Here is a 56,623-nt window from a genome sequence, read left to right on the forward strand (position 1 = left end):
CAGCCCCAGCTGGCGGCATAGCCGCGCCAGGGCCTCCACTTCCGCCGTTGCGCGCCGCCTGGCCTCGGCCAGCAGCGGCAGCACCGCCTCGGGCTCGCGTTCCGGCATGGCCCAGGCCTCGGGCGGGCAGCGGCGGGTGAGCGGGTCGATCTGCAGTCCCGTCTCGGGCTTCACGGGGTAGAGCCGGCAGACCAGGGGACGTTCGGCATAGATCGCGCAGCCCTTGTCGGCGCGCAGGTTCGGGCAGCTTTCCCCGAAGGCGCCCACCAGGGTGACATGCACGGCCACCTCCGCCCCGCCCGCCGAGGCCCTGAAGCAGCGCGCGAGCATCTCCGCCGCCGGGGAATGCTCGGGCGGCGGCTGATCGGGCCACAACCCGCCCGAGAGCAGGATTTCCACCCCATGGCCGCGGCGGGCCCAGGCCTGCGCTTCCTCCAGCCCCAGGCGCAGCCGCCATCCCTGGCAGCATTTGCCGCATTGGGTGCAGCCGAAGTGACGAAGCGATGCAGTGGCCATGCCCGCGATCATGAAGCGGGCCGGTGAAGAAGCCGTTGATGCCGGTGTGAGCATATTGCGAATGACTCCTAATTGCATCATACCGTGTCAGACCGTATAGGCATGGCGATCAGTTCATTTTTCAGCCATGAGGAAGCAACCTTTGCCTCCAGCCCCACGCGCCAGGCAGCGCTCCAGCCTTGCCTTTCTGCTTGTCTCCGGTGCCGCCTTCGCGCCGCCCGCCCTGGCCCAGGATGCCGCGGCGCCGGTCCTCGTCCCCGAGGTGAACGTGAATGCCGGCCTGCCCGCGCCCTATGCCCCGGTGCAGGGCTTCGTGGCCGAAACCACCGCCACCGGCAGCCGCACCAACACCCGGCTGAGCGAGACGCCGCAGTCCATCTCCGTCATCACGCGCGACCAGATCGAGGCGACGGCGGCGCATAACCTCAACGCCATCATGCGCTACACGCCCGGCGTGGCGGTCGACACGCGCGGCACGGTGGGGCGGCTGGACCAGTACACGATCCGCGGCTTCTCGGCCCCGCAGTTCCTGGACGGCATGCGCACCTTCGGCGGGCGCGACGCCAACCCCAGCGTCGATCCCTATCGCCTGGAGCGGGTGGAGGTGCTGCGCGGCCCGGCCTCCGTCGCCTATGGCCAGGCGGGCCCCGGCGGCCTGGTGAACCTGACCAGCAAGCGCCCGACCGAGACGCCCTTCCGGGAGCTGATGCTCAGCGGCGGAAGCTTCGGCACCTTCTCGGCCGGTGTGGACATGAGCGGCGCGCTGAATGCGGACCGCACCATCCTGGGCCGTATCGTCGGTTCCTACTCGCGCTCTGACACCCAGACCGACCACGCGCGCACGGAGCGCTATTTCATCGCGCCCTCCGTCACGCTGCGGCCGACCAACGACACCACCATCACGCTGATGGGCCTGTATCAGCAGGACCCCTGGGGCGGCACCTATGGCGGCGTGCCGGCCTATGGCTCGATCCTGCCGAACCCCTATGGGCGCATCCGCTCAGGCTTCTGGGATGGTGAGCCGAGCTTCGACCGGCTGCAGCGCACCCAGTATCAGCTGGGCTATGCCGCCGAGCACCGCTTCAGCGACAATCTGGTGGCGCGGCAGAACTTCCGCTGGGCGCATACGGATTTCTATTACCGCCAGGCGAACTACACGTCGCTGAGCGCGGATTACCGCACCGGCCCGCGCGGGCTGACGGGCACCGAGGGCAGCTTCGACACCATCACGCTGGACAACCAGCTGGAGGGGCGGGTCAACACCGGGCCCGTGCGCCATGTGTTGCTGGCCGGCCTCGACTACTACAACGTCAACAGCGACACCCGGGCGGGTTCCGTCTCCTCCAGCGCGGGGGTGCCGACGATCGACCTGTTCGCGCCCGTCTATGGCGTGACGATGCCCAACCTGGCCTATTCCACCCGCACCCGGCAGGAGCAGAGCGGCGTCGGCCTCTATCTGCAGGATCAGATGCGCTGGGGCCCGGTCTCGGTGCATCTGGCCGGGCGGTATGACTGGTACGATTCGCTCACGCGGGCCACGACGCTCAGCACCGGTGCCACCACGCGCACGCCCTTCAACCAGGGCGCGTTCACGGGCCGCGCGGCCATCATGTACCACACCGATTTCGGCCTGATGCCCTACTACGCCTATACCGAGAGCTTCGAGCCGCAGAGCGGCACCTTCGCCCCGGCGCGGGGCGGCTCGCCCTTCGTGCCCACCACCGGCCAGCAGCATGAGATCGGCGTGCGCTACCAGCCGCCCGGCATGAACGCGATGTTCACCGCGGCGCTGTTCGACCTGCGCCGGCAGAATGTGCTGACGACCGACCCGCAGGACACGCGCTATTCCGTGCAGAGCGGCGAGATCCGCAGCCGTGGCCTGGAGCTGGAGGCCCGCGCCAGCCTGATGGAAGGGCTGAACCTGGTCGCCAGCTACACCTACCTGGACAGCGAGTACACGAGCAGCAACTCCACCGTGACCGTGGACCGCCTGCTGGGCAGCCGCACCAGCACCGTGCCCCAGCGCGGGCGGGAGCCGACCTCGGTGCCGAACCACATGGCCTCGATCTTCACCCAGTACAGCTTCCAGCCGCGCCATTGGGCGGAGGGCCTGACCATCGGCGGCGGTGTCCGCTATGTGGGCGCCAGCTGGGGTGACGGCGCGAACACGCTGCGCGTGCCGGATGTGACGCTGGTGGACCTGATGGCGCGCTTCGACCTGGGCCGGGTGGCGCCCAGCCTGCAGGGCACCACCGTGCAGCTGAACGTCAGCAACCTGTTCGACGAGAAGTACACCTCGTCGTGCCTGTCCTATGCGTGGTGCTTCTACGGCTATCGCCGCTCCGCGATCGCGACCCTGCGCCACCGGTTCTGAGGCGTGGGACCAGGGGTGGAAGGGCGCATGCCCTTCCGCCTGCGGGCGTCAGCGGTCGTTCGCCCGGCAGCGGACGATCCGCTCGGCCTCGCGCGCGGCTTCGGCGGGCGTGGGGTGCTGGTTGGAGTTCGGCATCATCGTGTCCTCGGGGATGCGGGCCGAGTGGTGGCGCGACATCACCTCGGACACGCTGCGCCGGATCCGCCAGATCGGGTCGGGGGCCACGGTGCGGAAGGTCTGCGGCCGCCCCGGCGTCAGTGCCACGAGGAAACCCGTCAGGGCCGTCACGATGGCCCAGAAGGCGAACAGGGTGGTCGGCGCGGCCAGCCAGGAGAGCCATTCCTGCACCAAGGCGGGAACCGGGAGGCTCGACCGCAGAAACATCAAAATGAATACAGCCGCGAAAATAATCTGAGTCGCCAGGAAGAGACCGATCGTCGTTCTGCCGACGACGCCGCGTCGACGTTCCGTTATCTCAACGATCTTCATCCCGGACTCATCTGAATTGATGACGTCGTTGTAAGGAGTGCCGGGGTTTGCTCAATCGCTGATTGGCTTCGTCGGGATTATTTAATGTGCCCATGCATTAGCTTCCATAGAAAGCTATGCATCAATCCCAGCCGGGATCCGTCGAAAACAACGGCTTGTCGATCACGAACGCGTGAATACCGTCTCGAACACGACAGCATCCGCCCGAACCCGCCCGATCGAGAAATAGGCCACCACCCCGTCCCGGTCGCTCAATGCCCGGCGCAGCCAGCCGATGGGCGCCCCCAGCTTCAGGTCCAGCTGCCGCGCCGCCTCGGCATCCGCCGCATCCAGGCGGAAGCTCTGGCGCATGGTGGTCAACTGCGCGCCGCCCAACTCCTCCAGCAGCGGCAACGCCATCTCCCGGTCGAAGCGGCGTGGTGCCTGGTCGTAATAGGCGCGGCTGACGAACAGCTCGACGAAGACATAGGGCAGGCCGTCCGGCGTGGTGTGCACGCGGCGCATGCGCCGGTAGGCGGGCGCCAGCGCGCCGTCCGCCGGGGCCAGCCGCGGGGGCGTGTCGTCGGCCTCCAGGATGCGGGCCCTGTTGCCCTTGATGCGCTCCGCGATCGCGGGCCAGCCCAGGTCCAGCGGGATGGGCGGGCGGCGTGCGGGCGGGGCTTCCGTCACATAGGTGCCGCTGCCCTGGCGGGACCGCAGCAGCCCTTCCTCCGCCAGCAGGGCGATGGCCTGGCGGATGGTCGCCGGCGCCACCTCGCATTGCGCCGCCAGTTCCTGGATGGAGGGCAGGCGCTGCGCGGGGGCCAGCTTGCCGGTCAGGATGTCGTTGCGCAGCAGCGCCGCCACCCGGCGGTAGCGCAGGCCCGGATCGGTCGTCTCCAGGGGGGGCAGAAGCGTCTCGCTCATGGCCTCATTATCGCGTCGCGGCATCGGGGGCGCCAGCTATGGCGCAAATTCCCGTTGACAGCCATTCAAATTGTGATGGTCTTATGAATGACCAGCACGGAGTCCGCGCCTTGCCCGATGACAGCCCCTTCGCCGGCCTGCCCACGCATTTCCTGATCCCGGGCCATGGCCGCGGCCATACGGCGCATCACACGGACTACATGGCGGCCGAGATCGGCAGCGTCACGCTCTCCCCGCAGGGCGCGGTCGTCGCCGGTGAGTTCGTGGAGCTGAAGGTGGTGTTCACCGCCGGGCGTTTCGGCATGGATGACACGGGCTCCCTCCGGCTTTGCACCCGCCAGGTCAGCGACCTGGCGCGGCCGCAGTTCAAGGACCCGAAGGCCGCGAACTACACCACGGCCGAGGCCAGCAACGGCGCCATCCTGGAACTCGCCTTCGACCCCAAGCTGGCGATGCGGCCCTGGAGCCGCACGCTGACCATCTCGGTCAAGCGCGGCTTCCTGTCGCCGGGCGATACCATCACGATCCGCCTGGGCGACCAGCGCCAGGGCGGCCCGGGCCTGCGGATGCAGACCTACACTGAGGAACCCTTCCGCCTGCTGGCGCTGGCGGACGTGTTCGCCACCTGCAACTGGGCGCTGCTGGAAAACCAGCCCAGCCTGCGCGTGGTGCCCGGCGCGCCCGCCACCCATGTGGCCCTGCTGCCCACCCAGCGCCGCCCCGGCGAGGCCTTCGACCTGTGCCTGCGCGCCGATGACAAATGGGGCAACCCGACGCCGGAGCTTTCGGGCCGGTTCCGCCTGCGCCCCAGCGCCCCGGTGGCGGGGCTGCCCGAGACGATCGACTGGCCGGCGGGCCGCCGCGCCCTGCGCATCGAGGGGCTGACGGCGGCCGCCGACCCGCGCCTGACCATCGACTGGCTGGCGGAGGACGGCATGCTCCTCGCCACCTCCACGCCGCTGCGCCTCGCGCAGGCCGAGCTGCTGCCCTATTGGGCCGACCTGCACGGCCAGTCGGGCGAGACGGTGGGCACCGGCACCGCGCAGCAGCTGGCGACCTATGCCCGCGATGCCGCCTTCGTGGACGCCATGTGCCACCAGGGCAACGACTTCCAGATCACGGGCGAGTTCTGGGCTTCCCTGAACCGCACCACGGCCGAATTCGACCAGAAGGGCCGCTTCGTGTTCTTCCCCGGCTATGAATGGTCGGGCAACACGGCGCTCGGCGGCGACCGCAACGTGCTCTACCCCGAGGAAGGCCGCCCCATCCGCCGTTCCTGCCACGCGCTGGTCGAGGATCTGTCGGATGCGGACATGGATGCGCTGGATGCCCGCGCCCTGCACGCGGCCCTGCGCGCCGATGGCCGGCCGACCCTGTGCATCCCGCATGTGGGCGGGCGCTACGCCAACCTGTTCTACGCCCATGACCCCATGCTGGAACGCCAGGTCGAGGTGCATTCCGACTGGGGCACCTTCGACTGGCTGCTGGAGGACGCCTTCGCGGTCGGCGCGCGGGTGGGCGTCACGGCGGGTTCGGACGGGCATAAGGGCCGGCAGGGTGCGTCGCACCCCGGCGCGTCGCAGTTCGGCTCCTATGGCGGGCTGACCTGCCTGCTGGCGACCGAGCTGTCGCGCCCCGCGCTGTTCGACGCGCTGCGCCGCCGCCATCACTACGCCACCACATCCGCCACGCGGGTGCTGCTGTCGGTGGGCGTCACGCTCGCCACCCCCGCCGACCAGCATATCGACGACCCGGTGCTGGGCGGCGCGCCGGTCGGGCGCACGGCCAGCGCCATGATGGGCGACATCCTGACCGGCGTGAGCGATGCCGAGGCGCTGTTCAGCGCGGAGCTTTCGGCCGCCGGCCCCATCGAGCGCATCGAGCTGCGCAACCGCACCGAGCTGCTGGAGACCATCCGCCCCTACGCCCCGGCCGAATTGGGCCGGCGCATCCGCGTGCTATGGGAGGGGTCGGAATATCGCGGCCGCGGGCGCGAGACCTTCTGGGAGGGCGATGTGTCGCTGGCCGGCAATGGCTGGTCCGCCGTCTCGCCCATCAACCGCTGGAACCAGGACAAGCGCTTCGCGGTCTCCGCGGACAAGGTGGACTTCCAGGCGGTGACCACGGGCGGCTTCGGCGGGTTCGAGGCGATGCTGGACGATGCCTCGGCGGGCACGCTGCGCATCGCGACCGGCCTGGTGAACGCCGAGATCGACGTGGCCTCCATCGGCTTCGAGGAAAAGGTGTTCGAGGCCGGCGGCCTCGGCCGCCGCATCCGGGTGCTGCGCCTGCCGGATGTGAACCCGCATCACAGCTTCAGCTTCGAGCGCCGCGTCGCGCTGAAGCCCGACGCCGACAACGCGCTGTACCTGCGCGCCACGCTGGAAGGCGGGGCGGTGGTGTGGTCCAGCCCGATCTACCTCATCAAGTAACGACAGGACTTTCCGCGGACCGGCCCCGCCAGAGGGCCGGCCGCCCGCCAGCAGCACAGCATCACGGTTCCATGCGCGGAGACGACGCGATGCAGAGACGAGATTTCCTGGCCGGCCTGCCCTTGGCAGCCTTGCCGCTTCCGGCGCGCGCGCAGGCCTGGCCCGCGCGCCCCATCACCTTCATCTCGCCGCTGGCGGCCGGCAGCTCGGTGGACATCATGACGCGCATGATGGCCGAGCATTTCACCGGCCAGCTCGGCCAGCCGGTGGTGGTGGAAAACCGCCCCTCGGCCAACGGCAACCTGGCCATGGGCCAGGTCGCGCGCGGCACCCCGGACGGCTACACGCTGATCACGATGGGCCAGACCGGGGTGGCCTTCAATCCGCACATCTACCCCAGCCTGCCCTTCGATCCGCTGAAGGACTTCACCTATGTCACCCGCATGGTGGCCGTCAGCAACGCGCTGATCGTGCGGGCGGAAAGCCCGTTCCGCTCGGTGGCGGATATCGTGGCGGCGGCCAAGGCGAACCCCGGCAAGCTGACCTATTCCTCGGGCGGGGTGGGCAGCACCCACCATGTGTCCTCGGCGATGTTCGGGCAGATGGCGGGGCTGGAGCTGGTGCATGTGCCCTATCGCGGCGCGCCCCAGGGTATCCTGGCGGCCCAGACCGGCGAGGTGGATTTCGCCTTCTACAACATCTCGACCCTGCTGCAGGGCATCCGGTCCGGCACGCTGCGGGCGCTGGCCGTGACCTCGGCCACGCGCTCCGCCTTCCTGCCTGATGTGCCGACCATGCAGGAAAGCGGCATCGCGGGCTATGAGATGGCCACCTGGTTCGGCTTCGCCGTCACGGCGGGCACGCCGGCGCCGATCGTGAACCGCCTGTACGACTGCGCGAAGAACATGATGGCCGACCGCGCCGCCGTGGCGCGCGTCACCGCCCAGGGCTTCGATACCGTCAGCCTGCTGACGCCGGCCGAGATGATCCCCCTGGTGCGGGCCGAATACGAACGCTGGGGACCCATCCTGCGGGCCGCCGGCGCAAGGCTGGAGTAGGGTGCGCGCCGGGGGCCTTGCCCCCGGACCCCTTCCCCGAACTTTCAGAAGACTCAAGGGTTCAAAGGGTCGCTACGACCCTTTGCGGGTTCCAAGGGCAGCGCCCTTGGTCGGGGTCCAGGGGGCGAAGCCCCCTGCCGTGCCCCCTACTTCAGCCGTGGCGCCGGCACGCCTGCCAGCTTGCACTGCGCGTCCAGGATGGCGGAGAAGTCGTTCTTGCCGAAGCCCTGGGCGCGGGCGGTGCTGAAGGCCTCACGCGCGGCGGCGGCCACCGGCAGGGGCACGCGGGCGGCGTTGGCGGCCTGGACGATCAGCGACAGGTCCTTGTGCGCCAGGTCGATGGCGAAGCCCGGGGCGGTGTCGCCCTTCAGCACCTTGTCCGGCCAGTTGATCTTCAGCTGGCCGTTGGTGGCGGTGGTGCCGTGGATGACGTCCAGCGTCTTCTCCAGGTCCAGCCCGAAGGCGGCCGAGAGGGACAGCGCCTCCGCGTTCAGCTGGCACAGGATGATGGCCAGGTAGTTGTTCACCAGCTTGGTGCGGGTGCCGGTGCCCGGGCCGCCGCAATGGTGCACGGTGGTGCCCATGGCCTCCAGCAGCGGCTTCACGCGGGCGAAGTCGGCATCCGAGGCGCCGACCATGAACAGGCTTTCGCCGCGCGCCGCATGGGCGGCCAGGCGGCCGACGGGGGCATCCACGAAGCCCACGCCCCGGGCGGCGGCGGCCTTGGCCAGCGCGTCGGTGGTCTCGGGGTCCACGGTGGAGCTGTCCATCAGGATGCTGCCCGGCGCCATCTTGCACAGCAGCTGCTCGGCGGTGGCGGAAACCTCCTTCGGGCCGGGCAGCATGGTGACCACGATGTTGCTGTGGCGGGCCAGGGCCTCGACGCTGTCGGCCGATTCGGCACCCAGTTCGCCCAGCGCCGCGACGGGGGCGGGGTTCAGGTCATAGACCGTCAGCGGGAACTGTTTGCGGCGCAGATTGCTGGCCATGCCGCGGCCCATGTTGCCGAGGCCGATAAAACCGACGCGTTCCATGTGTTTCCAGACATCCTCTCTATCGGGCGATTGCAGAAACGCCCGTTCGCCGCCAAGCTTGGCCCATAAGACTAAAACAGGGAAGGATCAGTCCATGGAACGTCGCAGCCTGCTGGCTGCGAGCGCGGTCGCATCCGCGCTTGCTGCCCCGGCCATTACCCACGCCCAGACCCGCATCCGCTGGCGCATGCCGGGCAGCTTTCCAAAGAGCCTGGACACGCTCTACGGCACGCAGGAACGCATCTGCCGCCGCGTGCGGGAAATGACCGACGGCGCCTTCGACCTGCAGCCCTTCGGCCCCGGTGAGGTGGTGCCCGCCCTGTCCGTGATGGATGCGGTGGGGCAGGGCAGTGTCGAGTGCGGCTACACCAGCGCCTATTACTACCTGGGCAAGGACCCCAGCCTGTCGATCGCCACCTGCCTGCCCTTCGGCCTTTCCGGCCGGCAGAACTGGTCCTGGCTGAATGAGGGCGGCGGGCGTGAGCTGCTGCGCGAGGTCTATCGCGACCAGGGCGTGATCGGCATTCCGGCCGGCAACACCGGCGCGCAGATGGGCGGCTGGTTCCGGCGCGAGATCAACACCGTGCAGGACCTGCAGGGGCTGAAGTTCCGCATCGCGGGCTTCGGCGGCGCGGTGCTGCAGAAGCTGGGCGTGGTGGCGCAGCAGATCGGCGGCGCGGACATCTATCCGGCGCTGGAGCGCGGCGTGATCGACGGCGCCGAATGGGTCGGCCCCTATGATGACGAGAAGCTGGGCTTCCAGCGCGTCGCCCGCTTCTATTACGCGCCGGGCTGGTGGGAATACGCGCCCAGCATCGACCTGATGGTGAACCCGGCCGCCTATGAGGCGCTGCCGAACCACTACAAGGTCATTCTGGAAACCGCCTGCGCCGAGGCCTGGCACTGGATGGCCGCGCGCTACGACTCGCTGAACCCGCAGGCGCTGCGCCGGCTGGTGGCATCCGGCACGCAGCTGCGCATCTTCCCGCGTGACGTGCTAATGGCCTGCTATCGCTCGGCGCAGGAACTGTACGCGGAACTGGGCAACAACAATGCCCGCTTCAAGCGCATCCACGCGGAGTGGGACAAGTACCGCATGGACCAGACCCAGTGGTTCCGCATCGCCGAGGACAGCCTCGCGAACTTCCTCTCGCTCGCGGCGCAGCAGCAGCGCTGAGGCCGCCGGCGGCCCGGGCGCTTCCCCCGGGCCGCCGAAGCATTCCGGCGCGTCCGTTTCGAGATCGAACGGAAGCGCCCACGGCTAAGAGTTTATTCGTTTATTCGGCGGATGCTGCGGGACCCGGGCCAGGATAGTCCGGGCCGGAGTACCCGCCCATGCCGCATACCGTTACTGCTCGGCGCCGTCGTTTCTGCGCCACCTTCCCGCCCCTGGTGGGGTTGGCTCTCTCTGCCGGAGAAGCGGAGGCAGCCGGTGAGAACTGCCTGGTGATCCGGGCGCGCGGCGCGCGTGAAGGCATGGTCCTGGAGCGCGCCGTGCTGGACGCCGCGCCGCGCGATACGCTGCTGACCCACACCCCCTGGACCGCCGGCCCGCAACGCTTCGAGGGACGGCCCCTGTGGCGCCTGCTGCCCGATGCGGCGCTGGCCGCCACCGTGCTGGAGCTGGAGGCGCTGGACAGCTACCGCATGACGCTGCCGATGGAGGATGCGCGCGAGAACGGCCTGTTCCTGGCCTGGCGCCATGGCGGTGCGCTGATGCCGGTGCGGGACCGCGGCCCCTTCTGGCTGCTCTACCCCTGGACCGAGCGGCCGGCGCTCGACACCCCACTCTATCACCGGCGCTCCACCTGGCAGCTGACCAGGCTGGAGTTCGCATGATGGGCCGCTGGACGGAGCTGCTGGCCTTCTGGCGCCGGCGCCTCAACTGGCGGAACGGGCTGCTGGCGGCGGGGCTGCTGGGCGGTCTGTCGGCGGGCGGGCTGGGGCTGGGCCTGGGCGGCGCCGTGGAACGCTTCCGCATCGAGGGCGAGCAGAGCCGATTCGGCCTTTGGGTACTCATGCAGGCCCGGGTCGAGGCCGAGCGCATGGCCACCGCCCTGACCCGCGCCAGCCTGCAGGACAGCCCGGAGGCGCGGGAGGAACTGGCCCTGCGCCTGGAGCTGCTCTGGGGCCGCATCCAGCAGCTGACCGGCGATGCGGAGCAGCGGGACCTGTCCGGCCTTCGCCGCCTGCACGAGGCCATGCCCACCATGCTGCGCCTGATGCGCGAGATCGAGGACGGCCTGAACGCCCGCGGCGGTGACCCCGCCCGCGTCCTTTCCCTGATCCGCACGCTGGAGCAGCCGCTGCAGGACAGCGCGACCGAGATGAACGGCATGCGCCAGGACTATGCGCGTGAGGAGCTGCTGGCCATCGCGTCGCGCCTGCGGCTGCTGATCCTGGGCTTCTTCCTGCTGCTGGGCTCGGCCGGGGCGCTGGTCTGGATGCTGGCGCTGGCCGGCCGGCGCGCCAGGCGCGCGCAGCGCGCGGCCGAACGCGCGGGGCATGAGGCGCATCAGGCATCGGACACGCTGCGGGCGCTGGTGGATGGCGTGCCCGCGATGATCTCGACCTTCGACGCCGACCGCCGCTTCACCTTCGGCAACCGCGCGCTGCAGGATTTCTCGGGCCGGACGGAGGCCCAGCTGCTGGGCCGCCGGCCGAGCGATGCCGGGCTCTCGGCCGATATCGAGCACGACGTGGCCCAGGTGCTGATGACCGGCCGCCCCATCGCGCCGCTGGAGCGCGAGGCGACGGACCGCTTCGGCCACCCGCGCTGCCTGCTGACCACCACCATCCCGCTGTTCGATGCGCAGGGCCGGGTGTGGCAGGTGCTGCGCACCGGCCTGGACGTGACGCAGCGCCGCCAGGCGGAGCAGCGCGCCCGCCACCTGTCGGAGCACGACGCGCTGACCGACCTGCCGAACCGCATGCTGTTCAACCAGGAACTGGCCCGCCGGCTGCGGCAGGAGCCGGGGCATCTGGCGCTGCATCTGGTGGACATCGACGGCTTCCGTTCCGTGAACGACACCCATGGCCAGGCGATGGGCGACACCATGCTGATGGCGGTCGCCCGGCGGCTGGGCGGGCTGATCCGCCCGCAGGACATGCTGGCGCGGCTAGGCGGGGATGAATTCGCCGTGCTGCAGCGACTGAACGCAGAGGGCGACGGCCTGCTGCTGGCCAGCCGCATCGTCCAATCCCTGGCCCAGCCCTTCCAGCTGGGTGAGATCGCGATCCGCTCCGGCGCCAGCCTGGGCCTGGCCATACTGGGCGAAGGGGAGGGCAGCGGCGTCTCGCCCGAGACGATGATGGCGCGCGCCGACCTGGCCCTGACCACCGCGCGGCGCGCGGGACGCGGGCGCTACATGGCCTTCAGCCCGGACATGGAGGGCGAGGCGCTGGCGCGGCGCAGGCTGCAGGGCGAACTGGCGGCGGCGCTCGCGGGCGGGCATCTGCACCTGGCCTATCAGCCCAAATTCTGCCTGGAGGACCGCCGCGTGGTGGGCGTGGAGGCGCTGATCCGCTGGAACCACCCGGAGCGCGGCGCGATCTCACCCGGCGAGTTCGTGCCGCTGGCCGAGGAAGCGGGGCTGGCCCTGCCCATGGCCGCCTTCGTGCTGCGCAGCGCCGCCCGCCAGGCGATGGAATGGCGTGGGCAGGGGCTGGAACTGCCGGTGGCCGTCAATCTCTCCGGTGAGCTGATCGGGCTGAGCGAGGCGCTGGAGCTGGTGCGCAGCGTGCTGGCTGAATCGGGCCTGCCTTCCAGCCTGCTGGAGGTGGAGGTGACCGAAAGCACCTTCATCGGCGACAGCGAGGGCGCGCGCCAGATGCTGCTTTCCCTGCGCGAGATGGGGGTGCGCGTCGCGCTCGACGATTTCGGCACCGGATTCTCCTCCCTGAACTACCTGCAGATGCTGCCGATCGACGTGCTGAAGGTGGATCGCAGCTTTGTGCGCGACCTGGAATCGAGCGCCGCCTCGGGCCGCATCGTGGACACGGTGGTGCGGCTGGCGCACGGGTTGGGGGCGCGTGTGGTGGCCGAAGGGGTGGAAACCGAAGGCCAGATGCTGGCGTTGCGGAAGCTGGGATGCGACATGGTACAGGGCTTCCTGCTGGCGCGTCCGCAACCGGCGGAGGCGATTCCCGGCCTCATCGCTGCAAAACATCAGGAAAGCATGCCGCTGAGCGCGTGAACGGGTTGACACCTTTTGGGTGAAACCGTATCCGCCCCATGCCTTCAGCGGGCATCCGCAGGAGGAGCGATATGGGTGACAAGGACGGTTTCGACGCCAGGCTGAACGCGGCGCGCACCCGCAACGGGTTGCAGCGGCCACCGAAGGCCAAGGTCGGGGATGCTCCGAAAAACCCATGGGGGTTTGGTATGCGTGCGGGGGTCGAGGTTGTCTCGGCCCTGGTGGTGGGCGTGGCCATCGGCTACGGGCTCGACCGCTGGCTCGGCACCTGGCCCTGGCTCTTCCTTGTGATGTTCGTCGTGGGCAGCGCGGCCGGGGTGTTGAACGTGTATCGTCTCTTCCGCCCTGGGCAGCGTGACCGGTAACTGACGGCTACTTATATCCGAGGGGAGCATCTTCGTGGCGGCGGAAGGCAAGGCGATCGACGCACTCAGCCAGTTCGAGCTGAACACCACCCTCGGCCCCCTGGGTGCCTCGGTGAACTTCACCCAGTCGAACCTGCACATGCTCTATGCCGTCATCATCGTGCTCGCGCTGATGACGATCGGGATGGGCGCCCGCGCCCTGGTTCCGGGTCGCCTGCAGGGCCTGGCCGAATCGGCCTACGAATTCATCATGGGCATGGTGGTCGAGCAGGTCGGCGAGGAGGGCAAGCGCTACTTCCCCTTCGTGTTCGCGCTGTTCATGTTCGTGCTGCTGGGCAATGTGCTCGGCCTGCTGCCCTATGCCTTCACCTACACCTCTCACATCGTGGTCACCTTCGGCCTGGCGGCCATCGTGATCATCACCGTGACCGGTGTCGCGCTGGCCCGTCACGGCTGGCACTTCTTCGGCTACTTCTTCCCGGAAGGCGCGCCGCTGTGGCTGGCGCCCATCATCATCCCGGTCGAGGTCGTCTCCTACCTGTCCCGTCCGCTCAGCCTCTCCATCCGTCTGTTCGCCAACATGGTGGCCGGTCACGTGATGCTGAAGGTGTTCGCCACCTTCGTGGTGATGCTGGCCGGCCTGGGCGTGGTGGGTCCCGTGTTGTCCCTGCTGCCGCTGTCTCTGAACGTGGCGCTGATGGGCTTCGAGTTGCTGGTGGCGTTCCTGCAAGCCTATGTGTTCGCCATCCTCACCTGCATCTACCTGCACGACGCAGTGCACCTGCACTAAGTCGGACAGGCAGAAAGCATCAATTCCCTAAGGAAGGATCTAACAAATGGAAGTCGCTGCCGCGAAGGCCATCGGTGCCGGTATTGCCGTTCTCGCCCTCTTCGGCGTCGGCCTGGCCATGGGCAACATCTTCTCCACCCTGATCGCGTCCGTGGCCCGTAACCCGGCCTCGCGCGACACGGTGTTCCCCATCGGCATCCTGGGCTTCGCCCTGACGGAAGCCGTGGCGCTGTTCGCCCTGCTGATCGCCTTCCTCATTCTCTTCGCCTGATCCGACGCGGGCGGGCATAATGCCCGCCTGTTGCTGATCTTTAGTGGAAGGGCTGGTCCTAGGGCCGGCCCCGACGCTTTACGAAGGGAACAAGGAGGCCCGACCTATGCCGCAGTTCCAGGATCCGCTGCTCCTCTCGCAGGCGGTGTGGCTGCTGATCATCTTCGGCGCCTTCTATTTCGTGCTGAGCTCCTTCGTGCTTCCCCGCGTGGGCAGCGTGCTGGAGGATCGGGCCGCGCGCATCTCCGCCGACCTTGAAGCCGCACGTGCTTCCAAGCAGCAGGCCGATGCCGCCCTGGCGGAACTGAACGCCGCGACGGCCAAGGCCCGTGCCGAAGCCCAGGCCGCGATCGCCGCTGCCGTGGCGGACGCCAATGCCAAGGCCCAGGCCGAAGCCGAGGCGCTGAACGCGAAGCTTTCCCAGCAGATCGACGCCGCCGAGGCCCGGATCTCCACCGCCCGTGACGCCGCCATGTCGGCCATCGGAACCGTGGCGACCGAGACCGCGACCGCGCTCGTCTCCAAGCTGATCGGCCATGCCGATGCCAACGCCGTGCAGTCGGCCGTGGGCCGCTCGCTGGCCAGCCGGGGGGCTGCCTGATGCACCATTACGAGCATTTCTGGCTGGATCCGAAATTCTGGGTCGCCATCAGCTTCCTGATCTTCTTCATCCTGCTGGCGAAGAAGGGCTGGGGGGTGATCACCGAGAAGCTGGATGCCCGCAGCAAGCGCATCGCCGATGAGCTGGCCGAAGCCTCCCGACTCAAGGTGGAAGCCGAAGCCATGCTGAAGCGGGCCGAGGCCGAGCGCATCGCCGCCATCGCCGAAGCCGAGCAGATGGTTGCCCGCGCGAAGGCCGAGGCCGAGCGCGTGGCTGCCGCCGCCGCCGCCGAAGCCGCGCAGGCTGCCGCCCGCCGGGAGAAGATGGCGATGGACCGCATCGCCGCTGCCGAAGCGAGCGCCCTGGCCCAGGTGCGCAGCGCCGCGGCCGAGGTGGCCGCCCAGGCTGCCCGTGCCGTGATCGCGGAAACGCTGACGGCCGAAACCGACGCGGCGCTGGTCGACCAGGCCGTCGCCGGGATCCCGAACGCGCTTCGCGCCGCCTGATCCCGCGGTTTCTGCCGAAAAATCGATCAGGGCCGGCCTCGTGCCGGCCCTTTTCTTTTATATGCCGCCGCGTGATCTCGCTTCCGAAGCGCGGGGCCTGCCATTAGCCTCCCCCGGTCCATCCAGGTGAGGCAACAACAATGAAGAAGCTTCTCGCGGCTGCCCTGCTCGCCACTTCGGCGCTGACCGGCATCGCCCAGGCCAATGTCTTCCGCTGGGCCAATGACGGCGACGTCAATTCGCTCGATCCCTATACGCGGTCCGAGACCTTCCTGCTCTCCTTCAACGCCAACATCTATGAGCCGCTGGTCCGACGCGACCGTCAGCTCCGGGTGGAAGCAGCCCTGGCCGAGCGTTGGGAGCTGGTGAACCCCACCACCTGGCGCTTCCACCTGCGCCGGAACGTGAAGTTCTCCGACGGCTCGCCCTTCACCGCCGATGACGTGGTGTTCTCCATCGCGCGCGCGCGCGGCCCCGGCTCCAACATGACCGGCAACTTCGCCTCGGTCACGGCGGTGAACAAGGTCGACGACTTCACCGTCGACATCGTGACGGAACGGCCGAACCCGATCCTGGTCGAGGAAATCACCAATATCGGCATCATGTCCCGCGCCTGGTCGGAGCGGAACGGCGCGCAGCGCGTGGCCGACCTGACCAGCCGCGAGGAGAACTTCGCCACCCGCAACGCGATGGGCACCGGCCCCTTCATGGTGCAGAGCCGTGAGCCCGACCGCCGCACCGTGCTGGTGCCGAACCCTAACTGGTGGGACACGCCGACCCATAACCTGACCCGCGTCGAGTTCAACGTCATCGCCAATGACGCGACCCGCGTGGCCGCCCTGCTCTCGGGCGAGGTGGACATGGTCTACACCGTGCCGCCGCAGGATGTGGACCGCATCAGCCGCGCGCCCAACATGCGCGTGATCCAGAGCGCCGAGCTGCGCACCATCTACCTCGGCATGGACCAGATGCGCGCGGAGCTGCTGAAGAGCGACGTGCGCGGCCGCAACCCGTTCCAGGATGTCCGTGTGCGGCGCGCCGTCTATCAGGCGATCGACATGCAGGCCATCCACACGCGCGTGATGCGCGGCCAGTCCCGCGTGACCGGGCAGTTGATGGGCCCGGGCGTGAACGGCTTCCTGGAGGCGAACGACCAGCGCCTGCCCTATGACCCCGCTGCCTCACGCGCGTTGCTGACCGAGGCGGGCTACCCGAACGGCTTCGGCGTGACGATGGACTGCCCGAACGACCGCTATGTGAACGATGAGGCCGTCTGCACCGCCATCGTCGCCATGCTGGCGCGGGTGGGCGTGCGCGTGACGCTGGCCGCCCAGACCCGCGTGCGCTTCTTCGCCGAGGTGAACGCCCCCCGCTACAACACCAGCTTCTATCTGCTGGGTTGGACGCCCAACACCTATGACGCGCACAACGTGCTGTTCAGCCTGGCCGGCACGCGCAACGGGGCCCGTGGCGTGTTCAACAATGGCGGCTACTCCAACCCGCGCCTGGACGCGCTGATCGACCAGATCGCGGTCGAGACCGACCCCGCCCAGCGCCAGGCGCAGATCACCCAGGCGACGCGGATGATCCAGGAGGATGTGGGCTATATCCCGCTGCACCAGCAGCAGATCGTCTGGGCGGCGCGCAGCAACGTGACGCTGGTTCAGCCGGCGGATAACTACTTTCCGCTGCGGTTTGTGCGGATTGGGAACTAATCTTCTTTTTCTGTAGAAAAAGAAGCAAAAAGACTTTTGCGAGTGGGCCTGGCCTTTGATGGCTGGGCCCATTTAACTATCAAAAATTTTTTGGTTCTTTTTTTCAAAAAAGAACGATTACAGCCACCGCGCCGTATGGCTCCCCAACGGCATGGCCGGCATCGCCGCGTAACACGGGGTCAATTCCATATGCTCCGGCGGCTTCACCGAGGTCAGCAGCCCGAAGCCCGTCTCATGGGTTTCCAGCAGGTCGGCCACATCCTCCTGCGTCGGTTCCTTGACCGCGAAGCCGTTCTCCAGCCGCCCCAGCCCGCGCAGCCAATGCCCGGTGCGCGCCAGCGAGACGCGCACACGCCAGCTGCCGCCTTCCTCTGCCCGGCGCAGCCAGGCCGCCATGGTGCCCAGCGCCAGCAGATAGCCGCTGGCATGGTCCAGCGCCTGGCAGGGCAGGGCGCGCGGCGTGTCCTCGCCGGCGGCGGCGGCTTCCTCGGCGTTCATGCCGGTGGCCGTCTGCACCAGGCTGTCGAAGCCGCGCTTGTTGGCCCAGGGGCCCTGCACGCCATAGGCCGACAGATGCGTGACGACGATGCCGGGATTCAGCTCGGCCAGCTTCTCGTCGGAGAAGCCGAGGCCTGCCAGCGCGCCCTGGCGATAGGATTGCATGACGCAATCGGCACCCTTCACCAGCTCGGCGAAACGGGCGGCGTCGGTCCGCAGGTCCAGCTCGGCGCAACGCTTGCCGGGGCCGGTCTCCATCACCAGGGCCGGGATGCTGGGCAGGTGCGGCGCGGTGATGTGCAGCACATCGGCGCCATGCAGGGCCAGGGTGCGGGCGCCGACGGGCCCCGCGATCACGCGCGTCAGGTCCAGCACGCGCATGCCTGTCAGCGGGCGGTGCGCGGCCTCGGGCAGCGGCTTGCGCGGCGCGTCGCCGATGCGCTCGATGATCAGCAGCGGCTGGGCGGCGATGGCCTCGTAATGCGGGTGGGCGAACCATTCGGCCTGGCTGCGGCAGGCGGAGACGCACATGCCGGCGGCGGTCGCCTCGGTCTCGAAATCCACCGAACCGCGCTGGGCCAGGGCGGCGGCCACGGCCTCGCGCGTGCCCTCCACCCCCAGCAGCCTGATGATGCCGGCGCGGTGGTGCGGGAAATTGGTGTGCAGCCGCACCCAGCGGTCGCGGGTGCGGTACAGGCCGGCGATGCTGTCCCAGCCCTCGCGCGCCGGCTCGTTGCCCTGGCGCAGGTGGCGTTCGCCGCGAAAGGCGATGGCGGCGTCGCGCATCGGCACCGTCACTGTCTGCATCGGCCCGCCGCGGGCATGGTGCACGGCCGCCGCCGCCAGGGCGCTGGCGGCGATGCTGGCCTGCGCCACCGCATCCACGCGGAAGGAGGACGGCAGCACCGGTTCCTGCCCCGGCAGCTTCGCATGATCGGCCAGGGAAACGGGCAGGCCGGCGGCCTTCAGCACATCAGCAAGGATCATCCAGCGAGGCTGACATGGGCCGCCACCACGCGCCAGCCCTCGGGGAAGCGGATCCAGGCCTGGGTCTGGCGGCCGTTGCGCGGCTGGCCCTCACGCGTGAACTCGGTCCAGGCGGTGCCGGCATCGCGGCCATAGGTGGTGATGACGGTGCGCGTCAGCGTGCGCGCCAGCCCCACGGCCGGGCGGGCGGCGCGGAAGGCCGCGATTTCCTCATGGCCATACAGGTGCTCGGCCACGCCATAGCGCACGGTCTCGGGCGCCATGCGGAACAGCTCGTCCAGCACGGCCACGTCGTTGGTGACCAGCGCCTGCTCATAGCGCTGAAAGGCGGCAGTCAGCTCGGCCAGGGCCTCGGGGTTGTTCACTTCCATGCGGGTCAGCCCTTCGTGGCCAGATAGGCGCGCCAGCCGCCCAGCGCGGTGATCTCGGGCTGGCCCTCGGCGCCGGCGGCCTCGCACAGGAAGCCGAGCGGATTGCCGCCATCCGACAGCGTGACGCGGCCGAAGCCCAGCGGCGGCGGGATCTCGGCCAGGAAGGGGCCAAGCGAGGCGGCGGGCAGCGCCCAGACCTCGCCGGCGACGGAACCGCCGCCCTCGCTCACCCGCACCATGCCGGGGCGATGGCCCATGGCGTAGAGGCGATACAGCGGCGCCGTGGTGGCGGTGCGCAGGAAACGCCCGCCATGGCCCAGCACCTGCGGATTCAGAGGCAGCCCGGCCATATGCGCGCCGATGCAGAACAGCTCCACCTCGTCAGCCGCCACGGCGGGGGCCTGGAGGGCCTCGCCGGTGAAGGCGGCGGCCAGCGCGCTGATGCGCCCCTCGGTGAAGGCGGGCGCCAGGAAGGTGACGCCGCAGGGAATGCCGTCCTCGCGCCGGCCATTGGGCACCGCGATGCCCGCCAGGTCACAGAGGTTCACGAAATTGGTGTAGGTGCCCAGCCGCGAATTGGCCGCGATCGGGTGGGCGGCCATTTCCTCCAGGCTCGGCAGGCCGGGATGGGTCGGCAGCAGCAGCGCATCGGCGGCGGCGAAGATGGCGCGGGAGACGAGGCGTGCCTCGGCCACCGCGTGGAAATCGGCAAAGGCGTCCACCGTCCGGCGCTCCAGCCCATCCTCCAGGATGGCGCGGGTCACGGGGTGCAGGCTGCCGGGGTTCTCCTCGACGCGGTCCTTCAGGGCGGAGGTCCGCTCGGCCACCCAGGCGCCGTCATACAGGCGGCGGGCGACGGCCAGCAGCGGCTTGATCGTCACGCGGGTGATGGTGGCGCCGATCGCCTCGGCACGGGCCAGCGCGGCGTCGAAGCGCCTCTCGTCCTCCGGCGTCTCGAACACCAGCTCCTTCTGATGCGGCACGGCCAGGCGCCAGGCCGGCTGCGGCGCGCTGACGGGCTGCCAGCCGGGCGGGGCGGTGCGGGAATAGGGGTCCTGCGCATCCGGGCCCGCGGCCACGCGCAGCACCTCGGCCGCGTCGGCGATGGTGTGGGCGAAGACCGAGACGCAATCCAGGCTGCGGCAGGCGGGCACCACGCCGCGCGTGGGGATCAGCCCCAGGCTGGGCTTCAGCCCTACCAGCTCCTGCGCGGCGGCCGGCACGCGGCCGCTGCCGGCGGTGTCGGTGCCCAGCGAGAAGGCCGCGATCCCGGCCGCGACGGCAGAGGCGGAACCGGAGGAGGAGCCGCCGGGCACATGGGTCGGCACCACCGCGTTGCGCGGCGTGCCATAGGGGCTGCGGCTGCCGTTCAGCCCGGTGGCGAACTGGTCCAGATTGACCTTGCCCAGCAGGATGGCCCCGGCCTCCAGCAAGCGGGCCACGGCCGGGGCGTCATCCTCGGGAATATGGGAAAAGTCGGGGCAGGCGGCGGTCATGGCGATGCCCGCCACCGCGATGTTGTCCTTCACCACGAAGGGAATGCCGAACAGCGCCCGGCCCTGCGGCCCCTCCGCCGCCAACTGGGCGGCGCGGGCGCGCACATCCTCCGGCGGCACGCGCGTGATGAACAGCGCGGGGTCGGCGACGGCATCGATCCGGGCGAGGGTGGCTTCCGCCACCTCCACCGGGGAACCGCCGGCGGCGTAGAAGCCGCCCAAGGAGGCGATGGTCGGCAGGCTCATTTCAGCAGTTCCGCCGCCGCGCGCAGCAGCGCGCCGTCAGGCTGGCGCAGGGCGCGCAGCACCGAGAAATGCTCGGCGCCCGGAATGGGCAGCAGCGGCCCCGGCGCATGATGCGCGGAGCGATAGGCGTGGAAATCCCGCGACTGCTGCACCAGCGCCGGCAACTCCGCGCTGCCATAGGTGACGAGGATCGGCTTCTGCACCACCGGCCGGCGGATCGGCGACAGCTCCGCGATTTCCTCATCCGTCAGCTTCAGGGCGGTGTTGAGGTAGGTGTCGCGCAGCGGCCCCAGCTCGAAGATGCCGGAGATGGCGATGGCGGCGCTCACGGCCGGGTGCTCGGCGCCCATCGCCGCCAGGTGCCCGCCGGCCGACCAGCCGGACAGCACCACCGGGCCGGACATGCCGTGCTCCCCGCCATGGGCGGACAGCCAGTCCAGCGCCTTGTGGATCTGCCAGGTCAGCCCCGTCAGCGTCACGTCCGGGCACAGGTCATAGCCGCAGAGGGCGAAGCCCCAGCCCATGGCCCGCGCGCCTTCGGCCATGCAGAAGAAATCCTGCCGGCGGTTGCGCTGCCAGTAGCCCCCATGGATGAAGACCAGGATCGGCGCCTCCGGGTTCTCGGCGGGCCAGAGGTCCCATTGCTGGCGTTCCGTCTCCCCATAGGGCAGCGCGGCCAGGGGGGGCGCCACGGCGGCCGAGGCCGCGTTGCGCTCCGCGATCTGTTCCGCCGAGTCGGCGACGGCGAGGTTGTTGTTGAACGACGCGTCGCGTGCTGCCTGCGAGAGGCTGGACCAATCCATGGGGTGACGGGGCTCCTGTTAACCGATGATCCTGATCGGGCTTCCGGCAAGATAGGCCTCGATCACCTCCACCGCACCCTTGAAATACTGGGCGAAATTCTCGGCCGAGACATAGCCCAGATGCGGCGTGAGCAGCGCATGCGGCGCGCTGAGCAAGGGATGGGCAGGCGGGATCGGCTCGATGTCGTACACGTCGATGCCGGCCCCCGCGATGGTCCCGGCCTTCAGCGCCGCGATCAGCGCATCCTGGTCGATCAGCGGGCCGCGGCTGGTATTGATGATGATCGCGGACTTCTTCATCAGCGCGAGGTCGGGGGCGGCGATGATGCCGCGCGAACGCTCGGACAGCAGCAGGTGCAGGGTCACGACATCGGCCGTGCGCAGCAGTTCCTCCTTGCTGACGCGCGTCGCGCCCACGGCGGCGGCGGCCTCATCGGTCAGGTTCTGGGACCAGGCGACGACCTTCATGCCGAAGGCCTGGCCCACCTTGGCCACCCGCGTGCCGAGCTTGCCGAGGCCGACCACGCCGAGGGTTTTGCCCTCCACCGTGCTGCCCACCCCGCCCAGCAGGGTCTGGCGCTGCCAGTTGCCGGCCCGCATGCTCTCGGCCTGTTCCGGCAGGCCGCGCATCATGTTGATGATCAGGCCCCAGGTGATCTCGACCGTGGGCGCGCCGAAGCTGGAAGTGCCGCAGAGGGTGATCCCGCGCTCCTTGCAGGCCGCGTCGTCGATGCCGCGGTTGCGCTCGCCCGTGGTGATGAGGAGCTTGAGATTGGGCAGGCGCTCGATCAGGCTGCGGGGGAAGGGGGTGCGCTCACGCATCGCCAGGATGGCGTCGAAGGGCGCCAGCCGGGCCACCAGCGCGTCCTCATCCTTCAGCGTGTCCTGGAACACGGTCTTTTCGATGCCGGGCAGCCGGGCCCAGTCGGGATGGGACAGGGTCAGGCCCTGGTAGTCGTCCAGGATGGCGAGGCGCTTGATCTCGGGCATGGAGGTTTCCTGCTTGTATGCGCGGCTGATGTTGGGGGCGCATGCGGCCCGTAAACCCGTGCTTCGTCAATCCGTGGTGAGAAAGGGCGGAGTTTCCTGGCATTCCGCCGGATGATCCCCATTATCCACAGGGCGTTCTGCTTCCTTCTGGGGCAGGCGCTCCGCTAGGCTTGGGGTTTGCGGGACTCCGGCGTTTGGCCCATGACACCGCACCGCCTCTCGTATCAGGACGCATACCGAACCCGATGACTTCCGCCGCCCAACAGCATGTACTGCCCGGAGCCGATGCGTTCCGCCTGCGCGCGGGGAATTTCAGCATCCTGGTGCTGCGCCTGCTGGACGGGCGCCCTGAGGTGGTGCTGCCCGCGCTGGGCGACCAGTTCCGCCGCGCGCCGGGCTTCCTGCGCTTCGCGCCCATCGCCATCGGGCTCGACGACCTGAACCTGACCCCCGCCGAGATCGATTTCCCCGGGCTGATCGCCGGCCTGCGCGGCCTCGACATCGTGCCCATGGGCGTGGTGGGCGGCAGCCCCGCGCTGCGCCAGGCCGCGGCCGCCGCCGGGCTCTCGGCCCTGCGCCCCTCCGGCGCCGAGAAGGAGATCGAGCAGGCGCCCGCGCCCGCCCCGGCGGAACCGCCGGCGCCGCGCTCCGACTTCCAGGGCAGCGGCCGCACGGCGATGATCGTGACGCAGCCGGTCCGGAGCGGCAGCCGCATCTATGCTGAGGGCGCCGACCTCATCATCACCTCCACCGTGAACCCCGGTGCCGAGGTGATCGCGGACGGCAACATCCATGTCTATGGCGCGCTGCGCGGCCGGGCGGTGGCGGGTGCCGCCGACAACCCGGACGCGCGCGTGTTCGCACTGAACTTCGACCCGGAACTGATCGCCATCGCCGGCCTGTACGCCGTGCGGGAAGGGCTGACCGCAGCCCCGATCGGCCGCACCGTCATGGTGCGGCTGGATGGTGAATCGCTCCGCTTCGAGAAACTTTGAGAGGGTAGCGCATGGCACAGGTCATCACGGTCACGTCCGGCAAGGGTGGGGTGGGCAAGACCACCTCCTCCGCCGCTTTCGCCACCGGCCTCGCGCAGCGCGGCAAGCGCACGGTCGTGATCGACTTCGACGTCGGCCTGCGGAACCTGGACCTGATCATGGGTGTCGAGCGCCGGGTGGTGTTCGACATCATCAACGTGATCACGGGCGAGGCGAAGCTGAACCAGGCGCTGATCAAGGACAAGCGCGTGGACGGGCTCTATATCCTCCCGGCCAGCCAGACCCGCGACAAGGACGCGCTGACGCATGAAGGCGTCGGCAAGATCATCGAGGAACTGGCGAAGGAATTCGACTACATCCTGTGCGACAGTCCCGCCGGCATCGAGCGCGGCGCCCTGCACGCGCTGTATCACGCCGACCAGGCCATCGTGGTTACCAACCCCGAAGTCAGCTCCGTGCGCGACAGCGACCGCATCCTGGGCGTCATCCAGTCCCGCTCCAAGCGCGCCGAGGAAAAGCGCGAGCCGGTGAAGCAGCACCTGCTGCTGACCCGCTATGACCCCGTGCGCGTCGAGCGCGGCGAGATGCTGAAGCTGGACGATGTGCTGGAAATCCTGGCCATTCCGCTGCTGGGCGTGATCCCGGAAAGCGAGAGCGTGCTGAAGGCCAGCAACAGCGGCAATCCGGTTATTCTGGACAATGAAAGCACCGCCGGTCAGGCTTACGCGGACGCCGTCGCCCGATTCCTGGGCGAGGACAAGCCGCACCGCTTCCTCGACACCGAGAAGAAGAAGGGGCTGTTCGGGCGCCTGTTCGGCGGGAGGGCCGCATAATGTCCTGGCTGAATTTCTTTCGGTCGCAGAAGCCCGAGGCGCCCAGCGCCTCCGCGGCGAAGGACCGGCTGCAGATCATCCTGGCGCATGAACGCGTCAGCCGCGACGGCGACGACTTCCTGCCCAAGCTCCAGAAGGAGCTGCTGGAAGTGGTCGCGCGCTACGTGAAGATCGATGCCGACAAGGTGAAGGTGGACCTGGAACGCGGCCAGGGCATGAGCACACTGGCCATCGGCGTGGAACTGCCGGGCAACGGCACCGCGAAGCGCAGCGCGGCCTGAGGGTGGACCCGGGGGCCTTGCCCCCGGACCCCCGCGCAAGGGCTTTGCCCCTGCACCCCACCAAAGGCCGAAAGGCCTTTGGAAACCGGGAGCTGAAAGTTTGGGGAGGGGGCAGCAAGCGCCCGTGGAACCCAAACGCGCTCCGAGCCCCCTCCCCAAACTTTCAGAAGACTGATGGGTTCCAAGGGTCGCTACGACCCTTGGCGGGTGTCCAGAGGGCAGAGCCCTTGGTGGGGTCCGGGGCAAAGCCCCGGGGAGCGCCCCTCACACCGGGATGCACAGCGCGGTCGGCACCAGCAGCGTGTCGTAGATGCAGCGGCGCGATGCCAGCTTCAGTGTGCCGTCCACGCGGCGGAATTCGTCCAGGAAGCTGCCGACCTGCAGGATGCGGGCATCGGGGCGGTCGGTCAGCACTTCGAACACGATGTAGTTGGCGCGGGCGGCGAAGCTGCCATCCGGGCGGGGTGGGTCCACGGCCAGGTTGGAGACCATGTGGCGCAGGTAGCGCGGGCCGAACATGGCGGTTTTCAGCAGGGCGAAGGCGCGGTCCTTCACCATGGCCTTGCCCTCGCAGTGGATGAGGCCCACGGGCAGGTTGCTGTCGAAGTTTTCCCGGCTGATGACGGAATAGAACCCGTCCTCGGTGAAGAACTCCACCCATTCCATCAGCTTCTGCGCGTCCAGCGTGGCGCAGTAGTCGGTGTTGAAGGCGTCGACTTCCGCGCGGAGAAGCAGGGCCGAGAGGCGCGGGTCCATCATGATGCTGTCCGGCATGGTCAGATCCCCATGACTTCACGCCAGTGGCGGTACATGGCGCGGATGGCGGATTCGGAGATGAGGGTGTCCGAGGTGCCCTCGGGTGTCGCGGGGTCCAGGGCGACGTAGTGTTCGCCGTCCGGCACGCGCAGCATGCCGTCCTGGACGAACTTCATGGCCTCATTGTCCTCCAGGCCCAGGAAGCCGGCGGGGCCCATCAGATTGCCCTGGCGCAGGCGGTGGGCGGTCATCTCGGGGGTGTCGCCCTCGAAGCCGAACATGGTCCATTTCATGATGAATTCGTTGGGGCCGGTCGGCACGATCTGGCGGATGCCCAGCGTGTTCATCTCCCGCTGGACGATCAGGTTCGGCCAGATGGTGGACATCGTGACGGACCATTCGCTGTCGAATTCGTCGAAGAAATCCATCATGCGCGGGTCTTCCAGCTTCATGCCGTCGTGGAAGGCGCGCATTTCCTTCTTGTCCTCCGCCGCGATCTTGGAGGGGTCGGATTTGGCGGAGCACATCACCCCGTGGCGGCCGCTGGGGTCGGCCAGCATCAGGCTGCGGTTGCCGGCCACCAGCAGGCCGAAGGCGACCAGGAAGGTGTGCAGCAAGGTGGCGTGATACGGGTCCTTCAGGTTCTCGTGATAGAGCTTCCAGTTACCCGGCAGGGTGTGGCGGTAGTGGCCCAGGATGACCAGCTTGCGGCCGTCGAAGGTCGCCTCGAACTCGCGCATCACCTCGGCGCCCAGATAGTCCTGCAGGCTTTCCATGTCCTCGGCATAGCTGGCGAAGACGACGCCGCGATGGGTGGTCACGGCCAGCTTGCGGGGGCCGTGGTCCTCCACCTTGAAGTCGGCCGGCATGCCGCCCTTGCCGGCAGCCCCGCGCCGGAACGGCACGCCCTGCAGGTTACCCTTCAGGTCATAGGTCCACTGGTGATAGGGGCAGACGAATTCCGGGACATTGCCCTTCAGCTCGCGGCAGAACTCGGCGGCGCGATGGGTGCAGCGGTTCTCGAACACATTGATGCTGCCGTCCTCGGCGCGCGAGACCACGACGGGGGTGGGCCCCACATGGCTGCGGATATAGTCGCCGCTGTTCGGGATCTCTGATTCGAGCGCAACGTAGTTCCAGGTGCGGCCCTTGAAGATGCGCTCCACCTCGCGCTCATAGATCCAGGGGTCGGTGTAGACCCAGTCCGGGATGCGGGTCAGGCCCTCGGCGGGCCAGGCATAGCGGCGGGAGAGGGTGAGGCCGCGGTTCTCCGCATGCGTGTCCATGGGCGGCTCCTCGGGCTCGTCGAGCCAGCGTGCTTGAGCAGGGATGGTGAGGGATTTGCGCGCCGCATGAATGGCTGCGGCGTCGTTCAGCGCGATGATGGCGGTGGGTCGGCCTTCGGCGTCGGCGGTCCAGTAGCAGGCGCCGGACCGGGCCACGCGGTCTGTGGCCAGCGGCATGCCCAGCATCTGGATGTTCACGCCGAACTGGTCGGACCAGAACCAGGGGGTTCGTAGCGGGGCAGGGGCGGCACCTGCGATGGAGCGGCCGGCGGCGGCCCCGGAATCCTCGGCGAATTGCCAGCTTTCCAGCCGCCGGTCGGCACCGCGGATGGGCGCGGGATAGGCCGCGCAGTCGCCCGCCGCCCAGATGCCGGGGATGGAGGTGCGCCCGGCCTCGTCGATCGCGATGGCGCCGGCCTTCAGCCTGCAGCCGGCGGCGGTGGCCAGCGCGGTTTCCGGCTCCAGCCCCACGCCCACCAGCACGGCGTCAGCTTCGAAGAACTCGTCGCCGGTGGAGACCAGCAGGGCGGCGCCATGCTGTGCGATGGACTGCACCGCCAGGCCGCGCCGCACCTCCACGCCATGGCTTTCGGCCAGCTGGCGGAAGGCCGCGCCGATGGGGGCGGGCAGCAGGCGGGCCATCAGCTCCGGCGCCTGTTCCAGCAGGGTGACGGCGACCCCCATCTTGCGCGCGGCGGAGGCCAGTTCGAGGCCGATGAAGCCGCCGCCGACCACGACCACGCGGCGTGCCTTGGCGAGGGCGTCGGCGATGCTGTCCGCGTCCTCTCGCGTGCGCAGATAATGCACGCCGCGCAGGTCGGCGCCCGGCACGGAAAGGCGCCGCGCCCGCCCGCCGGTCGCGATCAGCAGCGCGTCGTATTCCAGCACGGCGCCACCCGCGAGGGTGACACGGCCCCCGCCCAGGCTTTCGACCCGGCGGCCGAGATGCAGGTCGACCGATGTGGCCGCCGGGTCCAGGCAATCCGGGATGGCGGCGCCGGCGTCGAGCAGCGCCTCCTTCGACAAAGGCGGGCGCTCATAGGGCAGGTGGGGTTCCTCGCCCACCAGGGCGATCGGGCCGGCGAAACCTGCCTCCCGCGCTGCGCGGATGGCGGCGGCGGCGGCCTGGCCGGCGCCCACCACCACCAGGCGGCGGGTGGCGTCATGCGGCTCTGCCTGGGGGGTGGCGGTGGGGGCGGCCCGGCCGGGCTGGTCGAGATCGACCCAGATCTCGTCGCCCCGCGTCTCGGCGGCATAGGTCGGCAAGTTACGGCTGAGCGGGGCGCAGAGCGCGCGCCCGCTGCGGACATCGAAACGCCCCTGATGCAGCGGGCACTCGATCTGCCCGTTCTCCAGGAAGCCGTCCTTCATGAAGGCGAGCGCGTGGGTGCAGACGCCATGGGTGGCGAAGACCTCGCCATTCAGGCGGTACAGTGCCACCTCAGTCTCACCAAGGCGCACGCCGATGACCTGGTTTTCCGCCAGCGCCCCGGCAGGCGCCGCCAATTGCCACGCCATGCGCGGCCCTCCGTGCTTGCCCCTAGATGCTCAGTATATTGAGCATTTCGCCCCGGCGCTGCAACAGGCATTGCGCCGGGCCACATCCTCAGTATGCTGCCTAAACTGCACAACGGGATGGCAGAGAGGCAAGAATGGCTCAGGAACCGCTCGCCCAGCGCGGCAACATTCTCCACATCTACGACTTCCACGTGAAGGACGGCTTCCAGGAGGAGTTCATCCGCCTGTTCGAAGAGTTCGACTACGGCGACGACAACCCCATGCACAAATCCCCCGCCCAGCGGAAGGACGGCGTGCTGTGCCAGGACGCGACGGACAAGACGCGCTTCTTCCTGATCGCCGAATGGGCCAGCATCGAGGAACACGCGGCCATCCTGCCGGTGCTGAAGGACATGAAGCCCGAATTCATCAAGTACATCGAAGGCGGCCCCGCGGCCTTCAAGCCGCGCTACGTCAACGTGGTGTCCTCCACGCCGGACGAGATCCTGAACAAGGCGGGGTAGGGCGCGCTCCGGGGCTTTGCCCCGGGCCCCCCCACCGAGGGGCTCCGCCCTCTGGACACCCGCCAAGGGTCGTAACGACCCTTGGAACCCATGCGTCAACTGAAAAAGCCGGAGGGGGACGATGTCCCCTTCCGGCTTTTTCAGTCCCCGGTTTCCAAGGGCCTTTCGGCCTTTGGCGGGGTGCCGAGGGGCAGAGCCCCTCGGTGGGGGGGCCGGGGGCAAGGCCCCCGGAGAGCGCCCTTGCCAGCCTAGTGCGAGAACCGCCGCGTGCCGCCGTCCACGTGGATCACCTGGCCGGTGATGTAGCGGGCGCGCGGAGAGGCCAGGAACGCCACCAGCACGGCCAGGTCCTCGGGTTCGCCGATATAGCCCACGGGCACCTGGGTTTCGGCCCAGGCGCGGCGGGCTTCTTCCGTGGGCATGATGCGGTTGTCGATCTGCTCGGAGTGGATGCGTCCGGGCGGGATGGAATTCACTGTGATGCCGTCGCGGCCGAGCTGGCGCGACAGGGCCTTGGCCCAGATGTGCACCGCGCCGTTGGGCGCGTTGGCGGCGTTGACGTTGTGGGGCTCATCCTGGCCGGTCAGGTTGATGATGCGGCCGTACTGGCGTTCCTGCATGGCGGGCACCAGGGCGTGGGTGATGCGCAGCCCGGCGTGGAAGTTCAGCTCCATGGCTTCGGCCCAGACCTCGGGCGCGCCCAGGTCGGGCTGGGGGCGGCTGCCGCCGGCGTTGTTCACCAGGATGTCGCAGCAGCCGAAGCGTTCCAGCACCGCGTCGCGGATGCGCGTGGCGGCGGTGGGGTCGGTGATGTCTTCCTGAATGATCAGGGGCTCGGCGGCGGCGGGCAGTTCGGCGGCCAGGCTTTCCAGCAGGGGGCGGCGGCGGCCCAGAATGGCCAGCTTGCAGCCTTCCTCGGCCAGCATCTTCGCGATGGTGCGGCCCAGCCCCGCCGATGCCCCGGTGACGAGCGCCACGCGCCCTTGCAGCTTCAGATCCATGGCCAACCCCCGAATAGAAAACGCCCCGGAGGTTGCCCTCCGAGGCGTCGGTTGTGAACCGGGTTGGTCGAGTTACTCGGCCATCGCGGCGTTCTTGCCCTTGCGCAGGGAGGGCAGGGCCATCGCCAGCAGGGCGGCGGCACCGATGCCCAGCAGCGTGGCCGAGATCGGACGCTGCAGGAACACCATGGCGTCGCCACGGGACAGCAGCATCGCGCGGCGCAGGTGCTCTTCCATCATCGGGCCCAGCACGAAGCCGATCAGAAGCGGGGCGGCTTCCATGCGCAGCTTGTTGCAGAGGTAGCCGAAGACGGAGAACAGGATCGTCATGTACACGTCGAACACGTTGTTGTTCAGCGAGTACACACCGATCGAGCAGAACACCAGGATCGACGGGTACATGTACTTGTAGGGAACCTTCAGCAGGCTGACCCACATGCCGATCATCGGCAGGTTGATCACCAGCAGCATCAGGTTACCGACCCACATGGACGCGATCAGGCCCCAGAACAGGTCCGGCTGGGCCTCCACCATGCGGGGGCCGGGCTGGATGCCCTGGATGATCAGCGCGCCGACCATCAGCGCCATCACGGCGTTGGACGGGATGCCCAGCGTCAGCAGCGGGATGAAGCTGGTCTGCGCGGCCGCGTTGTTCGCGGACTCGGGACCGGCCACGCCCTCGATGGCGCCATTGCCGAACTGGTGGCGATAGCGGGAGAGCTTGCGCTCCATCATGTAGCTGCCGAAGGCCGCGAGCGACGCACCGCCACCCGGCAGGATGCCGAGCACGGAGCCCACCACCGTGCCGCGAAGCACCGGGGCGATGGAGCGCTTGAACTCCTCACGGGTCAGGTACAGGCTGCCCACCTTGGTGCTGAGCACCGAGCGGGCTTCCGGGCGTTCCAGGTTCAGCACGATCTCGGCGATGCCGAACATGCCCATGGCGACCGGCACGAAGCCGATGCCGTCGGACAGCTCAGGGATGCCGAAGGTGAAGCGCTGCTGACCCGTCTGCACGTCCGTGCCGACCAGGCCGAGCGCCACACCCACGACCACCATGCCGATGGCCTTCACGATGGAGCCCTGCGCCAGCACCGAGGCGATGATCAGGCCGAGCAGCATCAGCGAGAAGTAGTCGGCCGGGCCGAAGGACAGCGCCACCTGCGTCAGCAGCGGGCCGGAGGCCGCCACCAGCACCGTGGCGACGGTGCCCGCGAAGAAGCTGCCGAGGGCCGCGGTGGTCAGCGCGGCACCCGCGCGACCGTTGCGGGCCATCTTGTAGCCTTCGAGCGTCGTCACGACCGAGGAGACCTCACCCGGCAGGTTCAGCAGGATGGCGGTCGTGGAACCGCCGTACTGAGCGCCGTAGAAGATGCCCGCGAGCATGATGATGGCGGTGGTCGCCGACATGCCGAAGGTGATGGGCAGCAGCAGCGAGATGGTGGCCACCGGGCCGATGCCCGGCAGCACGCCGATGGCCGTGCCGATCAGTGCGCCGAGGAGCGCTGCGCCGAGGTTGGTGAAGCTGATCGCCACACCGAAACCATGCGCGAGGTTACCGATAAGAGTTTCCATGAACGTTCCCTCAGCCGGTCGGCCACAGGTTCACGCGGATATCCAGCTCGTAGATGAACACGAACCAGCACAGCGCGAGGAGAAACAGGGTGCACAGCAGGACGCCGAGAGGCTTGCTGGTGTGCTCACGCTCCGGCAGGCAGGAGGCGACGATGAGGCCGATCAGTGCCGCAAAGAAGCCAAATTGTTCCAGCAGAAGGGCGAAGATGGCCATGGAGACCATGATCATTCCCAGGAACCGCCAGCCCGGCGCGATGCTGAGCACCAGGAAGCCCACCAGGATGCCGCAGCCCAGCGAGTTGTAGCCGATGGCGAAGTAGCCACCCAGGCTGTGCAGCAGCCACCAGGCCGCGAAGCCCGCGACGATACCGCCGATGAAGGTGCCGATCTCGTCGGCCTTCCAGCGGTCCATCTTCTCGGGGCCGCTGGCGGTGCCGACCAGAACCACGCCGACGCCAAGCGCGATCTGCAGCCAGAACACGAGCCAAGGCATGTAGCCGGGACCCATCCGGCGGGCGCTACCCATCGTGTGCTCGGTGTTCAGCCAGAGGCCGATCGCCGCGAGCACGATAAAGAACACGCCCGAGGCGATGTCCCGTTGATTGATTTTCATCCTTTAGCCTTTCCCAGACCATCCAGCCCAAGGGAGCGCATCCCGCAATTGGAGGATGCGCCCGCTCGGGCTTAGCGGGTTTGCGCCATCATGCAAATCGTCTTGCGCGCGTCCAGCCCCAAGCGCAATGGGATTGCGAAAACCCATGCTGCGCCGCAACATTAAAAGGACTATTCCACACGGGCGCCGGAGGCTCTCACCACCGGACCCCACTTGTCCAGTTCGCGCCGCACAAATTCTTGGAATTCAGAGGCCTGCATCGCCTGCGCGGTGCCGCCGAGATCCCTGAACCGAAGCTGAATGTCTGGTTGGGACAAGATCGAACTCACCTCTCGGTTGAGGCGCTCTACAACCGCAGGCTGCATGCCCGCGGGGCCCGAAAGTCCGAACCAGCTGGTGCTCGCCAGGTCATAGCCCTGTTCACGCAGGGTCGGGATGTCCGGGAACAGGGGATGGCGCTCGGGACTCGCCATCCCGATGGCCCGGACGGAGCCCTGTCGCAGATGCGAAACGGATGAGGGCAGGCTGTCGCTCATCAGCGGCACCTGGCCGGCCAGGACCGCCGTCATGGCCGGGCCCGCGCCGCGGAACGGGATGTGGTTCACCGGCTTGCCCAGCAGCTGGCCCAGCATCACGATCAGCATGTGGTTGGAGGAACCGACGCCGGAACTGGCCATGTCGATTCCCTCGGCCGCCGCGCGGTGCACCCGTGCCACATCGGCCATGGTGCGGATTCCGCTGTCCTTGTTCGCGACGAATACCGAGGGGTTGGTCGTGATCATCGCGATGTGGGTGAAGTCCCGCATCACGTCATAGCGCAGGCCCGGATACAGGAAGGGAGCGATCGCCTGGCTGGCGATGTTGCTCAGCAATAGGGTCTGGCCATCAGGCGCGGATTGCTGGACGGCGATGCTGCCCACCGTCGCACCCGCACCCGCGCGGTTGTCGATGGTGACGGCCGCGCCCAGCTTCTCCGACAGGGGCGTGGCGATCAGCCTGGCCACCAGGTCGGTGCTGCCGCCGGGCGCGAAGGGCACGATCAGCTTGATGGGGCCGTTCGGAAAGCCGCCCTGCGCGCGCGCCAGGGAAGGCGCCGACAGCAACGGCAGAACCAGGCCGGAACGGGCGAGGAGCCCACGGCGCGCGATCTTGGACATTGGGTTACTCCCCGATTTATGCGCAACCTATCGCAGTCCCAGCTTGTACGATCAACCCTGCAAGTGACGGCTTCGGTATGACAATCTGGACTCCCGCCCCGAGGCGGCGGATACCCGGTGCCGGCATCACCGACGCGGGGCACCCATGGCGACCATCAATGACATCCAGGCCTTCCTCGACGAGAAGACCGCGGCCCTGGAGCCCCGGTTGATCGAGATCCGCCGCGACATCCACAGCCACCCGGAACTCGCCTTCCAGGAAGTGCGCACCGCCGGGATCGTCGCCGCCGAATTGGCCCGGATGGGAATCGAACACCGCACGGGCGTCGGCAAGACGGGCGTGGTGGGTGAGATCAAGGGCGGCCGCCCCGGTCCCACCATCGCCATCCGCGCCGACATGGACGCGCTGCCGATCCATGAGGAAACCGGCCAGGCCTTCGCCAGCCGCATCGACGGCCAGATGCATGCCTGCGGCCATGACATCCACACCACCACGCTGCTGGGCGCGGCCGAGGTGCTGAAGGAACTGGCCCCGCAGCTGGCCGGCACCATCCGCCTGATCTTCCAGCCGGCCGAGGAAGTGCTGGAAGGCGCGCCGGCCATGATCGCGGATGGCGCCGCGGATGGCCTGGACCTCGCCATCGGCTTCCACAACATGCCCGACATGCCGGTGGGCGAGTTCGGCTTCGTGCGCGGCGCGGCCCTGGCGGCGTCCGACCGCTTCGACATCACGGTGCAGGGCAAGTCGGGCCATGCCGCCCACCCCTATGCCGCCGTGGACCCCATCGTGGCCGCTGCCCACCTGTTGACGCAGCTGCAGACCGTGGTCAGCCGCGAACAGAAGGCCATCCACCCCTGCGTGGTCACGGTCGGCATGTTCCAGGGCGGCACCACCTACAACATCATCCCCGAGCGCGTGGCGCTGAAGGGCACCGTGCGCACCCTGCACAAGGAAGCGCGCGATGTGGCCGAGCAGGCGATCGCCCGGCTGTGCCAGGGCCTGGGCGAGGCGATGCGGGTGAAGGTCACGCTGGACTATCGCCGCATGGTGCCGTCGCTGATGAACGACGACAGCGTGATGGACCCCGCCATCGCCGCCGTGACGGATCATTTCGGAAAGCCCCTGCTGCAGCGCGAACCCTCCATGGGCGCCGAGGACTTCTCCGCCTTTGCCGACCGGGTGCCGAGCTTCCACCTGCTGGTGGGCGCGGGCGCGCCCGGCCGCGCTGACCGGCTGCACAACGCCTTCTACCAGCCGGACGAGGCCTGCATCGGCCTGGGCGTGCGGGCCCTGGCGCGGATCGTGACCGAGCGCCTGCGTTGAGCCACGCCATCGCGCGGCTGACGGCACCCGAGGTCGCGGCCCGGATCGCCGCCGGCGCCGCCATCCTGCTGCCCCTGGGCAGCACGGAGACCCATGGCCCCGCCGCCCCCATGGGCGACTACCTGCTGGCCGAGGCGATCGCCCTGGCCGGCGCCGAGGCCGCGAAGGCCGCCGGCGACGACGCGCTCGTGCTGCCCCCGCTGCCCTTCGGCGGCGAGGACTTCTTCCGCGGCGTGCCAGGCGGCATTTCCCTGACCCACGCCACCCTGTCGGGCGTGATCCGCGACAGCCTGGAATGCCTGCGCGCCGCCGGTGCCGGGCGCCTGCTGATCGTCAGCGGCCATGGCGGCAACATCCCCGCCATCGAGGAAGCCCAGCGCCGCTTCCGTGAGGCGCATGGTCAGGTCGTTCCGGTTCTGCATCTCTGGCGCGAGGTGACGCCGCTGCTCGCCGGCTTCGGCGTGCCGCCGGAGACCATCGGCCATGGCGGCAACCCGGTGCTGGGCACCGCGCTGCACCTGTTCCCCGAACTCTGCCGCCCCTGGGCGCTGGCGCCGCGCGCGGAGCCGGGCCAGCTGCTGGGCCATCCGGTTTCCGGCTTCGGCACGGTGCGGGTGGGGGGCGTCAATCTGGGCGTGCCGGTCACGATCCAGGAGATCGCGCCCGGCGGCACCCAGGCCACCGACCCGCGCGGCGCCACCGCCGCGCATGGGCAACACATCGTGGCGGCATTGGCCGCCGCCATCCGCGACGGCCTTGCCGCCATGAAGGAATACCCCGCATGAAGATCTGCGTGTTCGGAACCGGCGCCATCGGCAGCCACCTGGCCGGCCGCCTCGCCAAGGGCGGCGCGGAGCTGTCCGTCATCGCGCGCGGCTCGCAGCTGGCCGCGATCCGTGAGAAGGGCATCACCGTGCGCGCGCCCGACGGCGAGCTGCACTGCATGCCCCGCGCCGCCGCCGATCCCGCGGAGTTGGGCCCGCAGGACGCGGTGCTGGTCACCACCAAGCAGACCGCCCTGCCTTCCGTCGCCGGCACCATCGCGCCGCTGCTGGGGCCCGACACCAGCGTGGCCTTCGTCGTGAACGGCATTCCCTGGTGGTATTACGATTCCGAGGGCGGCCCGAACCAGGGCACCCGCCTGCCGCAGGTCGACCCCGGCGACGCGATGCGCAAGGCCGTGGGCATCGAGCGCACGCTGGGCGGCGTGGTGTGGTCGGCCTGCACCGTGACGGAGCCGGGGGTGGTGGAGGTGCGCAGCCCCACCTCGCGCCTGATCCTGGGTGAGCCCGACGGCACTGTCTCTGCCCGCGCGCAGGCGATCGCGGATATCCTGAAGGCCGGCGGGCTGGGCGCCAAGGCGGTGCCCGACATCCGCACGGAGCTGTGGGCCAAGCTGATCGGCAACCTGTCGCAGGGGCCGCTCTGCGTGCTGTCGCGGCAGGACATGAAGACGACGCTGGCCGACCCGGCGGTGCGCGAAGCCGCGCTGCGCAGCCTGAACGAATCCATCGCCATCGCGGCGGGTCTGGGCATCAAGCTGGAGATCAACGCCGAGGACCGCTTCGCCCGCAGCGTGAACACGGCGCACAAGCCGTCCATCCTGCAGGATCTGGAAGCGGGGCGGCCGATGGAGGTCGCGGCGATCTTCGACCTGCCGCTGCTGCTGGCGCGCCAGGCGGGGGTGGAGACGCCGACGCTGGACCTGTGCGTGGCGCTGGCGCGGCAGACCGCGGCGGCCGCGGGCCTGTACCAGGCGTGAGTGGACGGGGCGGCGCGTGCCGCCCCACCCTTGTCAGTTGGCGGAAATGCCGCCGCGCTGCACCGTCACGGTCGAGACCGAGCACAGGTCCACGCCGCGACGCTCGACCGAGCTGCCGTTCTCGAACACGGCGCGGAAGTCGTAGCGGCCGCCGGGGCGCGGCTGGAACGTCATCTGGCGGCCGGCCGGCAGGACGTTGCTGCCCAGGCGGTCATTGCCCCAGTTGGAGTTGTTGGAGCTGCTGAAATACAGCTCCATGATGGTGACGCCGGAGGCATTCGCCAGCGTGAAGGTGGTGTCGCACTGCGCGAAGGCCGGGGTGGCCGCGGCAGCCATCGCCGCGAAAGCGGAAGCGGCAAGGAAACGACGGAACATGTTGTTCTCCTGAAGGAAAGCCCAGTGCCTTGTGACGGCAGGCGGAACCCTCCCCGACCTCACCGGCGCGTGAGGAAATAGCACGGAGCCGCTTAAGTTATCGTTCCCATCGTCATTACTTTCAGGAAATATTGCGGCAAATCAATATATTGCGCCGCATCATTCGGCCGCATCCTTGGCCGGCGCCTCGGAATTCGCGGCCGCTGTCGGTTCATAGGCGGCGATGCGCGATTCCAGGGCGTGCTCGTCCGGGTTCTTGCTCAGCGCCTCCAGCATGCGGCGCGCCAGCATGTCGGCGGTCAGGTCTTCCGTGACGGCGGAAAGCGCCACGGCCATGCCCATGCGCCGTTCCAGCGCCGTGCGCAGCTCCATGCCGCCCAGGCTGTCGAGGCCGAGGCCGGGTAGCGGCGCGTCTGCGGCGATGGAGGAGGCGGGCATGCGCAGGATGCGCCCCAGCTCACCCCGGACCGCGTCGCGCAGCACGGGCAGGGCCTCGGCTTCCGGCAGGCCGCGCACACGATCGGCCAGATCCGCGCCCTCGCCCTCCGCCTCGGCGGGCAGGCCGCCGATCACGGCCTCGAACACCGGCTCCTTCAGCACGGGAAGCAGGCCCGAAGCCTGGCGCCACTGGATGCGCGCGACGCCCGCCACGGGCAGGCCGCTGTCCAGAATGGCCGGCAGGGCCGCCAGGTACTGGGCCGCCGGCAGCGCCACGGCGCCCAGGCGCCGCGCCAGCCCGGCGGCGGTGGTGGCATCGGCCGCCAGCACGCCGGTATCCAGCACCGGGCCCCAGCCCACGGTCAGCGCGGCGCGGCCCATCGCCTGGCGGCGGCGGGCGAGCGCCTCAAGCCCGGCATTGGCCGCGACATAGGCGGCCTGGCCGGGGCTGCCGACCGGCACGGTGGCGGAGCCGAACATCAGGAACAGCCCCACCGGGTCCTCGGCGGTCAGCGCATCGAGCTGCTCGGCCACCAGCAGCTTGGCCTCCATCACGCGTGCCACGCGGGCGGCATCCAGTGCCGCGGCGGTGCCGTCGTCGAACACGGCGGCCGCATGCACCACGGTGGTGATCGGGCCCATCTCGGCGCGGATGGCGGCCAGGGTGGCGGCCAATGCGATGCCGTCGGTCGCGTCCACCGCGAAGGCGCGCGCGCCCTCACCCAGCGCGGCCAGGGCATCGGCGGCACCGGGCGTCGCCTCGCCCCGGCGGGACAGCAGCGCCAGGCGCGGCGCGCCCTGCGACCGCAGCCAGCGCGCGGCGGCATGGCCGAAGCCCTGCATGCCGCCCACCACCACGGCCACGCCCCCGGCGGGCTGCCAGGCCACGGCCGCGCGGCCTTCGGCCTCGGGCGGCGGCATGATGACCAGCTTGCCGATATGGCTGCTGGCCTGCAGCGCGCGGAAGGCGGCATCCGCTTCCTCGGCGGGCTTCACGGCGAAGGGCAGGGGCTGGAAGGCCCCCGTCTCCAGCCGTTCCGCGATGCCGGCCAGCAGGCGGGCGGCCACGGCCGGCCGGGCGCGCGGCAGCTCGTCCACGTCCACCGCGAAATAGCTGACATTGCGCCGCATCGGGCGCAGCGCCACGCGTCGGTTCTCGGCATAGTCGCGCTTGCCCAGTTCGATGAAGCGCCCGAAGGGCTTCATCAGCGACAGGGTGCGTTCCATCGCCTCCCCGGCCAGGGAGTTCAGCGCGATATCCACCCCCGCTATGCCGGCCGCGCGCAGGGCGTCGGCAAAGCCGGGGTCGCGGCTGTCCAGCACCAGCTCGGCGCCGGCTTCCCGCAGGAAGGCGCGCTTGGCGGGGCTGCCGGCGGTGGCCACCACGCGGGCCCCGGCATTCAGCGCCACCTGCAGCGCGGCCAGGCCCACGGCCCCTGCGCCACCATGGATCAGCACGACCTCATCGGGTTCGATCCGCGCCATTTCCTCCAGCGCATACACCGCTGTCATGAAGGCGACGGGCACGGTGGCGGCGGCGGCGGGCGGCAGATGCGCGGGGCGGCGCACCAGCGCATCGGCACGCGTCTGCACCCGGCCGGCGATGGCGCGCGGCGCGAAGCCGAACACCGCATCCCCGACCTTCCAGGGCGAGCCGGGCGGCACGGCCGTGACCACGCCCGACATCTCGATACCCAGGCCCGGCCCCGCGAAGCCCGGCAGCAGGGTTTCCTCGGGCAGCAGGCCCTGGGCCCACATCACGTCGCGGAAATTGAGGCCGGCGGCCTCGACCCGGACCAGAACGGTCTCGGGTCCAGGCTCCGGCGCCTCGGGCATCGGCACCCAATGCAGGGAGGACAGCTGGCCCGGATGGGCCACCGCCAGCATGCGCGGGCCGGGGGCGGGGGGCGCGGGCGGCAGGCCCTGCGCCAGGCGCGGCACCAGCCGCCCGGCCTGCGCCAGGGTGACTTCGGCCTCGGGCTCATTCTCGGCCAGCAGTTCCGCCAGCAGGCGGCGGGGGCCGCTGCCTTCCGGCAGGTCGCGCGCCATGTCGATGCGGCGCAGCTTCAGCGACGGCATCTCATTGGACAGCACGCGCGCCATGGCCAGGGCGGCGGCGGTGGCCGGCCCGTCCTCGGCCCCGAGCGTGACCAGCCGCATGGCAGCCGCGCTGCCCTGGGCGGCTGCGGCCAGATGCGCGGTGGCGGTCAGCGCCGCCGCCAGATCGGGCAGTGAGGGATCCAGCATCACGACCAGATGCGCGCCCTGCATCGCGCGGGGGGCGATGTCCGCGGCGCGGCCCAGCTCGGCGGGGCCCGCCAGCAGCTCGATCCCGCGTGACTGCATGGCCTGGGCCAGGGCGGCGCGGGCCGGCATGGCGCCGGCATCGGCCAGCAGCATGAAGCGTCGGGCGGGCAGGGGCGGGCGGGCCGCCAGGGCGGGGGCCGCGTGGCCCGCCAGCAGCACGGCCGGCAGCACGGAGGAGACGCAGCGCCGAACCTGCGCGGCCTGCCATCCGGCTTCGGCCAGCATCTCGGTCCAGCCATCCTCGCCGGGCGGGCTGGCCCAGCCGCTGTCGCGGCCCAGCGTGAAGTCCCACAACGCGCCGGGCAGGGCCTCGGCCAGCAGCAGGGCGCCGCCGGGCGCCACGGCCTGGCGCAGCGCCACCAGCAGGCCGGGCGCATCATGCAGGCGCAGGCTGGGCAGCATGCCCACCACCAGATCCGCCTGCAGCGGCGCGGCCTCCTGCCCCAGCGGGTTCCACACGGAGGTGGCGAACTCCACCCCCTCGCCCGGGGCCTGGGGCGGGCGGCCTTCCGGCAGGGCGGCGGCGTGCAGGATCACGCGCCGGCCGGTCGCGGCGAGCGCCGCGCCCAGGCGGCGGGTCAGCGGCCCGGGGCCGGCGCCTACCTCCAGAACGCGCAGCGGCCGTCCGGCCGGCCATTCCTGCGCCAGCCGGGAAGCACCCTCGGCCAGCAGCCCGGCCAGGGTCTCGAAGCTCGCGCTCTCGGGCGAGGGCCAGGCGCCGACTCCCTCGGCGGCGGCGGCCAGCCAGGCGAGCTCATGCGCCAGTGCCGGCTGTTCGAGCAGGACCTGGCGCCAGATGTCGGCGCGCGGCGGCAGCTCGCCGGACTCATCCTCGGCGGCGGCCACATAGCCTTCCAGCAGCAGCGCGGTTTCCGTCTGCTCCGCCGCTTCATCCTCTGCCGCCAGCGTGTCGAACACGGACGTGATGTCCAGCGCGGGCGCGGTTTCCGCCAGGGGAGAGGCGGCGGGCAGCGCCGGCATCATCCGCAGGTGGAAGATATCCTGGCCCGGGTCGGCGCGGTGCGGCAGGCGAAGCTTCTGCACCCAGCAGCCTTCCAGCACCGCCACCGGCTGGCGCGCGGCGTCGCGCAGCACCAGGTCGGCCGAGGCGGAGCGTTCGCCGCGCACCGTCAGGCGGATGTCGGCACTGGCGGCGGGCGTGCCGCGCCGGACCACCAGCCGCGTCATGCGCACCGGCACGAAACCGTGCCCGGCCTCGATGCCGCCATCCTCCAGCAGCCCGATCATGCCCTGCATCGCGCCGTCCAGCCGCACGGGGTGCAGCAGGAAGGGCTCGTCGTCCGGTGCCTCGGGCGGCAGGTCGAATTCGGCGCGGGCATGGCGCTCCGCGGCCTCGATCGCCAGCCGCGCCACCGGGCGGAAGGCGGGGCCGTAGTCGAGCCCGGCATAGGAGGCGGCAGCGACCAGATGCTCCGTCGTGATGACGCGGCTCGCCTCGGCGGGCAGGGGTTCGGGGGCGGAGGGCAGTCGGGGCACCTCGGCCACGCGGCCGCGCGCGTGCAGGCTCCAGGGCTCGTCAGAGAGGCGACGGCGGGATTCCAGGGTGAACTGGCCCTCGTCGTCCAGCCGGCTGCGCAGCTCCCGCAGGCGGTCCTTCTCCAGCGGCAGGGCGCGCATGATGATGAATTCGCTGACTTCCAGCGCCGGCGCGTCCGGATGGCGGGCGGCGCCTGCGGCCAGCGCCATCTCCAGCATGCCGGCGGCGGGGAAGACCGGGTCGCCCGCCAGCTTGTGGTCGGCCAGCCAGGGTTCCACCGTCAGGTCCAGGTGGCGGATCCATTCGCGCGCGTCGGCGCCCTGGCGGAAGCCCAGCAGCCGGTGATCGCGCCTGGGGTCGGTATAGCGCAGGCGTTCCGCCGTGCGCGGCACGGGGGTCGGCACGCGCTCCAGCGGGGCGGCGGGCAGGCCGCGCCGCAGGGCGGGGCCGTCGAAATGGGCGGCGGCGCGCGGGTCCGCGCCCTGCACCGTGGCGCGATCCGCGATCTGCGGGAACGGGTCGCCGGCGACGTCGCGCTTGGAGAGGGTGACGCCGAAGCCCGCCTCGCTGCCCGCGTTGCGCAGCCCTTCCCGCAGATAGGATTGCAGGACCGGGTTGGGGCCGATTTCCAGGAACAGGGCGGGCTGGCTGTCCAGCGCCTGGCCCAGCGCCGCCGAGAAGCGCACAGGCTCCCGCAGGTTGCGCCACCAATAGGCGGGGGTGCATTCCTCGGGCGCCAGCAATTCGCCGGTGACGGTGGAGATGAAGGGCAGGCGCGCCTTGCGCCCCTTCAGGCCGCGCAGGTCCTTCAGCAGCCCCGCCCGCACCGGGTCCATGGTCGAGGAATGGAAGGCGTAGTCGAGGCCGAGGGGGATATAGCTCCAGCGGTGCTCGCGCGCCGCGGCATCCAGCCGGGCGAGGGCCGCCGGCGGGCCCGCCACCGTGATGGCGCCGGGCGCGTTGATCGCCGCGATTTCCAGCGGTGCCTCGCCGGGCAGGGAGCAGGCATCGAGCACGGGGGCGGCCTGTTCGGCGCCCGCGCCGAGGGCGGCCATGCGGCCCTGGCCGCGCGTCATGTGCTGGTGATGGCTGCGCGCCACGATCAGCTTGCAGGCGGCAGGCAGGGTCAGCATGCCGCTGGCCCAGGCGGCCGCGACCTCACCCACGGAATGGCCCATCACCAGGCTGGGCTCGATGCCCTGCTCGGCCAGGGCCGCGACGATGCCGACCTGCGCCGCGAACAGCAGCGGCTGGGCATGGTCGGTGGCGGCCACCATGGCGTCGTCCACGCCCTGGGCCATGGCCCGCGCCACGGACCAGCCGAGCAGCGGCTTCAGGTGGCGGTCGGCTTCCTTCACGGCGGCGCGGAAGGCCGCGTTGCGCAGCATGGCGGCCTGCGCCATCCCGGCCCATTGCGCGCCGTTGCCGCTGAACACGAAGGCCACGCCGCGCCCGCGCGGGGCGCTGCCCTGGGCGATGTCGGGCACGGTCTGTTGTGCGGCGAAGCCCGCCAGGCGTTCCGACAGCTCGGCCGGGGTGGCGGCGCGCAGCGCCAGGCGCTGGGGCAGCCAGTCCCGGTGGCGCAGCTGGGCGCGGATCAGCCCGGCGGCCTCGGGCGCGGAGGCGCCGTCCAGCCTTTGCGCCCACAGCCCGGCCAGGCCGCGCAGCGCGCCCTCGCTGCGGGCGGAGAGCAGCAGCGGCGGCAGGCCGCGCCGCGCGGCGGCGGGCGCGCGCTTCGCGGCCTCCGGGCCGCGCGTGACCAGCACGCCGGCATTGGTGCCGCCGAAGCCGAAGCTGTTCACGCCCAGCACCGCATCCTCGCGCCCCGGCAGGGGCTGCGGGCGGCGCGCGGCCACCTTCATGTTCAGGCCGCGGAAGTCGATATGCGGGTTGGGCTTCTCGAAGTTGATGCTGGGCGGCACCTGGCCGTGCCGCAGGATCAGCAGCGCCTTGGCCAGCCCCACCAGGCCGGAGGCGGCCTCGGTATGGCCGATATTGGTCTTGGCGGAGCCGATCAGCAGCGGCTTCTCGCCCGCCCGGCGGGCGGACAGCGCGGCGGCGATGGCATGCGCCTCGATCGGGTCGCCGGCGGCGGTGCCGGTGCCGTGCGCCTCGTAGTAGCGGATGCGGGCGGGGTCGACGCCGGAACGGTCCAGCAGCGAGGAGATCAGCGCCGATTGCGCCTTCTGGTTCGGCAGGGACAGGCCGATGGTGCGGCCGGCCGCGTTCACGTTGCTGGCCAGGATCACGCCATGCACCGTGTCGCCGTCGGCCAGCGCCCGGTCCAGCCGCTTCAGCACCACCACCACGCCGCCCTCGGCGCGGACATAGCCGTCCGCCCGCGAATCGAACGCATGGCAGCGCCCGGTGGGCGACAGCATGGAAGCCCGCGCGAAGCCGCCGAAGGGGAAGGGGCTGAGCAGCATGTTCACGCCGCCCACCACGGCGGCGGGGATGTTGCCGGCCGCCAGGGCCTCCGCCGCGTGATGCAGGGCCACCAGGGCCGAGGAGCAGGCCGTGTCGATGGTCATCGCCGGCCCGTGCAGGTCGAAGATGTTGGTGACGCGGTTGGCGATGATGGACAGCGCCGCGCCCGTCATCATGTAGCGGTCGGCGCTGGCGGCATCGAATTGCCGCAGGTCGCTGTGGTCGGTCGTGCTGGCGCCGATATAGACGCCGAGATCCTGGCCCGCGACGCTGGCTTCCGGCCAGCCCGCATCCTCGAAGGCCTCACGCACCAGTTCCAGGATCAGGCGCTGCTGCGGGTCCGATTCAGCGGCCTCACGCGGGGAGAGGCCGAAGGCCGCGGCATCGAAATCATGCACCTCGCCCAGCGTGCCGGCGGCGAAGGTATAGCCGCGCCCGGGCTCTCCGCGCCGGGGGTGGTGCCAGAAGGGAATGCTGAAACGGTCGGCCGGCACGGTGGTGACGGCATCCCGCCCCTCGGCCAGCAATTGCCAGAAAGCCTGCGCGTCCGGCGCGCCCGGCAGACGGCAAGCGAGCCCGACAACCGCCACGGCATCGGCCGGGAGGGGGGCGCGGGGACCGCCAGGGGGGGAGCCTGAGGTCATGGGCTGATTGTGCCGCCGCTGATAAGCATCTCTTTTCTCATCGCATGCCGGCGCTTTGCACCGCAACAGAAGCTGTTGTGTTGTCGGACGATCTTGTTGAAATCCGTGCGACCGCTTGTTGCAGCGCATTGAAGTGCTGATCCCATCGCGGTTGTAAAAAACCCGCTATGCGTGCAATCTGTGCTTGGCGTGCAGGGCTGTCGGGCCTGGAATAGTCCAGGACGGCATCCCGCCAACCCACCCCGTCGAGGGGCGAGATGAACTCCGGCACGCCTTTTCCCACCTCTCGCAGCGACGGAATGTCGGCGCAGATGGCGGGCGTCCCGAGGCTCAAGGCCTCGATCAGCGGAATGCCGTAGCCTTCGGCGAAGCTTGGAAAAAGCAGGGCGCGGGCATGCCGCAGGGTGAAGGCGACATCGGCATCGGTCGCGTCCCGCCGCTCCTCCACCAGCCCCGGAAAGGCCGGAACGCGGTCCAGCAGACGGAAGACCGTCTCGTTCTGCCAGCCGCGCCGGCCCAGGATGACCAGGCGCGGCGCCTGCGGCCCCAGCCGCTCGGCCAGGTCGCGCCACAGGTTCAGCAGCAGCAGGTGGTTCTTGCGCGGTTCGATGGTGCCCAGCGTCACGAAGTACGGCCGTTCCGGCACCGGGCCATCGGGGATGCTGCGCAACGGCGGCAGGTCGAAGCCGAGCGGGGCTGCCACGACCGGCGGCATCTCCCGGCCCAGCCCGCCGAAGTAGCCAAGGACATCCGCGCGCACCGCCTCGCAATCCGTCAGCACGGCATCGGCCAGCGCCGACACATTGGCCAGGCGCCGCACATGCAGCGCGATCTGTCTCGGTCGGGAATATTCCGGGTAAGTGATGGGTATCAGGTCATGGATGATCGGGATGAAGCGGGCGCCGCGCCGCTTCAGCGCCGCAATCGGCGCGCTTTCCGCCAGCGACTGATGGGCGACCACCAGCAGGGTCGCGCCGGGCATGCCCCGCAGCCGGCGATGCAGCGGCAGCACGCCCAGGCCGCTCATAAGCCAGGCCCGGGCGGCCAGGCCCAGCGCCTTCAGCGGGCGGGCGGCCGCTTCGCCCCGGGTCAAGGCCTCCCACTGCGCGACCAGCGGCAGGGCCAGCCGGTCGGGCAGCAGGCTGAAAGGGCCCCAGGGCGAGCGGGCCACGAAACAGCGCTCCTGCTCCGGCATGGCCGCGCAATGGCGGGCATAGGCCAGTTCGACGCGGTCCAGCCCCGAGAGCGCGGCGCGCCCGGTCGAGGATATCAGCCTGGACAGGTCCAGCAGCGGTTGCAACGTGACGGGGCCTCCAGACGGGGTCGGCGACGGCATGACACGGTGCGCCGCAGCATGAATACCAGAAGCCAACGCTTTTGCCGCCCGGTCGGCGGTCGAGAAAAATCAGTCATATGCCTTCTGATGTCACGATCGTGACCGATAAAAGCGGCGGAATCAGGGCCTTTGCCGCCCTGGCTGGACGGGCGCCGGGGCGCCTGCTGAAATCCCGGGCCTGTGAGGGAGATCGATATGGCCATCTGGAAACGCCAGCCTGACATCGCGGAAGTCCACGCGCGCCAGAAGGATACGGTGAACGGGCTGCTCGGCCTGCGCATCACCGAGGTGGGCGATGACTGGCTGCGGGGCCAGATGCCGGTGGACGAACGCCATGTGCAGCCCTTCGGCATCCTGCATGGTGGCGTCTCGGTCGTGCTGGCGGAGACGCTGGGCTCGCTTGCCTCTCTCTTGTGCTGCGAGGATGACCAGACGGCCGTGGGGCTTGAGATCAACGCCAACCATCTGCTGCCGGTGCCCAAGGGCGACACCATCACCGGCGAGTGCCGCGCGGTGCGGGTCGGGCGCAATGTCCATGTCTGGAATATCGAGATCAGGCGCGGAGACGGCCGGCTTTCCTGCGTCTCGCGCCTGACGACCGCGATCGTGGCCCGGAAATAAATGTGAGGGCAGCTATGTCGTTGCGATATTGCGCTGCAAAATCACAAGCTTGTGGGGTGGCCGCGGCATAAATACGCCCGTTGTTGGCGCAGCTTTAGGCGGGTTGCCGGTGTTATCGGCGCCGCCCGGTTTCCCGGCGCAATCCATACTTGTTCTGCGGGATGGCGGGACCACCGGCGATGGTAACTTGTCGGACATGCACAAGTTCACCATCCCGCCCGATGTCTCCCAACGGGTCGCGGCGCGTTGCGGCACCCCGCACCCCTTCGCCACGCTGAAGGGGCCACGAACCGCGCTGCTGGTGGTCGATATGCAGAATGCCTTCATGGATGTGGGCGTGGGCCATGCGGTGTGCCCCAACGCACCTTTCGTGGTGCCGGCCATCAACCGGCTGGCGACCGCCACGCGGGCCGCCGGCGGCAGCGTGTTCTGGATCCTGAACACGCATGACGAGGCCTGCGACACCGAATGGTCCGTGATGCAGGACATGGTCACCCCCGCCGCCCGCACGAAGCGCAACACCGCGCTGATGCGCGGCAGCAAGGGCCATCACCTGTGGCCGCACATGCAGGTGCGCGACGGCGATGAGATCGTGGAGAAATACCGCTTCAGCGCGCTGATCCCCGGTGGCGGGCCGCTGCTGGAGAAGCTGCGGGCACGCGGCATCGACACCGTGCTGGTCACCGGCACCATGACCAATGTGTGCTGCGAGAGCACGGCGCGCGACGCCATGATGATGAACTTCCGCACCATTATGGTCAGCGACGGCTGCGCCGCCATGAATGATGCCGAGCACGCCGCCAGCCTGATCAATTTCCACCTGTTCTTCGGCGATGTGCTGACGGTCGAGCAGATCGAGGAGGCCTATGCCCGTTCCCGCCTGCTCGATCCGGTGGAATAATTTGTCGAACCACCCTGCGGAGACGTCGCGTTGAGCAAGCCCAAGGTCCTGTTTATCGGCACGGGGGGCACCATCAGCGCGCTCTCCTCCATCGGCCCCTTCGACATCATGGACTATGCCTCCAAGGGGCGGTTCATGCAGGCGGACGAGATCCTGGCCCATTGGCCCCAGGTGCATGAGAAGGCGGAGGTGGTGCCGATCCGCTTCCGCAATGTCGCCAGCACCGCCATCGGGCCGGTCGAATGGCTGGAACTGCTGGAACTGGCCCATAAATCCTATGCCGAGCACCCGGACGCCGCCGGCATCGTCGTTGGCCACGGCACCGCGACGCTGGAGGAGACGGCCTATTTCCTCTCTCTGACGCATAAGCTGCCGGTGCCGATCGTGGTGGTGGGCGCGCAGCGCCCCTCCAGCGGCCTGTCCACCGATGCGGGCATGAACCTGGCCAATGCCATCCGGGTCGCGGCCGACCCCGGCGCGCGGGGCCTCGGCGCGCTCGTGCTGCTGAACGATGAGGTGAACGCCGCGCGTGAGGTCACCAAGACCAGCACCAGCCGCATGCAGACCTTCCGCAGCCCCGATTTCGGCTGCCTGGGCCATGCCGACGGCGACACGATCGCCTGGTACCGCAAGCCGCTGCGCAAGCTGGCGCCCGAAACCGAGTTCGATCTGAAGGGCCTGACGGACCTGCCGCGCGTCGATGTCATGTACAGCTATGCCGGCAGCGACGGCGCGGCGGCGGCCGCCTATGCCGCGGCCGGCGCCAAGGGAATCGTGATCGCGGGCTTCGCCCCCGGCTTCATGAGCCCCGGCGAGGCCGATGCCCTGGCCGCGGTGGCGGCGAAGGGCGTGGTGGTGGTCTGTGCCAGCCGCGCGGGCTCCGGCCGCGTGTTCGGCACCGAGCGCAAGCGCGAACTGGGCTTCCTGGATGCCGATAACCTGACGGTGCAGAAGGCCCGCATCCTGCTCTCCCTCGCGCTGACGCGGACCAGCGACAAGGCCGAGATCGCAAGGATGTTTGCGGAGTATTGAACGCATCTGCATGATGATCTCCACGTCCAAGGAGAATCATCATGCATCGTCGCCTGTTCGCGGGCGCGCTAGGCGCGTCCGTGCTCGCTGCCCCGGTCGTCCGGGCCCAGGTATTCGACCGCCCCATCCGGCTCATCGTTCCCTTCGCGCCGGGCGGCACCAGCGACATCCTGGCCCGCATCCTGGGCCCCTCCGTGGGGCGGCAGATCGGCCAGAACGTGGTGGTGGAGAACCGCGCGGGCGCCGCCGGCAATGTGGGGGCGGATTTCGTCGCCAAATCCGCGCCCGACGGCAGCACCGTGCTGCTGATCGACACCGGGGCGCTGGCCACCGCGCCCAGCCTGTATCAGCGCCTTTCCTTCGACCCCGCCAATGACCTGGCCCCGGTCAACCTGCTGATCTACGCGCCCTATCTGCTGGCGGTTCATCCCTCGGTTTCCGCCAATACCCCGCAGGAGCTGGCGGCGCTGGCCAAGGCGCGGCCGCAGGCGCTGAACGTGGCCAATTCGGGCGTGGGCGGCGCCACGCATCTCACCTCCCTGGTGCTGGCGCAGCATTGGGGGGCGGAGCTGACGCAGGTGCCCTATCGCGGCGGTGCCGCCGCGCTGACGGCGGTGTCGGCCGGCGAATCGCAGATGCTGGTGAACGGCGCCACCGCGACCAGCCCCTTCGTGCGCGACGGGCGGCTGAAGGGCATCGCGGTGACCGGGGCGCGGCGCTTCGCCGATTTCCCGAACCTGCCCACCTTCGCCGAGCTGGGCTGGCCCGGCGCCGAGGCCGGCACCTTCCAGGGCGTGCTGGTGCGCGCCGGCACGCCTGCCGTTCTTGTGAACAAGCTGGACGAGGCATTCCGCAACGCGATGGCCGAGCCCGACAATGCCCGTCGCCTCGCGGATATCGGCGCGGAAACCCAGTCGCTCGGCCCCGACGCCTTCCGTTCCTGGATGGTGCGGGAAACGGAACAATGGGGCCGCGTCGTCCGCGCCAACAACATCAGGCTGGATTGATCCGCCGCTTCGGGCGCAGCATGCGGGCATGAAGCGCTTCCTCATGCTGTTCCTGATGTTGCCCGGGCTGGCCCTGGCCCAGCCCGCCACGCGCTGGCACGCGGTGCTGGTGGCGGGCGACCCCAGCCTGGAAGTGTGGGACGCGGCGGTGGAATCCATGGCCAGCGCCCTGGAGCGCGGCGGCCAGATGGCCAGCATCCGCCGCTTCTCCGCCCGGCGCGACCGCCTGCAGAACGGTGCCGAGCCGGCGACGCCCGAGGGCGTGCTGCGCGCGATCGCTGAGATGCGCCCCGGCCCCGGCGAGGCCTGCCTCGTGTTCCTGACCATGCATGGCGCGCCCAACCAGGGGCTGGTGTTTCCCCTGGCGCGGCAGGCCATGGGGCCCGGGCCGCTGGATGCGGCCCTCTCTCGCGGATGCGGCCAGGCGCCGACCTTCGTGATCGCCTCTGCCTGCTATAGCGGCGGCTTCGCGCAGCCGCCCATGGCCCGGCCCAACCGCGTGGTGCTGACGGCCGCCCGGCCCGATCGTTCGAGCTTCGGCTGCTCCACCCAGTTCAGCCTGACGGTGTTCGACCGCTGCGTGATCTCGGCGCTGCTGATCGGGCAGGGGGGCGCGCCCGGCGTGGCGCGCACCGCCCAGGATTGCGTGGCCGCCGAGGAGCGGCGGGAGAACATGACCCCGCCCAGCGAGCCCCAGGCCTATATCGGCCCGGAGGTGGTCGCGCTGGTGCCGCGCCTGCGAAAGGGCTGAACGTCAGACGACGTTGAACAGGTACAGCAGGATGATGATGGGGATGGGGATACCCAGCAGCCACAGCAGAACGCCACGCATTGAATTGCCTCCTCGACAGATGATGTGAGGCAAACGCCCGAACCGGTTCCGGGATGATCCGGACATGAAAAAATCATGAGGCGCCAGGCAGTAGCGGCTGGCTTATCCGGCGGATTATCCTGCCCGCACTGACAGGGAGGAAAATCCAATGCTGATGCTGTCTCGTCGCGGCCTGCTCGGGGCCGGTGCCGGCCTGCTGGCCCTGCCGGCCCATGCCGAGGCCCGCACCATCCATGGCATGACCTCCGGCGCCTTCACCGCCGCCTACCGGCAGCTGGTGCCCGTGTTCGAGCGCCAGACCGGCAACAAGGTGGAAAGCGCCTTCGGTGCCTCGATGGGCGCGGCACCCGATGCCATCCCGCAGCGCCTGGCGCGCGGTGAGCCCGCGGATACCGTCATCGTCGCGCTGGATGCGCTGGAACGCCTGATGCAGCAGGGCCATGTGCGCCAGGGCAGCCGGCAGGACCTGGTGGTGTCGCGCATCGCGCTGGCCGTCCGCGCCGGGGAACCGGTGCCCACCATGAACACGGTGGACGATCTGCGCCGCATCCTGCTGGCCGCGCCCTCCATCGCCTATTCCGCCAGCGCCTCGGGCGTCTATTACGAGACGGAACTGGTCCAACGCCTGGGCATCGCGGCCGAGGTGATGCCGAAATCCCGCCGGATCTACAGCGAGCGCGTGGGCACGGTGGTGGCGCGCGGCGATGCGGCGCTCGGCCTGCAGCAGGTGAGCGAACTGCAGCCCATCCCCGGCATCGCGATGATCGGCCCGCTGCCCGAGCCGGTGCAGCGCGCGACCATCTTCGCGGCCGGCATCTGCACCCGGGCCCAGAACCCGGAAGGGGCGATGGAACTGCTGCGCTTCTTCCGCTCGGCCGAGGCAGCGCCCGTCATCCGCGCGACCGGGCTGGACCCGGTGGGGTGAAGGGTTTCCCGGGGGCCTTGCCCCCGGACCCCCAGCCAGGGGCTTTGCCCCCGGCACCCCCACCAAAGGCCGAAAGGCCTTTGGAAACCGGGAGCTGAAAGTTCGGGGAAGGGGCAGCGAAGGCGCGTGGGGTCGGAGGGTTTTCTGAGCCCCTTCCCCGAACTTTCAGAAGACTCATGGGTTCAAAGGGTCGTTACGACCCTTTGCGGGTGTCCAGAGGGCGGAGCCCTTTGGTCGGGGTCCGGGGGCAAGGCCCCCGGGCGCCCCTTCACCTCCCAGGGATCCGCGAGGTCAGGCGGAAGCTGTCCAGCGTGTATTCGGCCACGCGGAACCAGGCGTTGCTGTTGTCCAGGAACGGCAGCCAGGCTTCGTACAGCTTCTTGAAATCCGCGTTCTGGCTGGCCAGCGTCTCGAATTCCTCGAAGCTGGAGCGGTACATCGCTTCCATCATCGGGCGGGGGAAGATGCGCAGCTGGGTGCCGGCGCCCACGATGCGGCGCAGCGCGTCGGGGTTGCGGGCATCGTACTTCGCCATCATCAGCGTGTTCTGCTCGTTGCAGGCCGTCTCGAACAGCGCCTTGTTCACGTCCGACAGGCTTTCCCAGGCGGCGGTGTTGGCGATGGCGGTGATGGCCGCGCTGCCTTCCCACCAGCCCGGCGAATAGTAGAAGCGGGCGATGCGGTGGAAGCCCAGCTTCTCGTCGTCATAGGGGCCGACCCATTCGGTGGCGTCGATCGTGCCGCGCTCCAGCGCGGAGTAGATGTCGCTGGCCGCCAGCACCTGCGGCACGCCGCCGAACTTGGCCAGGATGCGCCCGCCGAAGCCGCCGATGCGCATCTTCAAGCCCGACAGATCCTCCACCGTGCGGATCTCGCGGCGGAAGAAGCCGCCCATCTGCACGCCGACATTGCCGGCCAGGAAGTTCACGCAATTGTACTTCTTGTACAGGTCGCGCAGCAGGTTCAGGCCGCCGCCCTCATGCACCCAGGCGGTCTGCTGGCGCATGTTCAGGCCGAAGGGCAGGCCACCGTCGAAGGCGAAATTGATGTCCTTGCCCAGGAAGTTCGAGCTGAGGATGTGGGAGCATTCGACCGAGCCGGTCTGCACCGCGTCGAAGCTCTGCAGGGCGGGCACGATCTCACCGCCGGCGAAGCACTGGATGGTGAACTTGCCTTCCGAGAGCTGGGTCACGCGGCGGCACAGGGCCTCGGCGCTGCCGTACAGGGTATCGAGCGACTTCGGCCAGGTGGTGGCCATGCGCCAGCGCACCAACCCTTGAGAGAGGGCAGGTGCGGCGAGGACGGCGCTGGCGGCTGCCCCGGCGAGTACATGTCTGCGATCCATCATGAAGCTCCCGTTGATTCGTGGTGGTGGTCTCAGCGCCCGAAGCGCGCCCTCAGCGCGGCCCAGAGCAATTGGAAAAGGTTGAGGGGCGCGGGCTGCGCCGGCGGTGCCTCGCCTGCCAGCCGCGCCTGAAGGTTGGCCGCGAATTGCTGGGCCAGCCGCCGCACCAGGTCGGCCACCAGGCCGGAGCGCCCGAACTGCGCCAGCGCCCCGGTCAGCCGCCATTGCAGGGTGATGGCCACGTCCGTGCCCCCTGGGGTGCCAGTGGCCGATGGCGCCAGGGCGAAGCCCAACTCGCCCTCGGCCGAGGAGCCGGTGCCCCCGTCGCGCCCCGCGCCGCGCAGCACGCCGCTGCGGGTCGCGGCATCCAGCCGGACCGTGCCGGTGCCGGCGAAGGCCACCTTGATGGGGCCCAGCGCCACCTTCATGCGGCCCTTGATGGCCTCGCCATCCACCTCGGTGATCTCGGCGCCGGGCAGGCAGGCGGCCAGGGCCGGAAGGTCGCCCATGGCTTCCCACACCTGTTCGGGCGGGGCGGCGATGGCGATGGTCTCGGTCAGGCTGTTGCCGCCCTTCAGCGGCTGGGCCGCGCGGGGGGCGGCGTTCTCGACAGGGGCTGCGACCGCGGGCGCGGCCAGCGCGGCGGCCGCGATGGGTGCCGCGCTTTCCTGAGGGGTGCAGCCGCGCGCGGTGGCGCAGACGGCGCCCACGATGCCGACATAGCCGGTGCAGCGGCAGATATTGCCCGACAGCTCCTCGCGCACCCGCGCCTCGGGCACCTCGCCCAGCCGCAGCACGATGTCGCGCGCCGTGACCAGCATGCCGGGCGTGCAGAAGCCGCATTGCAGGGCGTGATGCGCGGAGAAGTTCTGCCGCAGCGTCGCCATGGTGGGGTCCGCGTCGAAGCCCTCGATGGTGGTGATCTCGGCGCCGTCGCAATCCACGGCATAGCTGATGCAGGAACGCTGCGGCACGCCGTCGATCAGCACGGTGCAGGCGCCGCACACGCCCTGTTCGCAGCCCAGATGGGTGCCGGTCAGGTTCAGCTGCTCGCGCAGCAGGTCGGCCAGCTGGGTGCGCGGCTCGGCCAGCAATTGGCGGCGCTGGCCGTTCACGGTCAGGGTGACAGCCAAAGGGGCGGAGATCATCAGCGGGCCTCGCTCAACATCGCGATCGCCCGGCGCAGGGAGACGGCGCGCAGCTTGCGGTCGGCGGGGGAAAGATGCGGCAGGCGCTCGGCCAGTTCCGCGTCCAGATCGGATGTCTCGCCGGCCAGCAGGGCGGCGGCTGCGCGCGGCAGCAGGGCAGGGGGCGCCTCGACCGCGCCGGCCACCACCCGGGCCCATGGGCCGTCCAGGATCACCAGCCCGATAGCCATGGCGAACTCGCCGGTCTTGCGGTTGATCTTGGCATAGCCCCAGCGCGCGGCGGGGCTCAGGCGCGGGATCTCGACGGCCGCCAGCATCTCGTCCTCGGCCAGGGCATTGGTGAAGGCGCCCAGCATGAAGTTCTCGGCGGCGATGGCGCGTTCGCCGGCGGGGCCCTGGGCGATCATCGTCGCGCCCAGCCCGGTCATGGTCGTCACCCAATCGGCGGCGGGGTCGGCATGGCACAGGCTGCCGCCCAGCGTTCCGCGGTTGCGCACGGCGCGATAGGCGATGCCGCGCGCCACATGCGGCAGCAGGCCGCGCGTCACGTCCTCGACGCGTCGGTCCTCGATCTCGGCATGGGTCAGGGCGGCACCCAGCCGGGCGGTGCTGGCCGAGAGCGCCACGCCGCGCATACCCTCGGCGCGCTTGATGTCTACCAGCTTGCCCGGGCGCGCCAGGCGCAGGTTCAGCATGGGGCCCAGCGACTGCCCGCCGGCCAGCGGCCGCGCGCCGTCCCGCATGGCCGCCACGGCCTCGGGGATGGTCGCGGCGCGCGCGTAGTCGAAGGCGGCGGGTTTCATGCCTGGGCCTCCGCGATGGCCGCCAGGATGCGTTCGGGCGTGGCCGGTATCTGGGTGATCCGCGCGCCGAGCGTGGCGAGCGCGTCGTTGATCGCGTTCACGATGACCGCCGGCGGCGCGATGGCCCCGCCTTCGCCCACGCCCTTGATGCCGTGGGCGGTGTGGGGCGACAGGGTTTCGGTGTGGCTGATGCGGAAGGCCGGGATCTCGGTGGGGCCGGGCAGGATGTAGTCGATCAGGGTGGAGGCGAGCGGCTGGCCCTGGTCGTCATAGGGGCTTTCCTCGAACAGCGCGGTGCCCACACCCTGGGCCGCGCCGCCATAGGTCTGGCCCTCCACGATCATCGGGTTGACCATGCGGCCGCAATCCTCGGCGATCACATAGTCCAGGATCTCGACGATGCCGGTCTCGGGGTCGACCGCGATCTTGGCGGCGTGGCTGGCATAGCTGAACACGCCATTGTCGGTGGCGGGCTTGTAGCCCTCGGTCACTTCCAGGCCGGCGGTGTTTACCTGCTCCGGCAGCTGTTCCGGGCGCAGGTACCAGGCGCGGCCCACATCGGCGTAATCCAGGCTGGCATTGCCCGCATGGATGCGGCCCTCGCGGAACTCGATAGCGTCGGGCTCGGTCTGCAGCAGATGCGCGGCGATCGCCTTGATGCGGCCGGCCAGCACCTCACCCGCGCGGGACACCGCACCGCCCGACATCACGATGCCCCGGCTGGCATAGGCGCCGGTGGAATAGGGCGTCGTCGCCGTATCGCCCAGCGTGACGCGGATATTCTCGAACGGCACGCCGGTCATGGAATGGCCGATCTGGGCGAGCGTCGTCTCCAGCCCCTGGCCGATGGTGTGGATGCCGGCCCGGATCTCCAGCGCGCCGTCCGGCGTCAGCTTCACATGCGCCTGGTCGTAGCCGGGGACCAAAGGCAGGCCCCAGGCGGCGAAGACCTTGGTGTTGTGCGCCGATTGCTCGGTGTAGGTCGCGAAGCCGATGCCGAGGTAGCGGCCCTTCTCATCGCGCGCCGGGCCGGCGCGGAAGGCATCCAGCCCGATCTGCTCGCGCACGGTCGCGAGCGAGGCCGGGTAGTCGCCGCTGTCGTAATGCTTGTTGGTCACGTTGACGTAGGGCATCGCTGAACCGGGCACGAGGTTCTCCGCCCGCACATCGCAGGCCTCTCGCCCCACGGCCTTCGCAATAGCGTCGATCGTCAGCTCGATGGCGAAGCACACGCCCGGCCGCGCCACGCCGCGATAGGGCGCGAAGGGCGGCTTGTTGGTCGCGACCGAGAACACCTCCGCCCGATAGGCGCGGAAATCATAGGGGCCGGGCAAATTGCCGCCGGCCTGGGCTGCCTCCAGCACGGCGGTGAAGGGCCAGACCGAATAGGCGCCGGTATCGACCTCGATCTGCGCATCGAGGCCCAGCAGCCGCCCCTGCTCATTGGCATAGGCCGTGAGCGTGTAGTGGTGCTGGCGCGCATTGGCGCCGGCGACCAGATGCTCGCGCCGGTCCTCGATCCAGCGGAAGGCCGCCTTGCGCGTCAGCGCCAGCCAGGAGACCAGGATCTCCTCCGGCTGCAGCAGGCACTTATAGCCGAAGCCGCCGCCGACATCCGGGGCCGCCACCCGCACCTGCGCCTGCGGAATGCCCAGAACCTCCGCCAGCCCGCTGCGGATGAGGTGCGGCACCTGGGTCGAGGTATGGACCACCAGCATGCCCGCCCGATGGTCCCAGTAGGCGACGACGCCCTTGCCCTCCATCGGGTGCATCACCTGGCGCGCGCAGGTGATGTCCAGCTCCACCTTCACGGGCGCGCTGGCGGCCACCGCCTCGATGCCGCTGTCGAAACGGGAATGCAGGAACAGGTTGTCGCCCCATTCGGGGTGCAGCAGGGCAGCACCCTCCGCGCGGCCCGCGTCGCAGCTGGCCACGGGCGGCAGCGGCTCGAACTCCACCTCCGCCTGCTCGGCCAGGTCCTCGGCCGCGGCCCGGTTCGCGGCGACGGCCATGGCCACGATCTCACCCACATAGCGCACGCGGTCGCGCGCCATGACAGGCCAGGGCGCCAGCTTGTAGCCGGGAATGGAGGAGCGGGTGACGATATCCGCCACCCCGGTCAGGTCATCCAGGAACAGCACGTCGCCCGAAGCGCGCCGCGCCCCCACCCGCGCATGCGCCACCGGGCTGCGCAGGAAGGCGACATCCTGCATGCCCGGAAACCGCAGATCGGCGGTGAATTGCCCACGCCCGGCCAGATGCCGCGCGTCTTCCTTCCGCAGGACCCTGGCGCCGATGCCGGCCCCGCCCCCATCACCATCCATGACAGCCCCACAAGCCGATCAATAGGGGGCATGCTGAGGATTGTGTTGCGCCGGGTCAACAAAAAGCCGACGGTTGGTGGCATGCCCCGCGCGGGTTATGTTCGCTGCGAGAGCGAAAAGTGCTGAAAGATGCGGCAGCCATGACCACGCCCAAGACCACCCGCCGCAGCCGGCCGACCGAGGCCGCCACCGACACCCTGGCCGGCGCCGTGACCGACCCGGAACTGCGCGAATTGATGACGCGCCTGCCGCTGTGGCGCCGCCCGGGCTTTCTCGTCCGCCGCCTGCACCAGATCCACAGCGCCATCTTCCATGAGGAATGCGCGGCCTTCGACATCACGCCCGTGCAATACGCCGTGCTGTCCACCATCTCCCTCACGCCAGGGGCGGACCAGCAATCCATCGCCCAGGA

At 69.7% G+C, this 56,623-nt stretch carries 48 protein-coding genes (2 of these 48 only partly in view); 26 read left to right on the forward strand and 22 right to left on the reverse strand.

The annotated features are described in order from the left end of the window. Window positions 1-516, reverse strand: the 5' portion of a protein-coding gene (locus tag EOD42_RS11805) for a YkgJ family cysteine cluster protein (protein WP_164867898.1). The gene continues 234 nt to the left of window position 1, outside the view; 516 of the gene's 750 nt are visible here — the first part of the coding sequence; its start codon is at window positions 514-516; its stop codon lies beyond the left edge, outside the window. A gap of 127 nt (window positions 517-643) precedes the next feature. Between EOD42_RS11805 and EOD42_RS11810 the strand changes: the two genes are divergently transcribed. Then, window positions 644-2,890: a TonB-dependent siderophore receptor gene (locus EOD42_RS11810; RefSeq protein ID WP_127787716.1), complete on the forward strand. Its 2,247-nt coding sequence runs from the start codon at window positions 644-646 to the stop codon at window positions 2,888-2,890. Between the two features lie 48 nt (window positions 2,891-2,938). Here the strand turns inward: EOD42_RS11810 and EOD42_RS11815 are convergent, their stop codons facing one another. Both EOD42_RS11815 and EOD42_RS11820 read right to left on the reverse strand, forming a co-directional pair. Beyond that, window positions 2,939-3,238: a hypothetical protein gene (locus EOD42_RS11815; protein ID WP_164867899.1), complete on the reverse strand. Its 300-nt coding sequence runs from the start codon at window positions 3,236-3,238 to the stop codon at window positions 2,939-2,941. Between the two features lie 303 nt (window positions 3,239-3,541). Continuing rightward, on the reverse strand, window positions 3,542-4,285 hold the full coding sequence (locus EOD42_RS11820) for a GntR family transcriptional regulator (protein WP_164867900.1): 744 nt from the start codon (window positions 4,283-4,285) through the stop codon (window positions 3,542-3,544). A 110-nt stretch (window positions 4,286-4,395) separates the two neighbouring features. Here EOD42_RS11820 and EOD42_RS11825 point away from each other — a divergent pair, with 110 nt between their 5' ends. Then, window positions 4,396-6,717 carry a DUF3604 domain-containing protein gene (locus EOD42_RS11825; protein ID WP_206020327.1) on the forward strand — a complete coding sequence of 774 codons (2,322 nt, stop codon included), beginning with the start codon at window positions 4,396-4,398 and terminating at the stop codon, window positions 6,715-6,717. A gap of 89 nt (window positions 6,718-6,806) precedes the next feature. Then, window positions 6,807-7,775 carry a Bug family tripartite tricarboxylate transporter substrate binding protein gene (locus EOD42_RS11830; protein ID WP_164867901.1) on the forward strand — a complete coding sequence of 323 codons (969 nt, stop codon included), beginning with the start codon at window positions 6,807-6,809 and terminating at the stop codon, window positions 7,773-7,775. A 146-nt stretch (window positions 7,776-7,921) separates the two neighbouring features. Here EOD42_RS11830 and EOD42_RS11835 read toward each other — a convergent pair whose 3' ends face one another. Next, a complete protein-coding gene (locus EOD42_RS11835) occupies window positions 7,922-8,809 on the reverse strand; it encodes an NAD(P)-dependent oxidoreductase (RefSeq protein ID WP_127787720.1) in 888 nt (295 codons plus the stop codon). 94 nt (window positions 8,810-8,903) lie between these two features. On the opposite strand from EOD42_RS11835, the gene EOD42_RS11840 reads away from it, so the two are divergent. From EOD42_RS11840 to EOD42_RS11880, 9 genes are all read left to right on the forward strand, one after another. Then, window positions 8,904-9,986 carry a TRAP transporter substrate-binding protein gene (locus EOD42_RS11840; RefSeq protein WP_127787721.1) on the forward strand — a complete coding sequence of 361 codons (1,083 nt, stop codon included), beginning with the start codon at window positions 8,904-8,906 and terminating at the stop codon, window positions 9,984-9,986. Between the two features lie 158 nt (window positions 9,987-10,144). Beyond that, entirely contained in the window at window positions 10,145-10,648 is a 504-nt protein-coding gene (locus tag EOD42_RS11845; RefSeq protein WP_127787722.1) for a hypothetical protein, read from the forward strand. Continuing rightward, window positions 10,645-13,005 carry a putative bifunctional diguanylate cyclase/phosphodiesterase gene (locus EOD42_RS11850; RefSeq protein ID WP_127787723.1) on the forward strand — a complete coding sequence of 787 codons (2,361 nt, stop codon included), beginning with the start codon at window positions 10,645-10,647 and terminating at the stop codon, window positions 13,003-13,005. Before EOD42_RS11845 ends, EOD42_RS11850 begins: the two co-directional genes overlap by 4 nt. 71 nt (window positions 13,006-13,076) lie before the next feature. Next, on the forward strand, window positions 13,077-13,370 hold the full coding sequence (locus EOD42_RS11855) for an AtpZ/AtpI family protein (RefSeq protein WP_127787724.1): 294 nt from the start codon (window positions 13,077-13,079) through the stop codon (window positions 13,368-13,370). Between the two features lie 34 nt (window positions 13,371-13,404). Next, window positions 13,405-14,160 carry a F0F1 ATP synthase subunit A gene (locus EOD42_RS11860; RefSeq protein WP_127787725.1) on the forward strand — a complete coding sequence of 252 codons (756 nt, stop codon included), beginning with the start codon at window positions 13,405-13,407 and terminating at the stop codon, window positions 14,158-14,160. Window positions 14,161-14,206: 46 nt separating this feature from the next. Beyond that, window positions 14,207-14,431 (forward strand): ATP synthase subunit C family protein, encoded by a 225-nt coding sequence (locus EOD42_RS11865; RefSeq protein WP_127787726.1) that lies wholly within the window; start codon window positions 14,207-14,209, stop codon window positions 14,429-14,431. A 106-nt stretch (window positions 14,432-14,537) separates the two neighbouring features. After that, window positions 14,538-15,032: a F0F1 ATP synthase subunit B family protein gene (locus tag EOD42_RS11870; RefSeq protein ID WP_127787727.1), complete on the forward strand. Its 495-nt coding sequence runs from the start codon at window positions 14,538-14,540 to the stop codon at window positions 15,030-15,032. Further along, window positions 15,032-15,538 (forward strand): F0F1 ATP synthase subunit B family protein, encoded by a 507-nt coding sequence (locus EOD42_RS11875; RefSeq protein ID WP_127787728.1) that lies wholly within the window; start codon window positions 15,032-15,034, stop codon window positions 15,536-15,538. The genes EOD42_RS11870 and EOD42_RS11875 overlap by 1 nt, the downstream gene beginning before the upstream one ends. A 140-nt stretch (window positions 15,539-15,678) precedes the next feature. Beyond that, entirely contained in the window at window positions 15,679-17,253 is a 1,575-nt protein-coding gene (locus EOD42_RS11880) for an ABC transporter substrate-binding protein (protein ID WP_127787729.1), read from the forward strand. 117 nt (window positions 17,254-17,370) lie between these two features. Here the strand turns inward: EOD42_RS11880 and EOD42_RS11885 are convergent, their stop codons facing one another. From EOD42_RS11885 to EOD42_RS11905, 5 genes are read right to left on the reverse strand one after another with little or no spacing between them, the layout of a single operon-like run. Next, window positions 17,371-18,738, reverse strand: a complete 1,368-nt coding sequence (locus EOD42_RS11885) for a CoA transferase (protein ID WP_127787730.1) — start codon at window positions 18,736-18,738, stop codon at window positions 17,371-17,373. Then, a complete protein-coding gene (hpxZ, locus tag EOD42_RS11890) occupies window positions 18,735-19,109 on the reverse strand; it encodes an oxalurate catabolism protein HpxZ (protein WP_127787731.1) in 375 nt (124 codons plus the stop codon). The genes EOD42_RS11885 and hpxZ overlap by 4 nt, the downstream gene beginning before the upstream one ends. A 5-nt stretch (window positions 19,110-19,114) precedes the next feature. After that, the gene (gene atzF, locus EOD42_RS11895) at window positions 19,115-20,851 is read right to left on the reverse strand and encodes an allophanate hydrolase (RefSeq protein WP_127787732.1); all 1,737 of its coding nucleotides are present in this window, start codon (window positions 20,849-20,851) and stop codon (window positions 19,115-19,117) included. After that, window positions 20,848-21,654, reverse strand: coding sequence for an alpha/beta hydrolase (locus EOD42_RS11900; RefSeq protein WP_127787733.1), 807 nt, complete (start codon window positions 21,652-21,654; stop codon window positions 20,848-20,850). Before EOD42_RS11900 ends, atzF begins: the two co-directional genes overlap by 4 nt. Window positions 21,655-21,672: 18 nt before the next feature. Beyond that, a complete protein-coding gene (locus tag EOD42_RS11905; RefSeq protein WP_127787734.1) occupies window positions 21,673-22,644 on the reverse strand; it encodes a D-2-hydroxyacid dehydrogenase family protein in 972 nt (323 codons plus the stop codon). Between the two features lie 245 nt (window positions 22,645-22,889). Between EOD42_RS11905 and minC the strand changes: the two genes are divergently transcribed. Genes minC through minE form a run of 3 tightly spaced genes read left to right on the forward strand, consistent with a single transcriptional unit; the run spans window position 22,890 to window position 24,753 of the window. After that, window positions 22,890-23,639 (forward strand): septum site-determining protein MinC, encoded by a 750-nt coding sequence (minC, locus tag EOD42_RS11910; RefSeq protein ID WP_127787735.1) that lies wholly within the window; start codon window positions 22,890-22,892, stop codon window positions 23,637-23,639. Window positions 23,640-23,650: 11 nt separating this feature from the next. Further along, the gene (gene minD, locus EOD42_RS11915; RefSeq protein WP_127787736.1) at window positions 23,651-24,472 is read left to right on the forward strand and encodes a septum site-determining protein MinD; all 822 of its coding nucleotides are present in this window, start codon (window positions 23,651-23,653) and stop codon (window positions 24,470-24,472) included. After that, complete coding sequence (gene minE / locus EOD42_RS11920; RefSeq protein ID WP_127787737.1) at window positions 24,472-24,753, forward strand: cell division topological specificity factor MinE; 282 nt, start codon at window positions 24,472-24,474, stop codon at window positions 24,751-24,753. The genes minD and minE overlap by 1 nt, the downstream gene beginning before the upstream one ends. 264 nt (window positions 24,754-25,017) lie before the next feature. On the opposite strand, the gene EOD42_RS11925 is transcribed toward minE, so the two are convergent. Both EOD42_RS11925 and EOD42_RS11930 read right to left on the reverse strand, forming a co-directional pair. Next, window positions 25,018-25,527, reverse strand: coding sequence for an aromatic-ring-hydroxylating dioxygenase subunit beta (locus EOD42_RS11925; RefSeq protein ID WP_127787738.1), 510 nt, complete (start codon window positions 25,525-25,527; stop codon window positions 25,018-25,020). Between the two features lie 2 nt (window positions 25,528-25,529). Further along, entirely contained in the window at window positions 25,530-28,313 is a 2,784-nt protein-coding gene (locus tag EOD42_RS11930) for an FAD-dependent oxidoreductase (RefSeq protein WP_127787739.1), read from the reverse strand. Window positions 28,314-28,447: 134 nt separating this feature from the next. On the opposite strand from EOD42_RS11930, the gene EOD42_RS11935 reads away from it, so the two are divergent. After that, complete coding sequence (locus EOD42_RS11935; RefSeq protein ID WP_127787740.1) at window positions 28,448-28,816, forward strand: putative quinol monooxygenase; 369 nt, start codon at window positions 28,448-28,450, stop codon at window positions 28,814-28,816. Between the two features lie 248 nt (window positions 28,817-29,064). On the opposite strand, the gene EOD42_RS11940 is transcribed toward EOD42_RS11935, so the two are convergent. The 4 genes from EOD42_RS11940 to EOD42_RS11955 all read right to left on the reverse strand — a co-directional run bounded on the left by EOD42_RS11940 (window position 29,065) and on the right by EOD42_RS11955 (window position 33,162). Continuing rightward, window positions 29,065-29,817 (reverse strand): SDR family oxidoreductase, encoded by a 753-nt coding sequence (locus EOD42_RS11940; RefSeq protein WP_127787741.1) that lies wholly within the window; start codon window positions 29,815-29,817, stop codon window positions 29,065-29,067. 72 nt (window positions 29,818-29,889) lie between these two features. Continuing rightward, on the reverse strand, window positions 29,890-31,392 hold the full coding sequence (locus tag EOD42_RS11945) for a tripartite tricarboxylate transporter permease (RefSeq protein ID WP_127787742.1): 1,503 nt from the start codon (window positions 31,390-31,392) through the stop codon (window positions 29,890-29,892). 10 nt (window positions 31,393-31,402) lie between these two features. Next, the gene (locus EOD42_RS11950) at window positions 31,403-32,005 is read right to left on the reverse strand and encodes a tripartite tricarboxylate transporter TctB family protein (protein WP_127787743.1); all 603 of its coding nucleotides are present in this window, start codon (window positions 32,003-32,005) and stop codon (window positions 31,403-31,405) included. 170 nt (window positions 32,006-32,175) lie between these two features. Continuing rightward, window positions 32,176-33,162, reverse strand: a complete 987-nt coding sequence (locus tag EOD42_RS11955) for a Bug family tripartite tricarboxylate transporter substrate binding protein (protein WP_127787744.1) — start codon at window positions 33,160-33,162, stop codon at window positions 32,176-32,178. A 145-nt stretch (window positions 33,163-33,307) separates the two neighbouring features. On the opposite strand from EOD42_RS11955, the gene EOD42_RS11960 reads away from it, so the two are divergent. Genes EOD42_RS11960 through EOD42_RS11970 form a run of 3 tightly spaced genes read left to right on the forward strand, consistent with a single transcriptional unit; the run spans window position 33,308 to window position 36,248 of the window. Then, window positions 33,308-34,486: a M20 metallopeptidase family protein gene (locus tag EOD42_RS11960; RefSeq protein ID WP_127787745.1), complete on the forward strand. Its 1,179-nt coding sequence runs from the start codon at window positions 33,308-33,310 to the stop codon at window positions 34,484-34,486. After that, the gene (locus tag EOD42_RS11965; protein WP_164867902.1) at window positions 34,483-35,271 is read left to right on the forward strand and encodes a creatininase family protein; all 789 of its coding nucleotides are present in this window, start codon (window positions 34,483-34,485) and stop codon (window positions 35,269-35,271) included. Before EOD42_RS11960 ends, EOD42_RS11965 begins: the two co-directional genes overlap by 4 nt. Continuing rightward, a complete protein-coding gene (locus EOD42_RS11970) occupies window positions 35,268-36,248 on the forward strand; it encodes a ketopantoate reductase family protein (protein WP_127787747.1) in 981 nt (326 codons plus the stop codon). The genes EOD42_RS11965 and EOD42_RS11970 overlap by 4 nt, the downstream gene beginning before the upstream one ends. A 33-nt stretch (window positions 36,249-36,281) precedes the next feature. Here EOD42_RS11970 and EOD42_RS11975 read toward each other — a convergent pair whose 3' ends face one another. The 3 genes from EOD42_RS11975 to EOD42_RS11985 form a co-directional block, all read right to left on the reverse strand. Continuing rightward, on the reverse strand, window positions 36,282-36,623 hold the full coding sequence (locus EOD42_RS11975; protein ID WP_127787748.1) for a hypothetical protein: 342 nt from the start codon (window positions 36,621-36,623) through the stop codon (window positions 36,282-36,284). Window positions 36,624-36,782: 159 nt separating this feature from the next. Next, window positions 36,783-43,937, reverse strand: coding sequence for a type I polyketide synthase (locus EOD42_RS11980; RefSeq protein WP_164867903.1), 7,155 nt, complete (start codon window positions 43,935-43,937; stop codon window positions 36,783-36,785). A 37-nt stretch (window positions 43,938-43,974) separates the two neighbouring features. After that, the gene (locus EOD42_RS11985; protein WP_127787750.1) at window positions 43,975-45,237 is read right to left on the reverse strand and encodes a glycosyltransferase family 4 protein; all 1,263 of its coding nucleotides are present in this window, start codon (window positions 45,235-45,237) and stop codon (window positions 43,975-43,977) included. A gap of 231 nt (window positions 45,238-45,468) precedes the next feature. On the opposite strand from EOD42_RS11985, the gene EOD42_RS11990 reads away from it, so the two are divergent. From EOD42_RS11990 to EOD42_RS12015, 6 genes are all read left to right on the forward strand, one after another. After that, window positions 45,469-45,894, forward strand: coding sequence for a PaaI family thioesterase (locus EOD42_RS11990; protein WP_127787751.1), 426 nt, complete (start codon window positions 45,469-45,471; stop codon window positions 45,892-45,894). Between the two features lie 196 nt (window positions 45,895-46,090). Further along, a complete protein-coding gene (locus EOD42_RS11995) occupies window positions 46,091-46,795 on the forward strand; it encodes an isochorismatase family cysteine hydrolase (RefSeq protein ID WP_127787752.1) in 705 nt (234 codons plus the stop codon). Between the two features lie 30 nt (window positions 46,796-46,825). Further along, window positions 46,826-47,827 (forward strand): asparaginase, encoded by a 1,002-nt coding sequence (locus EOD42_RS12000; protein WP_127787753.1) that lies wholly within the window; start codon window positions 46,826-46,828, stop codon window positions 47,825-47,827. Window positions 47,828-47,868: 41 nt separating this feature from the next. Continuing rightward, a complete protein-coding gene (locus EOD42_RS12005; protein ID WP_127787754.1) occupies window positions 47,869-48,834 on the forward strand; it encodes a Bug family tripartite tricarboxylate transporter substrate binding protein in 966 nt (321 codons plus the stop codon). A 28-nt stretch (window positions 48,835-48,862) separates the two neighbouring features. Continuing rightward, a complete protein-coding gene (locus tag EOD42_RS12010) occupies window positions 48,863-49,585 on the forward strand; it encodes a C13 family peptidase (protein WP_127787755.1) in 723 nt (240 codons plus the stop codon). Between the two features lie 229 nt (window positions 49,586-49,814). Continuing rightward, window positions 49,815-50,591 (forward strand): substrate-binding domain-containing protein, encoded by a 777-nt coding sequence (locus tag EOD42_RS12015; protein WP_127787756.1) that lies wholly within the window; start codon window positions 49,815-49,817, stop codon window positions 50,589-50,591. Between the two features lie 268 nt (window positions 50,592-50,859). Here the strand turns inward: EOD42_RS12015 and EOD42_RS12020 are convergent, their stop codons facing one another. The 4 genes from EOD42_RS12020 to EOD42_RS12035 are packed head-to-tail and all read right to left on the reverse strand — an operon-like array spanning window position 50,860 to window position 56,211. Beyond that, window positions 50,860-51,939, reverse strand: coding sequence for a TRAP transporter substrate-binding protein (locus EOD42_RS12020; protein ID WP_338069636.1), 1,080 nt, complete (start codon window positions 51,937-51,939; stop codon window positions 50,860-50,862). A gap of 29 nt (window positions 51,940-51,968) precedes the next feature. Beyond that, window positions 51,969-53,069 (reverse strand): xanthine dehydrogenase family Fe-S subunit, encoded by a 1,101-nt coding sequence (locus EOD42_RS26600; protein WP_338069637.1) that lies wholly within the window; start codon window positions 53,067-53,069, stop codon window positions 51,969-51,971. A gap of 14 nt (window positions 53,070-53,083) precedes the next feature. After that, on the reverse strand, window positions 53,084-53,887 hold the full coding sequence (locus EOD42_RS12030; protein WP_127787758.1) for an FAD binding domain-containing protein: 804 nt from the start codon (window positions 53,885-53,887) through the stop codon (window positions 53,084-53,086). Further along, window positions 53,884-56,211, reverse strand: a complete 2,328-nt coding sequence (locus EOD42_RS12035) for a xanthine dehydrogenase family protein molybdopterin-binding subunit (protein WP_127787759.1) — start codon at window positions 56,209-56,211, stop codon at window positions 53,884-53,886. The genes EOD42_RS12030 and EOD42_RS12035 overlap by 4 nt, the downstream gene beginning before the upstream one ends. A gap of 140 nt (window positions 56,212-56,351) precedes the next feature. Here EOD42_RS12035 and EOD42_RS12040 point away from each other — a divergent pair, with 140 nt between their 5' ends. Then, window positions 56,352-56,623 carry the start of a MarR family winged helix-turn-helix transcriptional regulator gene (locus EOD42_RS12040; protein WP_240655130.1) on the forward strand. 301 nt of this gene lie beyond the right edge of the window, so 272 of the gene's 573 nt are visible here — the first part of the coding sequence; it begins with the start codon at window positions 56,352-56,354; its stop codon lies off the right edge, out of view.

This window comes from Rhodovarius crocodyli (assembly GCF_004005855.1).
Lineage (GTDB): Bacteria > Pseudomonadota > Alphaproteobacteria > Acetobacterales > Acetobacteraceae > Rhodovarius > Rhodovarius crocodyli.

What these genes read in the sequence shown, in the direction of transcription:
- EOD42_RS11810 (WP_127787716.1), top strand. Translation starts at nt 644, where the DNA reads ATGAGGAAGCAACCTTTGCCTCCAGCCCCACGCGCCAGGCAGCGCTCC.
- EOD42_RS11820 (WP_164867900.1), bottom strand. Translation starts at nt 4,285, where the DNA reads ATGAGCGAGACGCTTCTGCCCCCCCTGGAGACGACCGATCCGGGCCTG.
- EOD42_RS11830 (WP_164867901.1), top strand. Translation starts at nt 6,807, where the DNA reads ATGCAGAGACGAGATTTCCTGGCCGGCCTGCCCTTGGCAGCCTTGCCG.
- EOD42_RS11835 (WP_127787720.1), bottom strand. Translation starts at nt 8,809, where the DNA reads ATGGAACGCGTCGGTTTTATCGGCCTCGGCAACATGGGCCGCGGCATG.
- EOD42_RS11840 (WP_127787721.1), top strand. Translation starts at nt 8,904, where the DNA reads ATGGAACGTCGCAGCCTGCTGGCTGCGAGCGCGGTCGCATCCGCGCTT.
- EOD42_RS11845 (WP_127787722.1), top strand. Translation starts at nt 10,145, where the DNA reads ATGCCGCATACCGTTACTGCTCGGCGCCGTCGTTTCTGCGCCACCTTC.
- EOD42_RS11850 (WP_127787723.1), top strand. Translation starts at nt 10,645, where the DNA reads ATGATGGGCCGCTGGACGGAGCTGCTGGCCTTCTGGCGCCGGCGCCTC.
- EOD42_RS11855 (WP_127787724.1), top strand. Translation starts at nt 13,077, where the DNA reads ATGGGTGACAAGGACGGTTTCGACGCCAGGCTGAACGCGGCGCGCACC.
- EOD42_RS11865 (WP_127787726.1), top strand. Translation starts at nt 14,207, where the DNA reads ATGGAAGTCGCTGCCGCGAAGGCCATCGGTGCCGGTATTGCCGTTCTC.
- EOD42_RS11870 (WP_127787727.1), top strand. Translation starts at nt 14,538, where the DNA reads ATGCCGCAGTTCCAGGATCCGCTGCTCCTCTCGCAGGCGGTGTGGCTG.
- EOD42_RS11875 (WP_127787728.1), top strand. Translation starts at nt 15,032, where the DNA reads ATGCACCATTACGAGCATTTCTGGCTGGATCCGAAATTCTGGGTCGCC.
- EOD42_RS11880 (WP_127787729.1), top strand. Translation starts at nt 15,679, where the DNA reads ATGAAGAAGCTTCTCGCGGCTGCCCTGCTCGCCACTTCGGCGCTGACC.
- EOD42_RS11885 (WP_127787730.1), bottom strand. Translation starts at nt 18,738, where the DNA reads ATGATCCTTGCTGATGTGCTGAAGGCCGCCGGCCTGCCCGTTTCCCTG.
- hpxZ (WP_127787731.1), bottom strand. Translation starts at nt 19,109, where the DNA reads ATGGAAGTGAACAACCCCGAGGCCCTGGCCGAGCTGACTGCCGCCTTT.
- atzF (WP_127787732.1), bottom strand. Translation starts at nt 20,851, where the DNA reads ATGAGCCTGCCGACCATCGCCTCCTTGGGCGGCTTCTACGCCGCCGGC.
- EOD42_RS11900 (WP_127787733.1), bottom strand. Translation starts at nt 21,654, where the DNA reads ATGGATTGGTCCAGCCTCTCGCAGGCAGCACGCGACGCGTCGTTCAAC.
- EOD42_RS11905 (WP_127787734.1), bottom strand. Translation starts at nt 22,644, where the DNA reads ATGCCCGAGATCAAGCGCCTCGCCATCCTGGACGACTACCAGGGCCTG.
- minC (WP_127787735.1), top strand. Translation starts at nt 22,890, where the DNA reads ATGACTTCCGCCGCCCAACAGCATGTACTGCCCGGAGCCGATGCGTTC.
- minD (WP_127787736.1), top strand. Translation starts at nt 23,651, where the DNA reads ATGGCACAGGTCATCACGGTCACGTCCGGCAAGGGTGGGGTGGGCAAG.
- minE (WP_127787737.1), top strand. Translation starts at nt 24,472, where the DNA reads ATGTCCTGGCTGAATTTCTTTCGGTCGCAGAAGCCCGAGGCGCCCAGC.
- EOD42_RS11925 (WP_127787738.1), bottom strand. Translation starts at nt 25,527, where the DNA reads ATGCCGGACAGCATCATGATGGACCCGCGCCTCTCGGCCCTGCTTCTC.
- EOD42_RS11930 (WP_127787739.1), bottom strand. Translation starts at nt 28,313, where the DNA reads ATGGCGTGGCAATTGGCGGCGCCTGCCGGGGCGCTGGCGGAAAACCAG.
- EOD42_RS11935 (WP_127787740.1), top strand. Translation starts at nt 28,448, where the DNA reads ATGGCTCAGGAACCGCTCGCCCAGCGCGGCAACATTCTCCACATCTAC.
- EOD42_RS11940 (WP_127787741.1), bottom strand. Translation starts at nt 29,817, where the DNA reads ATGGATCTGAAGCTGCAAGGGCGCGTGGCGCTCGTCACCGGGGCATCG.
- EOD42_RS11945 (WP_127787742.1), bottom strand. Translation starts at nt 31,392, where the DNA reads ATGGAAACTCTTATCGGTAACCTCGCGCATGGTTTCGGTGTGGCGATC.
- EOD42_RS11950 (WP_127787743.1), bottom strand. Translation starts at nt 32,005, where the DNA reads ATGAAAATCAATCAACGGGACATCGCCTCGGGCGTGTTCTTTATCGTG.
- EOD42_RS11955 (WP_127787744.1), bottom strand. Translation starts at nt 33,162, where the DNA reads ATGTCCAAGATCGCGCGCCGTGGGCTCCTCGCCCGTTCCGGCCTGGTT.
- EOD42_RS11960 (WP_127787745.1), top strand. Translation starts at nt 33,308, where the DNA reads ATGGCGACCATCAATGACATCCAGGCCTTCCTCGACGAGAAGACCGCG.
- EOD42_RS11970 (WP_127787747.1), top strand. Translation starts at nt 35,268, where the DNA reads ATGAAGATCTGCGTGTTCGGAACCGGCGCCATCGGCAGCCACCTGGCC.
- EOD42_RS11975 (WP_127787748.1), bottom strand. Translation starts at nt 36,623, where the DNA reads ATGTTCCGTCGTTTCCTTGCCGCTTCCGCTTTCGCGGCGATGGCTGCC.
- EOD42_RS11980 (WP_164867903.1), bottom strand. Translation starts at nt 43,937, where the DNA reads ATGACCTCAGGCTCCCCCCCTGGCGGTCCCCGCGCCCCCCTCCCGGCC.
- EOD42_RS11990 (WP_127787751.1), top strand. Translation starts at nt 45,469, where the DNA reads ATGGCCATCTGGAAACGCCAGCCTGACATCGCGGAAGTCCACGCGCGC.
- EOD42_RS11995 (WP_127787752.1), top strand. Translation starts at nt 46,091, where the DNA reads ATGCACAAGTTCACCATCCCGCCCGATGTCTCCCAACGGGTCGCGGCG.
- EOD42_RS12005 (WP_127787754.1), top strand. Translation starts at nt 47,869, where the DNA reads ATGCATCGTCGCCTGTTCGCGGGCGCGCTAGGCGCGTCCGTGCTCGCT.
- EOD42_RS12010 (WP_127787755.1), top strand. Translation starts at nt 48,863, where the DNA reads ATGAAGCGCTTCCTCATGCTGTTCCTGATGTTGCCCGGGCTGGCCCTG.
- EOD42_RS12015 (WP_127787756.1), top strand. Translation starts at nt 49,815, where the DNA reads ATGCTGATGCTGTCTCGTCGCGGCCTGCTCGGGGCCGGTGCCGGCCTG.
- EOD42_RS12020 (WP_338069636.1), bottom strand. Translation starts at nt 51,939, where the DNA reads ATGATGGATCGCAGACATGTACTCGCCGGGGCAGCCGCCAGCGCCGTC.
- EOD42_RS12030 (WP_127787758.1), bottom strand. Translation starts at nt 53,887, where the DNA reads ATGAAACCCGCCGCCTTCGACTACGCGCGCGCCGCGACCATCCCCGAG.
- EOD42_RS12035 (WP_127787759.1), bottom strand. Translation starts at nt 56,211, where the DNA reads ATGGATGGTGATGGGGGCGGGGCCGGCATCGGCGCCAGGGTCCTGCGG.